The following is a 54,941-nucleotide window of genomic DNA, read 5'->3' as shown; positions in this document are numbered from 1 at the left end:
CGATGGTGTGGAGGATTCAGTTGCCGGCGGAGGCGGGCCGGGGAGGTATCCGGGCCTGGGCGATGGCGTCATCCGGCAGACGGTCGATGGATACCACCTGCGGGCAGCGCGCGCAGGCGTCGCGGCCATGCTGGCCCCACCACATGCAGCGGGGCCGTATCGCGCAGTAGGCCAGCCGATCCACCACTTCGTCCGCCGCGGCCACCACGCGCTCGGCCAGCGTGCAGCGCGAGGCGGCATTGTCGTGATGGGCGCAACGGGTCTGGGCGCAAGGACCGGCGGTGCGGAACACTTCCTCCGGCGCGATGCCGTCCAATCGGGAACGATCGATCCCGGCGGCCGGCAGCATCTGCTTCAGGTAGATCACGCGGCGTTGATGCGCGCTGCCTCCCACGATGCCGAACACCATATTGCCATCGCCTTCGAAGGTGGAACTGGGGCAGAGCCGGGTTTGGTTGTTGTTCATATTGGTTTGCGAAGCACCTGAGTGAATGTTCGCCCGCCAGTTGGGCGGAATGGAGGCCGCTTTTATTGCCTGGCCGACGGTTGCACGATTTTTCCCGTCATGCGCGGCGGATTTTCCTGCGCGCCGCCGCTGATCATTTCTATTTCCTCCGCATTTAATCGAACCATTTTGGCAAGCTTCAGGCTTTGCTGGATTTGGTTTTCAAATTCGGCGGCGCTATTGATTTGTTTCGGTTTCATGTTTAATGCCTCGTGTTGATGGATTTTATGCGGCTGTTTATTAGTATTGCTTAAACTGGTTAGTTTGTTTTTCTTGCGCCATTTTTATATGGTCAACAGCAACCATTCAGTTGCGGACAGTTATTAAAATCAATGCGCTGCGCGGCTGAATGCTATTGTTGCGGCGCATGATCGCAAAGTAAAATGACACTGTCAACCTGGAAAGATTAATCTGGATCAGCAAACGCGTGATTTGATAAGAATATGGCGCGGCGAAATAAAATAAGGTGGGAATTATTTTAAGCTGCGCTTGGATAAATAATCGGCAAATTATTTCTGTGGAAATAAACCGTTCCGGAAGAGTGAAGCGGAAATGAAAAAAGACGCCGGCGGCGTCTTTCACGGGATGGGGCTGATAGTCCGCGGCGCCGGTGTAAAACCAGAGGCGCGGCCAGGCGCCGTTGATGGCGCGCCTGGCTCCTTGCCGCGAGGTTTTCGCCGGCAGGGATCTTTCGCGGGTCTTAAAACGGCAGCTGGGCTTGCGCGCCTTCGGAATGTTCGATGCGGGCCTCGGTGCTGCCTTCGGCCAGCCGCAGCGTCACCTTTTCGTGGTTCAGCAGCTCGGCCGGGTTCTTGACCGCCTGGCCGTCCTGTTTTTGCACGATGGCGTAGCCGCGCGCCAGCACGGCGTCGGGATTGAGCGCGGTCAGCGTGGCGGCCAGCTGCGCCAGCCGTTGGGCGCGGCGCTCCAGCAGCCGGTCGCGCGCGCGGATCAGCGCGTCCTGCCGTTGCCGCAACGCCTGCCTGCCTGCGTCCAGATCGGGCTGGTGGCGGGCGAGTCGGGTGCCGGCCAGCTGCAGCCGCCAGCGGCCCTGCTCGAAGGCGGCGTGCACGCGTTGCCTCAGTGTTTGCGACAGCGTGTTCAGCCGCTCGCGCTGCGTTTGCAATTTGGCGCCGGGGTGGGTCAGGCGGCGGCCGAGGAAATCCAGCTGCTGGGCCTTGTCGGTCAGCAACCGGCCCAGCGCCCGCTCCAGCGCGCGTTTGGTCTGCTCCAGTTGAATGGCCAGGTGCTCGCGGTTGGGCGACACCAGCTCCGCCGCGGCGGTCGGCGTCGGGGCGCGGCGGTCGGCGACGAAGTCGCAGATGGTGAAATCGGTTTCGTGGCCGACGCCGCTGACGGTGGGAATCGGGCAGGCGGCGACGGCGCGGGCGACGATTTCCTCGTTGAACGACCACAAGTCTTCGATACTGCCGCCGCCGCGGCAGACGATCAGCACGTCCACCTCGCGGCGTTCGCCGGCCTGGCGGATGGCGTCGGCGATCTGCCGGGCCGAAGTCTCGCCCTGGACCTGGGCCGGGTAGAGGATCAGCGGAATGCCCGGCATGCGGCGGCGCAGCGTGCTGACCACGTCGCGCAGCGCGGCGGCGGCGGGGGAGGTGACGATGCCGATGGCCGAGGGGTGCGCGGGCAGCTCGCGCTTGCGGGCATTGTCGAACAGGCCCTCGGCCTGCAGCCGCGCCTTCAGCCGTTCGAAAGCTTCGTACAGCCTGCCGAGGCCGGCGGCGCGCATTTCGCCGACATTGATCTGGAATTCGCCCCTGGCCTCGTACAGCGTCACCTGGCCGCGCAGTTCCACCTGCATGCCTTCCTGCGGCCGGAACGGCAGCAGGGACAGCTTGTGGCGGAACATCACGCAGCGGAGCTGGGCGCCGCCGTCCTTCAGCGAGAAGTAGGCGTGGCCGGAGGCGGCCAGCGTCAGGTTGGAAATTTCCCCGCCTATCCACACTGGCGGAATGCCCGCTTCCAGCAGGTCCCGCGCCATGCGGTTGAGGGAGGAGACGCTGATCACGTCCTGGCTCTGATCAGGGAAATTGTATCTTGTCAAGTGATCCACAATGCTTCACTGGAGTAAATATTCAAGGGGCGCGGGTCGCCTCCCACCTGCGTAGCGTTTGATATCTGATTGAAAACGCAAGAAAATCAATATCTTACAAAAATCAATCCCCGGCGTGAAAAACCAGTGGGAGCCGCGCTTGGCAAGGGTTTAGCCTAACTGTGCACCGGCTTATCAACAAAGTTATCCACAGCTGGCCGCAAAGCTTGGCGCAGCCTTGTTCCCCGCCCGGCGGAGCGATTAGGATTGCCAATGGCATGTTGCGTCACTGCCGCAGCCAGAGTAAACGCTTGCTATTTGCCGAAGGCGATTTGTCTCTGTTGTGTCGAATAAATGACAATCGCGTGAATTGAAACCCGCCATCGCGGCAGCGGCCATGATACCACCCGGCGGCTTCCGGCGGCCGGAGATCGGGCGCGAGCCGTGAGGCAAAGGAGAAGATATGGAAGATTTGCTGCGATGCGTTCAGGGCGACATCACCAGCATGGAGGTGGACGCCATCGTCAATGCCGCCAACAACAGCCTGCTGGGCGGCGGCGGGGTGGACGGCGCGATTCATCAGGCGGCGGGCCCGGGCCTGCTGGCCGCCTGCCGCCTGCTGGGAGGCTGTCCGACCGGCGAGGCGCGATTGACCGATGGCTATCTGCTGCCCGCCCGCTACGTGATCCACACCGTGGGGCCGGTATGGCAGGGCGGGGGAGAGGGCGAGCCGGAATTGCTGGCGGCCTGCTACCGCAACAGCCTGGAGCTGGCCGTCAGCCGCGGCGTGGCCAGCATCGCGTTTCCGGCGATCAGCTGCGGCGTTTACGGCTATCCGCTGGAAGCCGCCTGCATTTTGGCGGTCGGCGAGCTGAGGGCCTGGCTGTCCGGCCGGCCTCATGGCCTGCGCGAAGTGAGGCTGGTGGCTTTCGACGCCCGCGCGCTGGGCGCTTACCGGCGGGCAATCGAAGCCTAGCTGACCTCGCCTTTGGCCGGACGCGGCAACTGGCCGCCGCAGTGCTTGCAGTGGCGGGCGTCCCAATCGTGCCCCTCGCTGAAACAATGCGGGCACAGCCGGGTGGCGGAGCGGTTTTCGGAAGGCTCGGGGGGGGAGCTGCGGGCGATCTCGGCGCTGACGATGCCGGTGGGCACCGCGATGATGCCGTAGCCGGTGATCATCACCAGGCTGGCCAACGCCTGTCCCAGCGGCGTTTTCGGCGTGATGTCGCCGAAGCCTACAGTGGTCAGCGTGACGATGGCCCAATAGATGCTGATCGGGATGCTGGTGAAGCCGTGCTCCGGGCCTTCTATCACATACATCAGCGTGCCCAGCACGATCACCAGCAGCACCACGGTCACCAGGAACACGGTGATCTTGCGCTGGCTGGCCATCAGCGCCTTGCGCAGCTGGGCCGCCTCTCCCAGGTGGCGGCTGAGCTTGAGGATGCGGAACATCCTCAGCAAGCGCAGGATGCGCACGTCGGCGAGGAACCGGCTTTCCGGGATGAACAGGCCGAGGTAGAGCGGCAGGATGGACAGCAGGTCGATCACGCCGAAGAAGCTCTTCACGTAGCGCATCGGCTTGTGCACGCAGATCAGCCGCAGCGCGTACTCGATGGTGAACAGGAGGGTGAACAGCCAGTCGAGCACGGTCAGCAGCGTGCCGTAGCGCTGGCGTATCGACGACACGCTTTCCAACATCACGCAGGCGACGGAGAGCAGGATGGCGGCGATCAGCGCCATGTCGAAAATGCGCCCGGCGCGGGTGTCGGCCTCGTAGATGACGATATACAGTTTGCGCCGCCAGCCGGACAGCGGGATCAGGGTTTCCTGGGTGGGCATATGAACCTTGCCTGTGTTTGCATTGACTATAACAAAGCGGTTTGAGTCCGCCGGCGTTTTCTCCGCAGCGGCGACGGGCCTGTTTCCAGGCCGGCCGCAGGCGGTCGGCGGCGGGTTAGAGAGGGTAGCCGGAGTTTGGTTTGCTGGATATAAGCAAACAATATTAGGTCGCCCGCATTGTATTGATTATGATGCCGTGGAATATCGGCATCGTCATTTTAGCAGGATGAGGAATAAGATCATGCGCATAGCCAATACCATCACCGACCTGATCGGCAACACCCCGCTGGTCAAGCTCAACCGCGTCACCGAGGGCGTCGGCGCCACGGTGGTCGCCAAGCTGGAATTCTTCAACCCGGCGCACAGCGTCAAGGACCGCATCGCGGTGGCGATGCTGGACGCGGCGGAGGCGGCCGGCAAGATCGGCCCGAACACCGTCATCGTCGAGCCGACCTCGGGCAACACCGGCATCGGCCTGGCGATGGTGTGCGCGGCGCGCGGCTACAAGCTGGCGATCACCATGCCGGAATCGATGAGCAAGGAGCGCCGCCAGTTGCTGAAAGCCTACGGCGCCGAGCTGATCCTGACTCCGGGGCCGGACGGCATGGGCGGCGCCATCGCCAAGGCGAAGGCGCTGGTCGACGAATTCCCCGACACCTATTTCATGCCGCAGCAGTTCGAGAACCCGGCCAATCCGGAGATCCACCGCCATACCACCGCCGAAGAAGTGTGGAACGACACCGACGGCAAGGTGGACATCTTCGTGGCCGGCGTGGGCACCGGCGGCACCATCACCGGCGTCGGCGAAGTGCTGAAGGCGCGCAAGCCCGGTGTGCAGATCGTCGCGGTGGAGCCGGACGCGTCGCCGGTGCTGTCCGGCGGCCCCAAGGGCCCGCATCCGATTCAGGGCATAGGCGCAGGTTTCGTGCCGGGCATCCTCAACACCGGCATCTACGACGAAATCATTCGCGTCAAGAACGAAGACGCGCTGCAGGTGGCGCGCGAAGTGGCGACCAAGGAAGGCATCCTGGTCGGCATCTCGTCCGGCGCGGCGGTGTGGTCGGCGCTGCAACTGGCCAAACGGCCGGAAAACGCCGGCAAGCTGATCGTGGTGGTGATCCCGTCCTTCGGCGAGCGCTATCTGTCCACCGTGCTGTTCGAGCATCTCGGCTGACGCCGGCAGCCCGTCTCTTGCCCTCGCCCGCAATCGATCGCAATACGTTTGCCGTTGACGGCGCGCGGGCTGGGCGGGCTACAATGGCCGCCATGAAAAGACAGCTCATCGCTTTCTCCCTGCTGGGCTCGCTGACCGCTTGCAGCGCGCTGCAGCAGCTGGGCGTGCCCATCCATTCCGGCTCCGGCGCCTCGTCCCGGCCGGCGCAATCGGCTCCGCCGCGCGCGGCCGGCAAGGTGGACCAGCTGCTGGCCGAAGCCAACCGGCTGGCCGACAAGGTCAAGTCGGGCGAGCTGACCCGCACCGCGGCGGCCGACCAGCTGAACGCCGCCCGGCTGCGCATCGCCGGCGGCAATCCGGTCGACAACGACAACTTCGCCGTCTACCGCCAGCTGACGGTGGAGCGCGACGCCGGCCGCATCGACTCCGACGCCTTCCGCGCCAAGCTGGAAGCGCATCTGCGCGAATGGATGCGGCGCTGGCCAAAATACTCGCCCAAGCCGGCCGATCCGGCGTTCTCCAATTTCCTGCTCAAGCTGTACGGCCTGCCGCCGCTGGGTTACTGATGAAGCCGAAGAAACACGCGAACGCCGCCTGCCCCTGCGGCGGCGGCGAGCTGGCGGCCTGTTGTGGCCGCTACCTGGGCCCGGACGCGCCGCCGGCTCCCACCGCGCAGGCCTTGATGCGCTCGCGCTACAGCGCCTACGCGCTGGGGCTGGAGGCTTACCTGCTGGCCACTTGGCATCCGTCCACCCGGCCGGAGGCGCTGCATTTGGACGAGGACGCCGGCGTGGTGAAGTGGATAGGCCTGGAGGTGAAGCGCTGCGAAGCCGGCTTGGAAGCCGACCGGGAAGGCGTGGTGGAGTTCGTCGCCCGCTGCAAGGTGGGCGGCAAGGCCGAGCGCATGCATGAGACTAGCCGTTTCCTGCGCGAAGACGGCCGCTGGTATTACGTGTCCGGCCTGGTGGCCTGAGCGGCGCTTGTCCTGGCGCAAGTTCGCGCCTATCAATGTTTGACCACGCGGCGCCATGGCGGGAGCATAAGGCATTCCTCTGCGGGAGAACGCCATGCTCACCGTCTATTCCGATTCCCACCGCCTGCAGCACGGTCAGTCCGAGCTGATCGACGGCACCCTCAAACCCTGTTTCGAAACCCCGTCCCGCGCCGACATGGTGCTGGCCGCCATCCGCGAGCGCGAGCTGGGCGACATCATCCATCCGCGCCGCCACGGCCTGGACCCCATCCTGCGCGTGCACGACGCCGACTACGCGCGCTTTCTGGAGACTGCTTGGCAGCGCTGGAGCGACATGGGCCGCGACTATGACGCGCTGCCCAAGATGTGGCAGGTCCGGAGGCTGAGAGAAGCGATTCCCGACCATGTGGAAGGCCAGCTTTGCTATTACTCGATGGATTGCGGCACGCCGATCACCGCCGGCACCTGGGCGGCGGCGACCGCGGCCGCCGATACCGCGCTGACCGGGGCCGATAGGTTGATCGGCGGCGAGCGCGCGGCGTTCGCGCTGACCCGGCCGCCTGGCCACCACGCCGCCTTCGACTACTGCGGCGGCTATTGCTTCCTCAACAACGCCGCCATCGCCGCCCAAGCGCTGCGCGACCACGGCATGCGCAAGGTGGCGGTGCTGGACGTCGATTACCACCACGGCAACGGCACCCAGGACATTTTCTACCGCCGCAGCGACGTGCTGTTTCTGTCGATACACGGCGATCCGCGCACAGAGTATCCGTTCTTCCTCGGCTTCGCCGACGAAAAGGGCGAAGGCGAGGGGCTGGGCTACAACTTCAATTTCCCGCTGCCCGCCGGCTCTTGCGTCAGCACCTGGTTCGTCGCGCTGGACTGCGCGCTGGATCAGATCGCCCGCTTCGGCGCGGAGGCGCTGGTGGTGTCGCTGGGCGTGGATACCTATCGCGGCGATCCGATCTCGCGCTTCCAACTCGATTCTCCCGATTTCGTCACCCTGGGCGCGCGGCTGGCGGGACTGAAGCTGCCGACGCTGTTCTGCCTGGAGGGCGGCTACGCGGTGGGGCCGATCGGGACCAATGTGGTCAATGTGCTGGCTGGTTTCGAGGCGCGCGGCTGACGCGGTTTTTTGCCGGGCTTTGGCCTATGCTTAAAGAGTCTTTCGCCGCCATGACGGCAGGCTCCGTCGGTGTTTGAGTCGCGGGTTCGGCGACGCGCGGATGGCCTGTCGTCGCGCGCCGCCAAGGCGTGCTGGCGGATGCCGGACGACGGGGGAGGTCTAGCCCTATATGAATGGAACGACCGAGTCCGGCTGGCGGCCGGCGGGCGCGGAGCAGCACAGGCCGCAGGGGTCGGGCAGGACCCGGCGAAGATGAACGAGAGAGCAGGGGAGGACAGAATGGGACTGGCCTTGAAAACCTTGTTGGCGGAGCTGGAGGCCCAGCGCGTGGCTTGCCCGGAAGCGGCGGCCGAGATGGAGCTGGCAGTGGTGCGCAGGCTGGAGGTGCCGCTGGACATCACCGCGTGCCGCGAATTGAGGGTGCTGGCCCATGTGTTCAACGGCGATCAGTCCAAATTAGCCGCGGCGGTGTTGCGCGCGGCGTTATTGGACATCCAGGAGCATCTGGACGACGATCTGGATCTGCTGGCGGAGATCGCCAAACGCCACATCGATTCATGCGCATAGGCGGGTAGACCCGCAGCGCCGCCATACAGGCGGCAACGGAGCCGGGCAGCGCCCGGCTCTTTTCATTGCAGCAGCGCTTCGATCCTGGCTGCCAGTTTTTCCGGCCGGGTGAACGGGGCGAAGCGCGCCACCACCCTTCCCTGGCGGTCCACCAGGAACTTGCTGAAGTTCCAGCGCACCGGCTGGCCCAGCAGGCCGCGTTTCTGCCGTTTCAGGTATTGCCACAGCGGATGGGCGCGGGCGCCGTTGACCTCTATCTTGTCGGCCATCGCGAAATCCACGCCGTAGTTCTTCTGGCAGAAGGCGCCGATCTCGGCGGCGGCGCCAGGCTCCTGCTCGCCGAACTGGTTGCAGGGAAAGCCTATCACCGTCAGTCCCTGTTCGCCGAAGCGGCGGTGCAGGGTCTCAAGGCCGGCATACTGGGGGGTGAAGCCGCAGCGGCTGGCGGTGTTGACCAGCAGCAGCACGCGGCCGCGGTAGTCGGCCATCGCCTGTTCGCCGCCGTCCAGGCGGCGGAAGGTGAAGTCGTAGATGTTCATGGATGACGAGGGGGAGAGCAAAAAACGATGATGGCTTCGGCGCGGCAGGCTGGCAAGCGGACGGAGCATAAAAAGGGGGCGCAGCGGCAAGGGGGAACCGCGACGCCCCAAGAAGAAACAGCTTGCTGTGCAAAGGGTCGGCACAACCGGGATGTCAGCTAACCCTTTGTTTAGCCTAGAACAGATGCCGGAAATTGCGAGCGGCTTTTGCGCGCGGCGCAAACAAAAAGGATGGCCGAGGCCATCCTTTTTTTCCTGCGCGTTTCCGCGGGCTCAGGGGCGCGGCAGCGTGACGCCCACCTGGCCCTGGTATTTGCCGGCGCGGTCCTTGTAGGACACGTCGCAGATTTCGTCCGACTCGAAGAACAGCACCTGGGCCACGCCCTCGTTGGCGTAGATCTTGGCTGGCAGCGGCGTGGTGTTGGAGAACTCCAGCGTCACATAGCCTTCCCATTCCGGCTCGAACGGGGTGACGTTGACGATGATGCCGCAGCGGGCGTAGGTGGATTTGCCCAGGCAGACGGTCAGCACGCTGCGCGGAATGCGGAAGTATTCCACTGTGCGCGCCAGCGCGAAGCTGTTGGGCGGAATGATGCAGTAGCCCTTGCCCGACACTTCGACGAAGGAGTTGGGGTCGAAGTTTTTCGGGTCGACGATGGTGCTGTTGATGTTGGTGAACACCTTGAATTCGTCGGCGCAGCGGATATCGTAGCCGTAGCTGGAGGTGCCGTAGGAGATCAGCTTCTGGCCGTCGGCGGCCATTTTCACCTGGTTGGACTCGAACGGCGCGATCATGCCGTGCTCGTCCGCCATCCGGCGTATCCACTTGTCCGATTTGATGCTCATGGTCGTAGGCCCGTTAGTGTCGATTGTGCGATGCCCGCGATTTTACCCGCTTCGCGCCATGTCGGGTGGCTGAAATCCACGGGGCGGAAGCGCCGGGGCGTTGCGCGAAGGGGAGGCGGGCTTGACCGAGGTCAAGCGCCAGGCGGATTGCGGCAATATGCCGCAGGCCGGCGGCAGGGGCTTCGATATACTAATGCAAACTATTCGCATTATCTGGGAATTGCTATGCAGTCATTGGATGGCTTTCCGGCCGGCGCCTGCGGCGTCGTGGACCGGTTGGACCTGAGCGACGAGGCGTTTCGCCGCGTGGCGGCCTTCGGCCTGACGCCAGGCTGCCGCTTTCATCTGCGCCGCGCCGCGCCCTGGGGCGGCCCGCTGCTGCTGGAGGTGGGTGCCACCCGCTTCCTGCTGCGCCGCAGCCTGGCCCGCCACATTCAGGTGAGGGCGGCGGCATGAAGCGTTTCGCGTTGATAGGCTTGCCCAACACCGGCAAATCCACCTTGTTCAACCGCCTGACCGGCATGTCGCAGCGGGTCGGCAACTGGCCCGGCCTCACAGTGGAGCTGATCAGCTCGCGCCTGCTGCTGGGCGGCAAGATGGTGGAGTTGATCGACCTGCCCGGCGTCAACGACCTCACCGGCTATACCGACGACGAGGCGGTGGTGCGCGACGTGCTGCTGTCCACGCCGTTCGACGGCGCGGTGCTGGTGCTCAACGCCAGCCAGTTGGACCGCCAGCTGCCGCTGGCGCTGCAAGTGATCGCCAGCGGCCTGCCCTGTCTGGTGGCGTTGAACATGGCCGATGAGGCCAGGCTGCTGGGCATTTCCGTGGATGTGGAGGCGTTGGCCGCAAGGCTGGGCGCGCCGGTGGCGCTGGTATCAGCCAAACGGATGGAGGGCTGGCCCAGGCTGAACGAAGAGTTGAATCGGCTGGCGGCCAGATCCGGACCGGCTGTTCACGCGCAGCTGGAGAGCGTGCCGGAGTCGCAACAGGCGATAGACCAGGCTCGCCGCCAGCTGGACGGCTGCTGGCGGCTGCCGCCGGTGCTGCCGACGCTGCTCTCCGAGAAGGTGGACCGCTGGCTGCTGCACCCGTGGCTGGGCCTGCCGTTGTTCTTCGCCTTCATGGCGCTGCTGTTCAATCTTACCTACCAGATCGGCACGCCGCTGCAGGACGCGGTGGGCGGGCTACTCGACTGGGTGAAGGACGGTGCGCTGGCGCCTATGGTGTCCTCGCTGCCGGCCATTCTGCAAAGCCTGCTGCTGGACGGCGTGTGGCAGGGCGTGGCCACGGTGCTGACCTTCGCGCCGATATTGTTCGTGTTCTTCGTGCTGATGGCGATGGTGGAGGACAGCGGCTATCTGGCGCGCGCCGCCTTTCTCACCGATGCGATGATGGCGAAGCTGGGGCTGGACGGCCGCGGTTTCGTGATGCAATTAATGGGCTTCGGCTGCAATGTGCCGGCCATCATGGGCACCCGGGTGATGCGCGAGCGCAGCCAGCGTTTGCTGACCATGCTGGTGATTCCGTTTTCGCTGTGCTCGGCGCGGCTGCAGGTGGTAGTGTTCTTCGCCGGCATCCTGTTCAGCAAGAGCCAGGCGCCGTGGGTGGTGTCCGGCCTGTATTTGATGACCTTCGTCGCCGCCATCGTCACCGCCTGGGTGTTCAAGCGCCGCTACCGCGGCGACGAGGCCTTTCTGCTGGAAGTGCCGCCGTACCGCCTGCCGGGCGCGCGCCACATGCTGACGCGCGCGGCGGGCGAGGTGAGCGCCTTTCTGCGGCTGGCGTCCACCTTCATCCTGGCCGGCGTGGTGATGGTCTGGCTGCTGACCCACATCCCGGCCGGCGACGGCAAGACCCTGGCTTACGCGCTGGGCGCGGCGCTGTCGCCGGTGCTGGACCCGATAGGCATACGCGCCGAGCTGGCGGTGGCGCTGCTGTTCGGCTTCATCGCCAAGGAAATCCTGCTGGGCAGCCTGGCGGTGATCTACGGCGTGTCCGAGGCCGGTCTGGGCGGGGTGCTGGTCCAGCATCTGGATTGGGTCTCGGCGATGAGCTTCCTGATTTTCACGCTGGTGTACGTGCCCTGCCTGTCCACGGTGGCGGCGATGCACCGCGAATCGAAAAGCTGGCGCTTCGCCGCGATGTCGGTCGGCTGGTCGGTGCTGCTGGCCTGGTCGCTGTCCTTCGTTTTCTACCAGGGCGTGCATCTGCTGCGCTGAACGCCTAGAATGACGGTTTGCATGACCCGGAACCACAGGACAAAAACATGAAGGGCGATCCCAAGACCATAGCGCTGCTCAACGACCTCCTGGCCGAAGAGCTGTCCGCCGCAGACCAGTACTTCATCCATGCCGAGATGTACAAGGACATGGGGCTGAACAAGCTGTTCGAGCGCATCGACCACGAGCGCGAGGACGAGCTGGAGCATGCGCGCACGCTGATCGCCCGCACCTTGTTCCTGCAGGGCCGCCCCGACGTGGCCCGCCGCGTGCCGATCAAGGTGGGCGAAGACGTACCGGCGATGCTGAAGGCCGATCTGGAAGTGGAATACCGCGTCGGCGCGCTGTTGAAGGACGTGATCGCCCACAGCGAAAGCGTGCGCGACTACGTGACCCGCGACGGCTTGATGGTGCTGCTGGAAGAAACCGAAAACGACCACGCGCACTGGCTGGAGCAGCAACTGAAGCTGATCGAGCTGATGGGCGTGGAGAACTACCAGCAGGCACAGATGTAAGCGCTGATCGCCATCGATCGAAATGCCCGGCCGCAAGCCGGGCATTTTCTTTGCCGCGCGCGGAGGCCTTGACCCTGCTCAGCATGGCGGCCGGCATTTTTCCGCACAATCAAGGACATTCCACTTTCAGCCGAAAGCTCCAAATGTCCGACGACCACGCAATCGACCTGTCCGTCACCTGGCTGGGCCAGACCATGCCCGGCTGCCTGTACAACGCCTCCGGCGTCTGGTGCCGCGAGGAGGACGAGCTGGAGGCGCTGCATGCCTCAGCCGCCGCCGCGGTGATCACCAAGAGCGCCACGCTGAAGCCGCGCGACGGCAACCCCGAGCCGCGCTATTGCCGTACGCCCTTGGGCAGCATCAATTCGATGGGTCTGCCCAACCGCGGCTTCGACTACTATCTGGACTACGCGCGCCACTATCGCTACGGCAGCGGCAAACCGCTGTTCCTGTCCTTGTCCGGCCTGTCGCTGGACGACAATTGCGCGATGCTGCGGCGCTTGGCCGAGGAGGGATTGCCGGCGGTGCCGGAAGTCAATCTGTCCTGCCCCAATGTGCCGGGCAAGCCGCAGCTGGGCTACGACTTCGCCGCCACCGCCGAGGCGCTGGACGCTTTCGACGCCGCCTATTCCGGCCTGTACGGCGTCAAGCTGCCGCCTTACTTCGATCCCGCCCATTTCGCCGCGATGGCGGAGATACTGAACCGCCACCCGCGGCTGGTCTTCGTCACCTGCATCAATTCGATAGGCAACGGGCTGGTGGTGGATATCGACAGCGAGGCGGTGGTCATCAAGCCCAAGGACGGCCTGGGCGGGCTGGGCGGCGATTACGTGCTGCCGACCGCGCTGGCCAATGTGCGGGAGTTTTTCCGGCTGCTGCCGGGCAAGGACGTGGTCGGCTGTGGCGGCGTGAAGAGCGGGCGCGAGGCCTTCATGCACATTCTGGCCGGCGCGCGCGCGGTGCAGGTGGGCACCTGCCTGTACCATGAGGGGCCGGGCGCCTTCTCCCGCATCGCGGGCGAGCTGGCGATGCTGATGCGGGTCAAGGGCTATCGCAGCCTGGACGCGTTCCGCGGCAGGCTGCGCACCCTGTAGGCGGTTTTTCTTAATCGAAGCGCCAGCACGCCATCGACAGCGAACCCATCCGCCAGTCGTCGTGCAGCTTGACCGGCACCGCATCGTCGTCCGACGAGCCCAGCGCCACCAGCAGCGGCTGGAAGTGCTCGTCGCTGGGGTGGTTCTCGTTCGGGTAGGGCGCGCGCTGTTGCCAGTGGACGATGTCGTCGCGGCGGTTTTCCAGCAGCGTCTGGTCCATCCAGTCGGCGAAGCCCGCCGCCCAGGGCGCGCGTTCGCTGCCTTCCGGACTCAGCTCCCATAGATTATGTGTGTAGCTGCCGCTGCCCATCACCAGCACGTTTTCGTCGCGCAGCGGTTTGAGCGCCTGGCCCAGCGCGTAGTGCTCGGCGGCGCCGGCCCTGTGGTGCAGCGAGATCATCACCAGCGGGATGTCGGCCTGGGGAAACATCAGCATCAGCGGCGTCCACATACCGTGGTCCAGCGGCCGCTCGGCGGTGGATGCCGCCGGCAGGCCGGCGGCATCCAGCAGGCCGATCACGCGCTCGGCCAGCGCCGTGTCGGTGGCGGCAGGGTAGCGCAGCGTGCGCAGCACCGGCGGGAAGCCGCCGAAGTCGTACATCGTATCGGGCCGGGGCTGCAGGTTGACGGTGAGGGCGCGCGCCTCCCAATGGGCGGACACGATGACGATGGCGCGCGGGCGCGGCCAGTCGCGGCCCAGCCGTTCCAGGAAATGGCGGGTGGGGCTGTCTTCTATCGGCAGCGTCGGCGCGCCGTGGGAAATGAACAGCGAGGGTTGTCGGGTAGTCATGATCTGTTGCCTGCAATGAGGGTATGGCAACAGCTTACGCCGGCATGGCGGTTAAAAAAACGTCGGTTTTCTCACTTAATTGTTTACTATTGTTTAATAAATCCGCTTAACGCGCGGCGGACGCGGCCACCGGGCGAGGAGTGGGCTCCACGCCGTGTTGCAGCCACAGCAGGCAGCCGGCGCAGAAGATGGCCAGGCCCAGCCAGCGGCGCCAGCGGCGACGCGGGGTAGGTTCGGGCTTGCCCGCCTGGCGGCGGGAGGGGAAGGGGCTGACGGTTTGCATGGCGGCGCTCACAAGAGTGTCTTACTATTATAATGATAATGATTATCATTTAAATCAAGAAAAACAAAAAAGCCGGCGGACCTGCGCGCCGGCTGGATCGGATTGACGTCAGACGCTCAGGCCCAATGCCTTGGCCACGCCGGCGCCGTAGGCGGGATCGGCCTTGGCGCAGTTGGCGATGTGGCGGCGCTTGATCGCCTCGTCGACGCCGCCCATCGCGCGGGCGGTATTGTCGAACAGCACTTGTTGCTGGGCCGGCGTCATCAGCCGGAACAGCGCGCCAGGCTGGCTGTAGTAGTCGTCATCGTCCGCTCGGAAGTCGTAGTGGTAGGCATCGCCTTGCAGCGCCAGCGGCGGCTCGTCGAACGCAGGCTGCTGCTGCCACTTGCCCTGGCTGTTCGGCTCGTAGCCGATGGTGGCGCCGGCATTGCTGTCCACCCGCATCGCGCCGTCGCGGTGATAGCTGTTGTGGAAGGGGCAGCGCGGCGTGTTGACCGGGATCAGGTGGTGGTTGACGCCCAGCCGGTAGCGCTCGGCGTCGCCGTAGGCGAACAAGCGGCCCTGCAGCATGCGGTCCGGCGAGAAGCTGATGCCCGGCACCACGTTGGCCGGGTTGAACGCGGCCTGCTCCACGTCGGCGAAGTAGTTCTGCGGGTTGCGGTTCAGCTCCAGCACGCCCACTTCGATCAGCGGATAGTCCTTGTGCGACCACACCTTGGTCAGGTCGAAGGGATTGAAGGGACAAGCGTCGGCCTGGGCTTCGGTCATCACCTGGATGTACATGGTCCAGCGCGGGAAATCGCCGCGGTCTATGCTCTCCAGCAGATCGCGCTGCGCGCTTTCTCGATCCTGGCCCACCAGCTTTTCCGCCTCGGCGTCGCTCAGGTTCTGGATGCCCTGCTGGGTATGGAAGTGGAACTTGACCCAGTGGCGCTCGCCCTTGGCGCTGATCAGGCTGAAGGTGTGGCTGCCGAAGCCGTGCATGTGGCGGTAGCTGGACGGAATGCCGCGGTCGCTCATCACGATGGTGACCTGGTGCAGCGCCTCAGGCAGCAGCGTCCAGAAATCCCAGTTGGCGTTGGCGTCGCGCATATTGGTGTACGGATTGCGTTTCACCGCGCGGTTGAGGTCGGGGAATTTCAGCGGATCGCGCAGGAAGAATACCGGGGTGTTGTTGCCCACCAGGTCCCAGTTGCCTTCCTCGGTGTAGAACTTGACGGCGAAGCCGCGGATGTCGCGCTCGGCGTCGGCCGCGCCGCGCTCGCCGGCCACGGTGGAGAAGCGCAGGAACAGGTCTGTCTTCTTGCCGATCTGAGAAAACAGCGCGGCGCGGGTGTAGCGGCTGATGTCATGGGTGACGGTGAAGGTGCCGAAAGCGCCGGAACCCTTGGCGTGCATCCGGCGTTCCGGAATCACTTCGCGGTCGAAATGGGCCAGTTTCTCCAGGTACCAGACATCCTGCAGCAGCATCGGACCGCGCGGGCCGGCGGTCTGCACGTTCTGATTGTCGACGACCGGCGCGCCGGCCGCGGTAGTGAGGTTGTGCTTGCTCATCCTGCTTTCTCCTTGAGTGGGGCGAATCTACGGAAGGGAACTCATTGCAGCCAGGCGAAGCCGGACCACATTTCCAGCAAGGTTTGATGCCAGTTCTGTTTCATGACTCTCTCCCGATAGTTGACGCTCGCAGTATCCGCAAGTTTGATAGTTTTGTTAAATCAATTATTTTAAGTTGATAGTTAGTTTTTCTTAATGATGGAGGGGGGCCGCGCGCGGGCGCAAAAAAACCCGGCGGGGCCGGGTTGTTCGCGGATGGGATGAGGGATCAGTCCCAGGGCACGTCGACGGCGCTGCCCGCGTCGGACGGGGCCGATTGCGGAGTTTGCGTCTGCGTCGGCACGGGGGCCACCGGCTGCGCCTGGCTGTCTTCCACGCCGCCCAGCGCTTCCACCAGCGCTTCCACCAGTTCGCCCAGTTCTTCGCTCATCAGGATGAAGGTGGCTTCGAACAGGCTTTCGCGGTCGTCGCCGGCCTGGCTGGCTTCGTCCTGCAACATGTCCAGAAACTGGATGCGCTTCAGTTGCAGGGTGTCGGTCAGCTGGAAGCGGATTTTCTCGTTCCAGATCAGGCCCAGCTTGGTGGCCTGCTTGCCGGTGGCGATGTGCTGGCGGATTTCGTCGCTGGTCAGGTCGATGCGGCTGCAGCGCACCACCGCGCCGTTTTCGCTGCCGTCCTTCAGTTCGCAGTCGGCGTCCAGCTCGAAGCCGCCGGGCGCTTCGCCGGCGGCCAGCCAGTCGGTCATCGCAGTGTGCGGCGCGATCTGGGTGCGCGGCAGCGCGGCGGGGAAGGGCGGCAGCGCCTCGCGCAGCTTGGAGACCAGCGCTTCAGCCTTGCTGGACGAGCCGGAGTCCACCATCAGCCAGCCGCGGGCGATGTCCAGGTAGGCGCTGGTGCGGCCGCTGCGCACGAAGGCGCGCGGCAGCAGGTCGTCGGTGATCTGCTCTTTCAGCGCCAGCTTTTCCTTGCGGCCGACCTTGCGCAGCTCCTTGTCCTCGATCTCCTGCACCTTCATTTCGACGAAGTCGCGGATCACCGAAGCCGGCAAAACCTTGTCCTCGCGGCGCATGGAAACCATCAGGCTGCCGCGGGCGGCGTAGACCGGCGCTTCTAGGTGTCCTGCGGGCGGAACCCAGCCTTCGCTGAACCAATCCAGGCCCATGCAGGGTTGAAACGGACGTTTTTCCAATGCCTGCAACAGCTTATCGGCGCCCACCAGGCTTTCGCCGCTCAAACGATAAAAAGATAGTTGCCTAAACCACATATTTGTTCCATAATGCGCGTCCTCTGAAGCCGTTGATTGTACCGCAGCAAGCGATGCAACAGCAGTTTTTCAGACAAGCAGTTTGTAAGTGGTCGTCGGAGTGTAGCTTAGCCTGGTAGAGCGCTACGTTCGGGACGTAGAGGCCGGAGGTTCGAATCCTCTCACTCCGACCAGTTAACAAATTACTTGTCAGAAAATGAAGTCTGAGGTAAAGTAGCTTCCCTCGACGCAAGTCGAAAAGCAGCAGAATCGGAGTGTAGCTTAGCCTGGTAGAGCGCTACGTTCGGGACGTAGAGGCCGGAGGTTCGAATCCTCTCACTCCGACCAGGATTCAAAAAAGCCTTGATTTTCAAATTCAGAGAATCAGGGCTTTTTTTACAGATTGGTTCGCCGGTATAGCTCAGTTGGTAGAGCAGCGCATTCGTAATGCGAAGGTCGGGGGTTCGACTCCTCTTACCGGCACCATAAAGATCAAGGGCTTAGTCGAGAGACTAAGCCCTTTTCTTTTCCGTATATTCCCTTCTCTAAGAATCTCATTTATTTCTGCTTCGATAGGTCATGGCCGGATTTTTAATCTTCGGATGTGCGGACTTGAAGCCTGCAGTCAACTTGCGTCTTCTTGATGAGAGAAGTTTTAAAACGGCGGGCGCGAAATTGGAGTGCGCGCTGAGGCTGATGGCGGGGTGTTTCGGGATGTCCTGCGATCGTTGATCGCGGCGGTGGATGGTTTGCGAAAAAATCGATAGATGATTCGAAACTTTGAATTGCGTTTCATTGCTTGTGGCTATTCAATGTGCAGGTCAATTTGAATAGCATGGAGTGAGAGCGTGAACCAATCTTCCCGCGCGCCGCTGATCCTGGCGTTGGTGCTGGTCGGCCTGAACCTCAGGCCGTCGATGGCGGCCATCGGGCCGTTGCTGACCTCGATCCGAAGCGGCATTCCCCTGAGCTACACATTGATTTCCTTGCTGACCATGCTGCCGGTGCTGGCGATGGGTTTTGCGATGTTCCGCGGCGCGCGTCTGGCGGCGCGCTGGGGCGAGCACCGCTCCATCGCGGTTTCCCTGCTGGTGATCGGCCTGGCCAGCTTGGCCAGGCTGTACGCGTCGACGGCGCTCGACCTGATCCTGAGCGCGGTGGTGGCCGGGGCGGGCATCGCCGTGATCCAGTCGGTGATGCCGGGCATCATCAAGAGCCGTTTTCCGGATGCGGTGGCGCTGCTGATGGGGGTGTACGTCACCGCCATCATGGGCGGCGCCGCGCTGTCCGCCTCCGCATCGCCTTTCATCGGCGGCTGGTTCGGTGGCTGGCAACACGCGCTGGCCGCCTGGTCGGCGCTGGCGGCGGTGGCGCTGGCCGCGTGGTACGCGATCCGAGGCGAGATCGTGTCGTTTTCCGCCGCCGAGCAGGGCGCGGCGGCGCCGGCGGAGTCGTTCTCCAGCCGACCGCGAGCCTGGTTGCTGGGCATCTTCTTCGGCTTGGGCACCGCATCCTATACCTGCGTGCTGGCCTGGTTGCCGCCGTTCTATGTGGAGCAAGGCTGGCAGGACACGCATGCCGGCTTGCTGCTGGCCTATCTGACGAGCATGGAAGTGGTGTCGGGCTTGGTGACGCCGGCGCTGGCCAGCCGCAGCCTGGATCGCCGCCCGGTGCTGCTGCTGGTGCTGGCTTCGGTGATCGCCGGCTTCTCCGGTCTGATTCTGGCGCCGACCGCTTATCCCATCGTCTGGGCCGGCTTGTTGGGTTTCGGCATCGGCGGGCTATTCCCGATGAGCCTGATCGTGGCGATGGATCACATGGACGCGCCGCGCCGCGCCGGGCAACTGACGGCCTTCGTGCAAGGAGTGGGCTATCTGATCGCCGCGCTGTCGCCGCTGATCGCTGGCTACATCAAGGACGTGTCGTCCAGCTTCACCCAGGCCTGGCTGCTGCTGGCGCTGGTGTCGGCAGGCATGGTGGCGATGGTGGCGCGGTTCCGTCCAGCCGAATATCCGCGGCACTTCGCGGTCCAGGCGGCGCGGCGCTGAGCTCGGGCTAAATGTTGGCGCAGGCGCGGATCAGTTGCTGGCGCAGCCAGATATTGGCCTGGCTGTTTGCCAGCGCCGCGCCCCACACCATGTCCAGGGTGAAGTCGGGCATGCCGTCGGGCACCGGGCGCGCGCCGATATTGGGCTGCTGGCGCTTCACCCGCTCGTGTATCCGCCGCGGCAGCATCAGCAGCAGATCCGTGCCGGTCAGCAGCTCGATGGCCGAATAGTAGCTGTTGGCCCGCGCCGCGATGGTGCGATGGCGGCCTTGGGAGAGCAGCCAGCCGTCCACCATATTGCTGTCTGAGATCCAGGGAGTGGGGAATACGTGCCGCCTCTCCAGCATGTCGTTCAGCGGCAGGGGGTGCGGGTCGTCCTCTCCGTCCTGCACCGCCAGCAGATGGTCGCGGAGCAATGTCTGGGTGGTAAGGCCGGGGTAGGTGCGATAGAAGCCGGGGCCGAAGAAGATGGCCAGATCGATCTGGCCGTTGGCGATATCCGCGTAGGGCAGGTCTTTTTCTGGTTTCTTGATATTGATCGAGACCCGGCAGCCGGCTTCCAGGATGTTCTTCATCAGTTCCGGCATCACCAGAATCTCGAAATATTCCGGCGCGTAGATGGTGAAGGAGGATGTGTCCGCGTTGGGGTTGAAGGCAGCGTCGTCCTGAGCGCATTCCGCCATCTGGTTCAGAATGCTCTGGATGCGGGGCGACAGCGCTTCGGCTCGCGGGGTCGGATTCATGCCGAGCCGAGAGTTGATGAACAGCTCGTCATCGAAGCAATCGCGCAGCCGCTTCAGGCAGTAGCTGATGGTGGATTGGCTGACGCTGAGTTGTTCGGCCGCTTCGGTAGCGCTTCTGTGCTTGTAGATCAGCTGGAAGATCACCAGATCCTGAAAGTCGAGCTTGCGGACTCGGTTGTTGAGCAACATGGCTTGTCGATCCTGGATGGATTCCATAAGCAAGTCTGCGAACGGGAATCATTTGTTTTTTGGCGGCGCTGGCCGGCGCGGCAGCGGCGTCGGTGCATTGGATGATGGGCGAGCGATGGCGTGGATTTCTCGATTGCGAAACAATATGTTTATGACATTATATTTCGTCGATTTATTATGACAAAGATCATGGTGACTTTGCCACCATTCCGTTTCAATCCTGAAATATTCAGCCGTGAGTAATATCCCTGTACGAATGATGTCTAGGGACGGCATGTCTTTGAGGCGCGGATCGGCTGAAAAATTATTTTCGAAAAATACTTGCAAGCGTATAGGGTAAGGGGTATATTTCTCCTCTCGACACGCAGCGCGTATCGAGAAGTGTTGGCGGTTAGCTCAGTTGGTAGAGCATCGGATTTTGATTCCGAGGGTCACAGGTTCGAGCCCTGTATCGCCTGCCAGAATTAAAAGCAAAAGGCCAGTTCGAAAGAGCTGGCCTTTTGCTTTTGCGCGTCAATTTCCTTTTTCGGGTGGCGTCGGCTGCTTGAAAGGCTCTTCCGGGGCTTCGCCTCTTTCCTCTTGTTTGTTCTCATGCGCTTGCTTGGCAGGTTGAAGCGATGCGAGCCTGCAAATCCATTTTCTGTCGTGATTGGCCCTGGGTTGCGGCGGGTTTGCGTCCGCGTGCTCGGTCGCGCCTGTTGGCTTGTTGTGTTGTTCGGCATGGCTGGTTTCGGGGCGGGCGTGGCGGGGTTTGCTGTGGCTGTGTGGCCTGGCAATGAGAAAGCCCCGGGCATTTGCCGGGGCTTTGGTTTTGGGCTGGCTTCGAGTGCCGTGTCGGCTTACTGTCCGCTGGCGGCGAGCAGCGGCGAATAGCCGAGTTCGCGCAGTTTCTTCATCGCTTCGTCCGCCTCGGCGCGGTTTTTGAACGGTCCCAGCTGCACGCGGGTGACGGTGTGGGCGGCGATGCCGTGTTTTTGCAGGTCCCGCACCAGTTTTTGCGCATTGCTCATGCTGGAGAACAGGCCCAGCTGAACTTGGTAGCCGACCGAGCTGCCCGCCGGTTCCGCCTTGGCCGGGCTGGGGGCGGCCGCCGTCGGGGCGGGGTTGGTCTCTGCTGGCGCCGGCGCGGCGCTTTGCGGCATTGCTGCGGCGGTTTCGGCGCGCGGCGCGGCGGCGCGTTGCGCCGGAGGCTTGGCCTGCGCTTCCCGGAACGGGGGCGTGACGGGTTTTGCTGCCGGCGCTTGGGGCGCGGCCTGTTGCTGAGCGTGAGCGGTTGGCGGCGCGGCGCGGTGCGAGGGCTGTTGATTGGCGACAGCCGGCGTCTTGCTCAGGTCGGGCGTCGCGGGAATGGTCTCGGCCGGCGACGCGGGCGCGTGGTTGGCGGCTTCGGCCGCCGGGGCGCTGCTTTGCGCGGCCGGCGCGCTGGCGGGTTTGATCTGGACGCTGATGGCGCCGGCGTCGGCCGATGAGGCCGGTTTGATGATCTTGCCGGAGCTGGGGCTTTGCGCGTCGCTGCTCATTTCCACCTTGGGCTTAGTCAGCGCGTCCATCAGCGGGATGGCCGCCAGCGCGACGGCGACCAGGCCGCCTGCGATCCAGAGCCGCTTTTTCAGCTTGCCGTTGAGATTGGATTCGTCTTCGCCGTCGTACGGCTGCTGCTGTTGGTTTTGTTCGCGCATGGTGCCTGATCGGAATGTGCAGCACGTGATTGAAAACGCTGCTAAAATAGCGGGTTCGTCAGAATTGGGTAACCCGAGTGGCGTAATAATACTCAAGTTTAGCCACTTGTCTTGTCGTTAGGGAGAATTTATATGGCAATCGAACGCACTTTGTCCATCGTTAAACCGGACGCTGTAGCCAAAAACGTTATCGGCAAAATCTACGACCGCTTCGAGTCCGCGGGCCTGAAGATCGTCGCCGCCAAGATGAAGCAACTGTCCCGCGCCGAAGCCGAAGGCTTCTACGCTGTGCACAAAGAGCGTCCTTTCTTCAAGGACCTGGTTGACTTCATGGTTTCCGGCCCGGTGATGATCCAGGCGCTGGAAGGCGAGAACGCCGTGCTGAAGAACCGCGAACTGATGGGCGCCACCGATCCGAAGAAGGCTGAAGCCGGCACCATCCGCGCCGACTTCGCCGAATCGATCGACGCCAACGCCGTTCACGGTTCCGACAGCGTGGAAAACGCTGCCATCGAAGTGGCTTACTTCTTCGCCGCTTCCGAAATCAGCTCCCGCTGATTCAAAAGTAGTTGAATGACCGGAGGTCGCCGCTGCCGGCGGCCTCTTTTGCCTGCTGAGGATTGCATGAAAACCAACCTGCTCGACTTCAATCTGGACCAGCTCACCCGGCATTTCGCCGAGATGGGCGAGAAGCCGTTCCGCGCCAAGCAAGTGATGCGCTGGATGCACCAGATGGCCGAAGACGATTTCGACGCGATGACCGACCTCGCCAAGAGCCTGCGCGCCAAGCTGCACGAGCGCGCTGAGGTGGGCGTGCCGTCGCTGATGACCGGGCAGGAGTCCAGTGATGGCACCCGCAAGTGGCTGCTCGACGTCGGCACCGGCAACGGTGTGGAAACCGTGTTCATTCCGGAAGACGACCGCGGCACCTTGTGCGTGTCATCCCAGGTGGGTTGCGCGCTGGAGTGCACGTTCTGCTCCACTGGCCGCCAGGGATTCAACCGCAACTTGTCCACCGCCGAGATCATCGGCCAGCTGTGGTGGGCCAACAAGGCGATGGGCGTGACGCCCAAGAACGAGCGCGTGGTGTCCAATGTGGTGATGATGGGCATGGGCGAGCCGCTGGCCAACTTCGACAACGTGGTCAGCGCGATGCAGATCATGCTGGACGACCATGGCTACGGCCTGTCCCGCCGCCGCGTGACGCTGTCCACCTCCGGCCTGGTGCCGCAGATGGACCGGCTGCGCGAGGAGTGCCCGGTGGCGCTGGCGGTGTCGCTGCACGCGCCCAACGACGCGATCCGCGACGTGATCGTGCCGATCAACAAGAAATACCCGCTTGCCGAACTGATGGCCGCCTGTAGCCGCTATCTGGAAAAGGCGCCGCGCGATTTCATCACCTTTGAATATGTGATGCTTGACGGGGTCAACGATAGGCCGGAACATGCTCGCCAGCTGCTGGAGCTGGTGCGGGACGTGCCTTGCAAGTTCAATCTGATCCCGTTCAACCCGTTCCCGAACTCGGGTTATGATCGCTCCAGCAACAACGCGATTCGCATTTTCCGTGAAATTCTGCAAGAACAAGGTTACGTGGTGACCGTGCGCAAGACCCGCGGCGACGACATCGACGCGGCTTGCGGCCAATTGGCCGGCCAAGTGCAGGACAAGACGCGGCGCCAGGCCAAGTGGACGCAGATCATCGAGGACAGGAAATCATGACGTCATGGCGGGGGAGATGGGCTGGATGGCTGTTGGCATTTGGCGTAGTCGCTCCCGCCGCGGCGGATGGCAATCCGCCTGAAGTGGCGAAGATCCGCAGCCAGCTGGCGGTGGAGTACGCCAGGATAGGCAACCTCAAGTCCGCGCTGGACAACGCCAACCAGGCGGTGGCGGCGGACGCGGCTTATGTCACCGGCTATCTGAGCCGGGCTTACGTGCTGGGCCTGCTGCAGATGGACGGCCGGGCGGAGCAGGACTACCAGCAGGCGCTGCGGCTGGAGCCCGGCAATCCGCAGGCCAACAATAATTACGGCTTGTTCCTGTGCGAGCACGGGAGGGAGCAGGATTCGCTGGCCCTGTTCCAGAAGGCGCTGGCCAATCCGTTGTATGATTCGCCACAATCGGCTTATTTGAATCTGGGCCGCTGCAGCGCCAAGCTGGGGCGGACGGATCAGGCCAACGATTATTTGCTCAGCGCCTTGCGCGTCGCGCCCAACTACGGGCCGGCGTTGAGCGAACTGGCCGAAATGCATCTGGGCCTGGGCAACGCCAAGCTGGCGGCGTTCTATTTCGAACGGCTGCGCGGCGGCGGCGGGATGGACGGCCTGGGCGCCGCCGAGCTGTGGCTGGGCGCCAGGATCGCCCGCAAAACCGGTAACGCGGCGCAGGAACGCGCATGCGAGAATGAACTAAAGAACCGGTTTCCGGACTCTAGGGAAACACAACTGCTGTTGAGTGGAAGCTGAGGATGGAAGAAAAAATCGAACATCATGACACGCCGAGGCCCAGCGGCATCGGCGCAACCTTGAAGGCCGCCCGGGAAGCGGCCGGCCTTGGCCTGGGGGAAGTGGCGGACAGGCTGAAACTGTCGCTCAGGCAACTGGAAGCGATAGAGCGCGACGATTTCGACTCGCTGCCCGGCGCCACCTTCGTCCGCGGTTTCGTCCGTAATTACGCGCGCTTCCTGGAAGTGGATTCCGAACCGTTGATGAAGGCGCTGGAGCAGCATTTTCCGTCGGCGGTGAACGACGTGGCCAATCTGGTCAAGGGCACCACCGCGCGCGAGCAGGCGCCCGAGCCGGTGGAAGCGGTGGAGGAAGCCGCGGAAGCCGGCACCGGCAAATGGGTGGTCCTGCTGTTGCTGGGCCTAGCCGTGGCGGGCGGCGCTTACTGGTACGCCAACCGCGATGGCTCGCCGGAGAAGCCGGCGGAGCGCGCCGCCAACGAGCTGGCGCCGATGCTGACCGAGCAGTCGTCGGCCCCGGCCGCCAAGGCGGCGGCTTCCGAGTCGGCGAAAGCCGCTGTTCAGGCCGCGAAGCCGGCCTCGGCGCCGGCAGCCGTGACGGCGAAGCCCGTGGCGTCCGCTGTCCAGGCCGCCGCGAAACCGGCGGCGAGCGCGCCGGCCAAGGTGGCCAAGACGCAAGCGGCCAGCGCGCCGCAGTCCCAAGGCACCGACAAGGTCAGCATCAACGTCAAGGATGCCGCCTGGGTGTCGGTGCAGGACGCCGACGGCCGCAGGCTGATTTACAAGGTGATGCAGCCGGGCGATCCGGCCGAGGTGGTCGGCACCGCGCCGTTCAAGGTGGTGATCGGCAACGCCAGCCAGGTGGAGCTGAGCTACAACGGCAAACCGGTGGATCTGGCCGACAAGATCAAAGGCACCACCGCCAAGATTCAACTCAAGTGATGCAGGGTAGCGAATGGATAGCGTGAACATCGCGCGCCGTCCCACCCGCCTGGTGCGGGTGGGACATGTTTTGGTGGGTTCGGGCGCGCCGGTGATGGTGCAGTCGATGACCAACACCGACACCGCCGACGCGGCGGGCACGGCCGAGCAGGTGTACCAGCTGGCGCAGGCCGGCTCCGAAGTGGTGCGCATCACCGTCAACTCGCCGGAAGCGGCGGCTCGCGTGGCGGAAATCCGCCAGCGGCTGGACGACCTGGGTTGCGATGTGCCGCTGGTCGGCGATTTCCACTTCAACGGCGACCGCTTGTTGAAGGAGTTTCCGGATTGCGCGAAGGCGCTGGCCAAGTACCGGATCAATCCGGGCAATGTCGGCAAGGGCGCCAAGGGCGACGACAAGTTCGCCTTCATGATCCGCACTGCGATGGAGCACGACAAGGCCGTCCGCATCGGCGTCAACTGGGGCAGCCTGGACCAGGCGCTGCTGGCGCGGATGATGGACGCCAACAACCGCGCAGCCAACCCGCTGCCGCTGCCCAAGCTGATGCAGGAGGCGCTGATCGTGTCGGCGCTGGAGTCGGCGGAGAAGGCGGTGGAGATCGGCCTGTCGCCCGACAACATCATCCTGTCGTGCAAGGTCAGCAATGTGCAGGACCTGATCAGCGTCTACCGCGAGCTGGGCAGCCGCTGCGACTACCCGCTGCATCTGGGCCTGACCGAGGCCGGCATGGGCAGCAAGGGCATCGTCGCCTCCAGCGCCGCGCTGGCCGTGTTGTTGCAGGAAGGCATAGGCGACACCATCCGCATCTCGCTGACGCCGCAGCCGGGCGAGGCGCGCACCAAGGAGGTGGTGGTCGCGCAGGAGTTGCTGCAGACCATGGGCCTGCGCAGCTTCACGCCGCTGGTCACCGCCTGTCCGGGCTGCGGCCGCACCACCAGCACCTTCTTCCAGGAGCTGGCCGACCACATCCAGAACTATCTGCGCGAGCAGATGCCGGTATGGCGGCTACAGTACCCGGGGGTAGAGGACATGAAGGTGGCGGTGATGGGCTGCGTGGTCAACGGACCCGGCGAATCCAAGCTGGCCGACATCGGCATCTCGCTGCCGGGCACCGGCGAAGTGCCGGTGGCGCCGGTTTACGTTGACGGCCAGAAGGATGTGACGCTGAAGGGCGACAACATTCCCGCGGAGTTCACCGCCATCGTCGACGAGTACGTGAAGACCCGCTACGGGGAGGGCGGCGCCAAGCGCCGCGAGGATGGCAACCGCATCATTCCGATCCGTTCGGTGAGCGTCTGACAAAACCAGAATCCAGCTGATACAAGAAGATAGCAATGGCTCAGAAATACCAAGCGGTCAAGGGCATGAACGATGTGCTGCCGGCCGAATCCTACCAATGGGAATACTTTGAAGAGGCGCTGCGCAAGCTGCTGGCCGACTACGGCTACCAGAACATCCGCACCCCCATCGTCGAAGGCACGCCGCTGTTCGTGCGCTCCATCGGCGAAGTGACCGACATCGTCGAGAAGGAAATGTACACCTTCGTCGATAGCCTCAACGGCGACAGCCTGACGCTGCGCCCGGAAGGCACTGCCGGCACGCTGCGCGCGGTGGTCGAGCACAACCTGCTGTACAACGCCACGCCCAAGCTGTGGTACATGGGTCCGATGTATCGCCACGAGCGCCCGCAGAAGGGCCGCTACCGCCAGTTCCACCAGGTGGGCGTGGAGGCGCTGGGCCTGGCCGGTCCGGACATCGACGCCGAAATCATCGCGATGACCGCCGATCTGTGGCGCCGCCTGGGCATCAGCCAGTACGTGCGGCTGGAGATCAACTCGCTGGGCAACGCCGAAGAGCGCGCCGCCCACCGCGAGGCGCTGATCGCCTACCTGGAGCGCCACGTCGACATCCTGGACGAGGACGGCAAGCGCCGGATGCACACCAACCCGCTGCGCGTGCTGGACACCAAGAACCCGGCCCTGCAGGAAATGGCCAACGCCGCGCCCAAGCTGTCCGACTACCTGGGCGAAGAGTCGCGCGCCCATTACGAGGGCTGGAAGGCGATGATCGCCGCGTTGGGCATCGAGTACATCGAGAATCCGCGCCTGGTGCGCGGTCTCGACTACTACAACCGCTCGGTGTTCGAGTGGGTGACCTCCGAGCTGGGCGCCCAGGGCACCATCTGCGCCGGCGGCCGCTACGACGGCCTGATCGAGCAGCTGGGCGGCAAGGCCGCCTCCGGCATCGGCTTCGGCATGGGCATGGAGCGCGTGCTGCTGTTGCTGCAGGACAAGGGCCTGTTGCCGGCGCAGCGCAGCGTCGACGTCTTCCTGGTCAACCAGGGCGAGGGCGCGGGCCTGTACTCGATGAAACTCGCGCAGAGCCTGCGCGCCGCCGGCTACTCGGTGGTGCAGCATCTGGGCGACGCCAGCTTCAAGTCGCAAATGAAAAAGGCCGACGCCAGCGGCGCGCAGTTCGCGCTGATCGTCGGTGAAAACGAAATCCAGGCCGGTCAGGTGGTGGTGAAGGCGCTGCGCGCCGAAGCCGCCCAGCAGACCGTGGCGGCCGATGCGGTTCTGGCCACCCTCGCCACTCTGAAAGCTTGATAGGAAGGGGGAACGCGATGGCGTTCGACTTGCAGGAACAGGAACAGATCGATTCTCTGAAAGCATTCTGGCAACAGTGGGGCAAGCTGATCGGCGGCGCGGTGCTGGCCATCAGCCTGGGCTACCTGGGCTACAAGGCTTACGGCATGTACGAGCGCGGCCAGTCCGAGAAGGCCGCCACCGCCTACGAGGCCGTCGACAACGCGGTGGCCGCCAAGGACATCGCCAAACTGAAGACCGCCGCCCAGCAGCTGCAGGGCGAGTACGCCGGCACCCTCTATGCTAGCCGCGCGGCCTTGGTGCTGGCCAAGGCCGCGTTCGACAAGAACGACCTGGCGCTGGCCGCCAGCCAGTTGGAGTGGGTATTGAAGAACGGCAAGGACGAGGAGCTGCAGGCGATCGCCCGTTTGCGCCTGGCTTCGCTGCTGCTGGACCAGAAAAAGTTCGATGGCGCGATCGGCGAGCTGAACCAGGCCCATCCCGCCGCTTTCGACGCCGAGTTCCTGGAGCTGAAGGGCGACGTGTTCGTCGCCAAGGGCGACAACAGCGGCGCGCGCGACGCCTACAAGGCCGCGCTGGCGAAGATGCTGGGCGACAGCCCGAGCCGCCAGCTGGCGCAGACCAAGCTCGACGCGTTGGGAGGCTGACCGCATGCGCCGCCAACTGTTGCTTACCGCTCTGACCTCTTCGCTGCTGCTGGCCGGCTGCGCCAGCTGGTTCGAGGGCTCAACCCAGTTCCAGCCGACGCCGCTGGCGGCGATCAAGCCGCTGCAGACGCTGGACGTCAAATGGACGCTGCAGCAGGCCGCGCCGGCCGCCAGCTTCCTGCCGGTGTACGCCAACGGCAATGTGGTGACCGCCGACGTCGAAGGCCGCATCCGCAACGTGGACGCGCTGTCCGGCCGCGCGCAGTCCGATGTGTCGCTCAAGCGCGCGTTGGCCAGCGGCGTGGCCGTCGCCGGCGACACCGTGCTGGTAGGCACTCAGGACGCCAAGCTGTTGGCCGTCAACCGCACCAGCGGCAAGATCCTGTGGGAACAGCCGCTGACCAGCCTGATGCTGGAAGCGCCGCAGATCGCCGGCGACATCGCCGTGGTCCGCACCAACGACGCCCGCCTGACCGGCTTCAGCCTGACCGACGGCAAGCAGCAATGGTCGGTGGTGAATGTGCTGCCGCAACTGACCGTGCGCAACAACGGCTCGATGCAGTCGGTGGGCAAGGAAGCGGTGATGGTGGGGCAGGCCGGCGGCCGCGTCGACATCGTCAATCCGCTCACCGGCAACACCATCTGGCAGGGCGCGGTGGCGACGCCGCGCGGCGCCACCGAGCTGGAGCGCGTCACCGACGTCACCAGCCGCCCGGTCTTCGACGGCGGCCAGGTGTGCGCCGTGGCCTACCAGGGCCGCGTGGCGTGCTTCGACGCCCGTTCGGGCAGCCTGCAGTGGGCGCGCGAGGTGTCGTCCAGCCGCGGCGTGGCTGTGGACGCCCGCAATGTCTACGTGACTGCGGAAGACGGCTCGATCTGGGCGTATGATCGCCAGAGCGGCCGCAATGTATGGAAAAACGACGACCTCAAATACCGTGGCGTCTCCGGTCCCGCGATGATCGGACGTTTCGTGCTGGTGGTGGACGGCGAGGGCTATGCCCATCTGCTGTCCAACGAGAGCGGAGGCATCGTCGGACGCAACAAGATCGGCACCACCGGGCCGGTCAATCAACCGGTGTCGCTCGGCTCCTCCGCCCTGATTCAGGGACAGGACGGCCGCTTGGCGATGCTGAATCTGGGATAAGCAGTTTTAGATGAAACCTACCGTAGCGCTGGTCGGCCGCCCCAATGTGGGCAAGTCGACCCTTTTCAACCGGCTGACTCGCAGCCGCGACGCGCTGGTCGCCGACCAGCCGGGCCTGACGCGTGACCGACACTACGGCCAAGGCCGGGTCGGCGAGAAGCCGTATCTGGTGGTCGACACCGGCGGTTTTGAGCCGGTGGTGGACGAAGGCATTCTGTTCGAGATGGCCAAGCAGACGCTGCAGGCCGTCGACGAGGCGGATGCCGTGGTGTTCCTGGTGGATGGCCGTTCCGGCCTGACGCCGCAGGACAAGATCATCGCCAACCGCCTGCGCCAGCTTGACCGCCCGGTATTCCTGGCCGTCAACAAAGCGGAAGGCATGAAGCACGCGATCGCCGGCGCTGAGTTCCACGAACTGGCGCTGGGCGAACCGCTGGTGATCTCCGCCGCCCACGGCGACGGCGTGCGCGAACTGATGGAACTGGTGCTGGAAGGCTTCCCCGACGAGGTGGAAGAGGAAGACAGCCGCCATCCGAAGTTCGCCGTGATCGGCCGCCCCAACGTCGGCAAGTCCACGCTGGTGAACGCCATCCTCGGCGAGGAGCGGGTGATCGCCTTCGACCAGGCCGGGACCACGCGCGACAGCATCTATATTGATTTTGAGCGCGAAGGCCATACCTACACCATCATCGACACCGCGGGCGTGCGCCGCCGCGCCAAGGTCAACGAGATGCTGGAGAAGTTTTCCGTCATCAAGACCATGAAGGCGATTGAGGACGCCAACGTCGCGGTGCTGGTGCTGGACGCGCAGCTGGACATCTCCGAGCAGGACGCGACCATCGCCGGCTTCGCGCTGGAAGCGGGCCGCGCCTTGGTCGTGGCGGTGAACAAGTGGGACAATCTGGACGGCGAGCAGAAGGAAAACGTGCGCCGCGAGATCGCCCGCAAGCTGAATTTCCTGGATTTCGCAAAGTTTCATTACATCTCGGCCATCGAAGGCCGAGGTGTGGCAGACTTGTTCAAGTCCATCGACGAAGCCTACCGCGCGGCCATGGCCAAGCTGGCGACGCCCAAGCTCACCCGCGTGCTGCAGGTGGCGCTGGAGCGTCAGCAGCCGCCGCGTTCCGGCCTGATTCGCCCCAAGATGCGCTATGCGCACCAGGGCGGCCAGAATCCGCCGATAATCGTGGTGCATGGCAACGCGCTGGACAGCATTCCGGCCAGTTATACCCGCTATCTGGAACACACTTTCCGTAAAGTGTTCAAGCTGCAGGGCACGCCGCTGAGAGTGCAGTACAAGTCGTCGGATAATCCGTTCGACAACGATGAAAAGGACAAGCCGCGGGCCAAGGCCAAGCCAATGTCCAAGATGCGGGGCAGGGAAAAGGAAGTTCGCTACGGCAAAAACAGCAAGAAATAGTACGGCGGAATGTTTTCTGCTAAAAATAAGCAGGCCGCCGCGCTGTTCGCTGGACAGTTAATACAACAATCAACGATTCGGAGAAAAACGAATGAGCTCTAAAGGGCAAATGTTACAAGACCCCTTCCTGAATATCCTGCGCAAGGAACACGTGCCGGTTTCCATTTATCTGGTTAACGGCATCAAGCTGCAAGGTCAGGTTGAATCTTTCGACCAATACGTCGTTCTGTTGAAGAACACGGTGACGCAGATGGTTTACAAGCACGCCATCTCCACCGTGGTTCCGGCCCGCCCGGTCAACATCCCGCACGAGCATCCGGCGCAAAAGCAGGAACAGGCGCAGGACGCTTAAGCCGTCTTCGCTTCGCCGATCGGGCCGATTGGCCGCATCCCAGGATGCGGCCATTCGGCCTTTGTCATTTATCGCCGTACTCAATATGGTTAGCAAACAGTGTTTGATCGTCCCGACTTAGGCGACCAGGCCATCCTGGTCAGCCTGGATTTTGGTGATGCCGACTACCAGGAAAGCGTCGCGGAGTGCGCCGAGCTGGTGCGCGGCAGCAAGGTGGAAATCCTGGGCATGGTGCAGGGCAAGCGGCAGCGTCCCGACGCGGCGCTGTTCGCCGGCAAGGGCAAGGTGGAGGAGATCGCCTCCATGGTGCGCGCCTCCGGCGCCAACGTGGTGATCTTCAACCATGCGCTGTCGCCAGGTCAGGAGCGCAACCTGGAGCGCGCGCTGCAGTGCCGCGTGATCGACCGCAACAGCCTGATCCTGGACATCTTCGCCCAGCGCGCGCGCAGCCATGAAGGCAAGCTGCAGGTGGAGCTGGCCCAGCTGTCGCATCTGTCCACCCGCCTGGTGCGCGGCTGGACCCACTTGGAGCGGCAGAAGGGCGGCGTCGGCTTGCGCGGCCCCGGCGAAACCCAGCTGGAAACCGACCGCCGGCTGCTGGGCATTCGGGTCAAGGCCTTGAAGGACAGGCTGGCTCAGGTGCAAAAGCAGCGCAACACCCAGCGCAAGAGCCGAAACCGCGCGGGCGTCGCCTCGGTGTCCATCGTCGGCTACACCAACGCCGGCAAATCCACGTTGTTCAACGCGCTGACCAAGGCCAACATCTACGCCGCCGACCAATTGTTCGCCACGCTGGACACTACCAGCCGCAAGCTGTTCCTCCACCACCAGGCCTCGGTGGTGGTGTCGGACACTGTCGGTTTCATCCGCGATCTGCCGCATACGCTGGTGGCGGCGTTCCGCGCGACGCTGGAGGAAACGGTGCAGGCCAATCTGTTGCTGCACGTGGTGGACTGCGCCAACGATACGCGCGACGCGCAGATAGACGAAGTAAATAAGGTGCTGGCCGAAATCGAGGCCGACGGCATCCCGCAGCTGATCGTGTGGAACAAGAGCGATCTGCGCGATCTGCCGCCGGAGATCGAGCGCGACGAAGACGGCGTCATCGTCTCGGTGCGGGTGTCGGCTTTGAAGGGCGAAGGCCTGGAACTCTTGCGCGAGGCGATTGCCGAACGGGTGCAACCTTTCGCAAACAACCATAAAGAACCATACGAGCATGTCGCAGAATGACCCGAACCGTGGCCGCAACGGCCAGAATGGGCCACCGGACCTCGATGAAGTGTTCCGTGATCTGAACCGAAAACTGTCCCGCCTGTTGGGCGGCAAGCCCAACAACGGCGGCCAGGGCGGCAATCAGGGCGGCCGCCCCGGCGCGTCGTTCACGCCGCCGTCGTACAAGGGCGGCGCCGCCGTCGTGGTCGGCGTGCTGGCCGCCTTGTGGCTGGCCAGCGGCTTCTACATCGTCGACGCCCGCGAAGAGGGCGTGGTATTGCGCCTCGGCAGCTACAACCGCCTGACCGAGCCCGGCCTGCAATGGCATGCGCCGTATCCGTTCGAGAAGGCCGAGATCGTCAACCTGACCGAGCTGCGCAGCATTGAGGTGGGCTACCGCGGCAGCGCGCAGAACCGAGTGCCGGAAGAGTCGCTGATGCTGACCTCGGACCAGAACATCATCGACGTGCAGCTGTCGGTGCAGTACGACATCAAGGACGCGCGCGCCTTCCTGTTCAACAACGCCGCGCGCGAGCGCGACGGCAAGGATCTGGTCAAGCAGGCCGCCGAAACCGCGATTCGCGAGGTGGTGGGCCGCAACAAGGTGGACTTCGTGCTGAACGAAGGCCGCGCCCAGATCGCCGCCGACGCCCGCAAGCTGATCCAGGACGTGCTGGACCGCTATCGCGCCGGGATCCGCGTCGCCAAGGTCAACATCAACGACGTGCAGCCGCCGCAGGCCGTGCTGGCGGCGTTCGACGACGCGGTGAAGGCCGGCCAGGACAAGGACAAGCTGCGCAACGAGGGCATGGCCTACGCCAACGAAGTGGTGCCCAAGGCCAAGGGCATGGCCTCGCGCCTGGTGCAGGAAGCCGAAGGCTACCAGCAGCAGGTGGTGGAGCGCGCCCAGGGCGATGCCGAGCGTTTCAAACAAGTGTTGCCTGAATACAACAAGGCGCCCAAGGTCATGCGCGACCGGCTGTACCTGGACATGATGCAGCAGATCATGAACAACAGCAGTAAGGTGCTGGTGGATCAGAAGGGCGGCAACAGCCTGCTCTACCTGCCGTTGGACAAGCTCACCCAGATGGCGTCTCCGGGCGCCGCCGCTCCGGCGCAAGCCTCCGCAACCCCGGCCCCCGAGGCCCCGGCCCAGCCGGCTTCGCCGCCTGCGGCGAAGAACGGGCGCGACGCGTCGCGCGGTCGTGATTTCTTTGGAGCGGAGCGATGACTGAAAGACTGATTCCCACCCTGGCGGCGGTGGTCGGCGTGCTGTTCGTCGCCAGCCTGTCGCTGTTTACCGTCGATCAGCGCCAGTACGCGCTGGTTTTCCAGTTCGGCGAAGTCGTGAAGGTGATCTCCGAGCCGGGCATCCAGTTCAAGATCCCGCTACTGCAGAACGTCCGCTATTTCGACCGCCGCGTGCAGACCATAGACGCCGAGGCGCCGGAGCTGTTCAACACCCGCGAGAAGAAAAACGTGCTGGTCGACAGCTTCGTGAAGTGGCGTGTTGTGGATGTGTCACAGTTCTACAAGAGTGTCGGCTCCGAGGCCGCCGCGGTGGCCAGATTGAAGCAAACCATCAACGACGGCCTGCGCGCCGAGTTCGGCCAGAAGACCGTCGCCGATGTCATTTCCGGCCAGCGCGACCAGGTGATGGAGACGGTTCGCAAGCGCGCGGACGCGGATGCGCGTAAAATAGGTGTGGAAATTCTCGACGTGCGCTTAAAACGAGTCGATTTTCCGGATAAAATAAGCAGTTCCGTCTACGACCGGATGCAGTCCGAGCGCCGCACCGTGGCCAGCCAGCTGCGCAGCGAAGGCGCGGCCGACGCCGAGCGCGTGCGGGCCGAGGCCGACAAGCAGCGCGACGTGATCCTGGCCGAAGCCTATCGCAAGGCGCAGGAGCTGAAGGGCGCGGGCGACGCCAAGGCTGCGGCGATCTACGCCGAGGCTTATGGCAAGAATCCGGAGTTCTACGCCTTCTGGCGCAGCATGGACGCGTACAAGGAGTCGTTCAAGAACAAGAGCGACGTGATGGTGCTCGATCCGAGCAGCGACTTCTTCAAGTATCTGAAGAACCCGCAGGCGGGGCAGGGCAAGAGCAAGTAGGCGACAATTGATTTTTTGAGAAGACTGGCCGGGGCGACCTGGCCAGTTTGCTGATGACAAGGCGGGGCTCCTCCCGCCTTTTATTCTGTTGAAACGAAATGCGTAATTGGCTGTTACCCGAATACATCGCTGATATCCTCCCGGCCACCGCGCGCCAGGTGGAGTCGGCCAAGGCCGCGATGCTGGAAGGCTTTCGCGTGGCCGGCTACGAGCTGGTGCTGCCGCCGCTGATCGAATACATCGACTCCCTGGTGAGCGAAGGCGACGACACGCTGGACCTGAAAACTTTCAAGCTGGACGACCAGCTGTCCGGACGCCAGCTCGGCTTGCGCGCCGACATCACGCCGCAGGTGGCGCGCATCGACGCCCACCTGCTGGGCGAGCGCACCGGCGTGACGCGCCTGTGCTATGCCGGCAGCGTGGTGCACAGCCGTCCGTCCGGCCTGACCAGCTCGCGCGAGCCGCTGCAGGTGGGCGCCGAGCTGTACGGCTACGCCGGCATCGAGGCCGATCTGGAAATCATCGAGCTGATGCTGTCCACGCTGGAGAAAACCGGCGTGAAGAAGTTGCGGCTGGACGTCGGCCATATCGCCATCTACCGCGGCCTGGCCGCGGCGGCCGGCCTGTCGCCCGAGGTCAGCCGCGAGCTGTTCGGCCTGCTGCAGAACAAGGACGCCGCCGGCATCGCCGCGTTGGTGGCCGGCGTGGCCGAGCCTTACAGGAGCGCCTTCCTGGCGCTGCCGGAGCTGTACGGCCCGGCGGCGGTGCTGGAGAAGGCGCGCACCCGGCTGCCGTCGCTGCCGGAGGTGGAGCTGGGCCTGATGCAGCTGTCCGCCATCGCCCGCGCGATGGAGGGCAGGGTGGAGCTGAGCTTCGACCTGGCCGAGCTGCGCGGCGACTTCTACCACACCGGCCTGATGTTCGCGGCCTACGCGCCCGGCTGGTCCGACGCGATCGCCCGCGGCGGCCGCTACGACAATGTCGGCCGCCGTTTCGGCCGCGCCCGTCCGGCCACCGGCTTCAGCCTGGATCTGCGCGACCTGCTGCGCATCCTGCCGGAGCGTGATCCCAGCCGCGGCATCCGCGTCTCCGCCCGCCATCTGCCGGCGGCAGCGGCCGAAGTGGCGCGCTTGCGCGCCGACGGCGAGATGGTGGTGGTGGATTACCTGGGAGAATCCGCGGCCGCATTGAATTGCGACCGAGAGCTGGTTCCCGCTGCCGATGGCTGGCAGCTGGCGCCGTTTCATTGAATTTTTGTTTGAATCTGACTGACGAAGAGGTTTTTTCCAATGTCCAAGAACGTTGTCGTGATTGGCACCCAGTGGGGTGACGAAGGCAAGGGCAAAATCGTTGACTGGCTGACCGACCACGCGCGTGCCGTTGTGCGCTTCCAAGGCGGCCACAACGCCGGCCACACCCTGTGGGTGAATGGCAAGAAAACCGTCGTGCGCCTGGTGCCGTCCGGCATTCTGCGTCCGGATGTCGAGTGCTTCATCGGCAACGGCGTGGTGCTGTCGCCCGAAGCGCTGCTGAAGGAGATCGACGAGCTGGAAGCCGCCGGCGTCAACGCTTCGGCCCGCCTGAAGATCGCCGAAGGCTGCCCGCTAATCCTGCCGTACCACATCGCGCTGGACCAGGCTCGCGAAGCCGCCAAGGGCGACGCCAAGATCGGCACCACCGGCCGCGGCATCGGCCCTTGCTACGAAGACAAGGTTGCCCGCCGCGCGCTGAAGGTGATCGACCTGTTCGATCCGGCCCGCTTCGAGACCAAGCTGAAGGAAAACGTAGACTACTACAACTTCCTGCTGACCAATCTGTTCAAGGCCGAGCCGGTAAGCTACGAAGCGATCCTGGCTGATACCATGAGGATGGCCGAACGCATCAAGCCGATGGTGGCCGACGTGTCCCGCACCCTATACGACCTGGACCAGGCCGGCACGCCCATCCTGTTCGAAGGCGCCCAGGGCACCCTGCTGGACATCGACCACGGCACCTACCCGTACGTGACCTCGTCCAACTGCGTGGCCGGCGCGGCCGCGCCGGGCGCTGGCGTGCCGCCGCAGATGCTGAACTACGTGCTGGGCATCGTGAAGGGCTACGCCACCCGCGTGGGCTCCGGTCCGTTCCCGACCGAGCAGGAAAACGAAATCGGCGCCTTCCTGGCCGAGCGCGGCAACGAGTTCGGTTCCGTTACCGGCCGTCCGCGCCGCTGCGGCTGGTTCGATGCCGCCGCGCTGAAGCGCTCGATCCAGATCAACGGCGTGTCCGGCCTATGCGTGATGAAGCTGGACGTGATGGACGGCCTGAAAGAGATCAAGCTGTGCACCGGCTACATGCTGGATGGCAAGCAGGTCGACATCCTGCCGTTTGGCTCCGACGCCGTCACCAAATGCGTGCCGGTGTACGAAACCCTGCCGGGCTGGACCGGCACCACCGTCGGCGTCAAGCGCTGGGAAGACCTGCCGGCCAACGCCCAGGCTTACCTGAAGCGCATCGAAGAGGTGTGCGGCGCCCCGGTCGACATCGTGTCCACCGGTCCGGACCGCGAAGAAACCATCGTGCTGCGCCACCCGTTCGGCCTGTAAGCCTCAGGCTTATGCCAGAGAAAAGCCCACCGCTTGCGGTGGGCTTTTTTGTAATTCATTCTTCATTTTTCCACATATTTGATGCAGGTTTGAGTTGGGGATAAAGAAATTTGGCCTATGCCAGTAAACTCGATCCGACATTGGCAGTTTGGACAAACCATGAATAGGCCCTGATCATCTTGACGGAATTCAGGGCCTTCAATCTTGCTTCGGTATGGGCCTGAAATCGGCTGTGTTTTATAGAGATCGTCGCCGCAACATGGGCAAGCGATGGGGGGAGTTTCCATGATTTCTCCTGCTTGTGTTAAAGCGTTGCCGAGTTAGGTGGGTTGCCACGGCGCCAACGCCAGCTCCGCGCGCAGCGGCTTGCCGCTTTGGCCGAACCAGCCGCCGCTCTCCAGCACTTGTCCCTGCTTGCCGAAAGCCGTCACGGTCAGTTTCGCCGCCGCGGGATCGACGTCCACACGGCAGAAATTGTCTTCCTGGGTGAAGTTCCAGGCGCGGTAGTCCATCCGGTGCGGCTTGCCGCCGGCGGAGAAGTCGAAGCCGTCTTCCTGTCCCTGCGCGCGGGAGTCGTGGACGAAGCCGGACGGGTCGCCGTCGGCGAAGGGGAAGGGCCAGTAGAAGGCCGAGGAGGTGATCGACAGCACGCGCAGCCGCTCGGCCTCGGCGGAACCGCTCAGGCTCAGCTCGGCGATATTGCTGCAATGGATGTCGCCGGACAGGAAGACCACGTTCTGCACCCGCTTCTCCACGATGAGCCGCAGCAGCGCGGCGCGGGTGGCGGGGAAGGCGGGCCAGGAGTCGGTGGCCTCGCACCAGCGGGCCCGGTCCGCGCCGCAGCCGGCGCGTCCGCTGCGGGCATCCATCGGATTGGGCGCGAACACGCTGGGGCTGATGATGAACTTGGGCGTGTCGCCCAGCTTGTCCTGGCAGTCGGTCAGCCAGGCCTGCAGCAGGTCGAGCTGGCTGGGCTCCTCGTCGGCCAGGCTGGGGCGGCCCAGCAGGTGGTTGTCGTCCAGATTGTCCGGCACGTCGTCCATATAGCGCTGGGTGCGCGAATCCATCGCGAAGAACGGGTAGCGGCCGCACTGGAACTGGTAGAACAGCCGCTGGCCGTAGCAGCTGGGGCCGTGCACCCACTGGTAGCTGCGGTAGGCGGCGATGGCCAGGTTGAACACGCGCCGGCTCTCGGCGCGGCGGACGCGGTCCTGGCTCCAGTTGTCCTCTATTTCGTGGTCGTCCAGGATCATGTAGGCCGGCAACTGGCGCAGCAGCCGGCGCATGTGGCGAGAGCCGAAGGCGCTGTGGTAGCGCTGCTGGAACTCCTCGAAGGTGTCGGCCAGCCCCAGCGGCACGTGGCGGTTGAGCATGTCGGCGTAGATCTGGTCGCCCACCATCAACAGCAGCCGGGCGGCGTCGCGCCCATCCTGCCCCTTGGCCTCCCGCAGCAGCGGCTCGAAGATGGCGTCGGATTGCTTGGTCTTCCACAGCAGGCCCGGATAGCGGCAGGAGCCGACGATGAAGCTCAGCCGGCCGGCGGGCGCGTCCGCCGCCGGGAACGTGCGGAAGCGGGCTTCGGACTCTTCCGCCGGCAGCGCCTCCAGATCGTCGAACCAGACTTCGGCGGCGGGCAGGCGTTTGGCCAGCTCGTCGTGGGACAGGCTGTCGTCTTCCGGCGCGGGGTCGTCCAGCAGCAGGGTGCCGACGCGGACGATGTAATCGGTGTCCGGGAGCAAGGGGACGGGGGCGCTGTCCGCCGGCTTCAGGCCCAGCTCCTCGCCCAGGGTGAAGGTGCCGGTGCGGTCGTACTCCCGCCGCAGCCGGAAATAATGGACGCGGCGCCGGCGCGGGCGGCGGCCGTTTTCCCAAACGATGGCGATCACGCCTATGGTGCGGCACTCGCCGTCTATGTCGGCGCCCTCGTCGCCGGCGGAGCCGCGTATCCAGATGCGCGCGCTGCTGGCGGTGGTGTGGCCGACGATGGGCCCGAGCTGGGCCGGTCTGAGTTTGCTCATGGGGGCTCCTGGGGCCGGACGCGGCGCGTCGGTCCCTTTCCTGATGCGGGTGCGTGGATGCGGCTGTTTTTATGATCTGCGCGGCGGCGTTGAGGCCGTCCGTGTTTGAAACATATGCCGGGAGCGGATGTTGTGGGGGAGCGTTTGGCGGGATTAAGTGGATGTACGGAGCTGGTCGCGGGAAAGGCTCAGTCCAAGTGCTGGAGGATGTTGACCAGCTTGCCCAGCGGGTCGCGGACGAAGAAGCGGCGCACGCCCCAGGGCTCCACCACCGGCCCGTATTCGATGGCGATGCCGGCGCTCTGCGCGCGCGCCAGCGCCTGCTCCAGATCGTCCACTTCGATCGACAGTTCCGGCACCGGGGTGCCGGAGCCGCCCTCGCTGGCGAAGCTGATTTGCGGCTGCATGGCGGCGTCGGATGCGTAAATGCGGATCCAGCCGTGGTCCATCACCATTTCCAGGCCCAGCACATCTTGGTAGAAGCGCTCCGCCGCGGCTGGCGTGGCGGTGGCGATATTGGCGACGATGCGCTGCACTTTCATCGCGCTCTCCCGGATATGGAATCGACTTGTTCAGCATAGCCGCAGCCCCGCCGCTGCGGCTCAGCTTTTGCCGCGGCCCGCCGGCTTGTAGCCGTCGTTCAGCGTTTTCAGGAAGGCCAGCATGTCGTCGATGTCGCGCTCGCTGAACATGGCTTTGCCACCCGCCTTGCCGCCGAACGGCGCTTCCATGTTGACGTTGGCCTGATAGCGCGCCGGCAGGTCGTCGAACTTGGCCACCTTGCCGTCTTTGCCCTTCGGATACCACTTGCCGGGGCGGGTGTCGCGTTCGGCGTAGAAGCGCAGCACCTGGCGCAGGTCATGGAAGGCGCCGTTGTGGAGGAAGGTTTTGCGGCGGGCCACGTTGCGCAGCGAAGGCGTGCGGAACAGGCCGCAGTAGTCGCCGCGGTTCTTGAAGTCGGTGCGCGCCGGGCCGCACAGGCCCAGATCGAAGTAATGGCGGTCGCGGTTGGCGGCCAGCTCCGGATTGCGCGGCGCGCCGACGGCGATGTGGCCGTAGTCGGTGAAGGCGGGGAAGGCGCCGCTCTCGCTGCGCTGGCTGATGTGGCAGGACGCGCAGTTGCCCTTGTCCGGATCGTTGAACGCCTTCAGCCCGCGCGCTTCTTTCGCGCTCAGCTTGGCCTGGCCGCGCAGGAAGGCGTCGTATTTGCTGTCGTAGGGATAAAACTCGCGCGGATTTTGCTGGAACACTTCCAGCGCCAGCGCGGCCTTGTCGAAGGCCTGGGCGGGATGGCTGAAGATGTCGCTGCCGAACAGTTTCTGGAAACGCGCGGCGGCGGCGGAGCGCCGCAGCTTGTCGACCACCGCGGCCGGCGTGCCGTTGGCCATCTCGTTGGCGGCCAGCAGCGGCAGCGAGGCCTGGGCATGGGCTGAGTCGGCGCGGCCGTCCCAGGTATAGCCGCCGGTGGGGCCAGCGTCTTCGCTGTCGTTGCCGTCGTTGTCGTGGAAGTGCTCGCTGAACGGCGGCACGCTTTGCAGATAGCGCAGGGAAGGCGCGGCGCGGGTGCCGGGCTGTTTACCATCCTTGCCGCCCAACTGAGCGGCCAATCCGTTCGGCGGGCCGTAGGCATGGGACGGACTGTGGCAGGTGGCGCAGGACATCCGGCCTGAGGCGGACAACGAACGGTCAAAGAACAGTTGGCGGCCTAGCTCCTCCAGCTGTTTGGCGCTGACCGGGCGCGGGCCGGGCGCGTAGCTGGCGCTCTGATAGGCGGGTTTGGCCGGAGCGGCAGCCTGGACGAGGCCGGCGCAGGCGAAGGCGATGGAGAGCAGAAGGCGTTGCATGATGGCGGTGTCGATTGCGGTGGCGGGACTGTACTTGGGGTTAATGACAAAAAGATGAAAATGGAAATACGGCATCTGTTCATACGAAAAATACTGACAGAATGTAAATGTAATGTAACATGCCGTCGCGATACTTCGCATTTTCCGTTAAACAGCAAGGAAATCCGTGATGCAACGTTTAGCCTGTGGCCTGGCGCTGACCCTGGTCGGCGCCGCTGTATTGAGCGCCTGCGGCAGCGGCGGCGGCTCTGCCTCCACCAGCGGGGTGGTGACCGGCAGTTACTTCCGCCACGCCAAGGTTTGCCTGGACCGCAACGGCAACGGCCGCTGCGACGCCGCCGAGCCCTCGGCCTATACCGACGACAATGGCGCGTTTCGCCTGAGCGGCCAGGGCGACGTGGTGGTGGAAGTGGGCACCGACGCCGTTCGGTACGACCCCGATACCCAGACCGCCGCGCCGGTGACTGAGCCCTTGGTGTTCCGCGCCCCGGCCGCCGCCAACGGCGTGGTCAGCTCGCTGTCTTCCGAGGTGGCCGATTTGATGGACGGAGGCATGGATCTTTCCAGCGCGCGCAGCGCGGTGGCCGCGCGGGTGGGGGTGCCGGCGGACAAGCTGCTGGGCGACCACAACAAGGAAAGCGATCCCGACGTCAAAGCCGCGCTGAAGGCGGCGATCAACCAGAACATCGACGCCATCGCCGGCGCGGTGAAGGAGGCGGGCGCCGGCGGCGACGTCAAGAGCAGCCTGCACCGGCGGATGGCGCTGTCTGACATCAAGAACGTGGTGGTGATTTACGCCGAGAACCGCGGCTTCGACAACCTGTACGGCCTGTTCCCCGGAGCCAACGGCATTCCCGGCGTCAATCCGTCATCCAGGGGCGGCTACGTCGCGCAGAAGGATTTCGACAACTCGACTCTACCGGCGCTGCCGCCGACCTGGGGCGGCCTGACCGCCGCTGGCCAGGCCGTGACGCTGAGCCAGGCGCAGACCATGGGCTTCGCCAATAAGCCGTTCCAGATCGACGATCCGAACGGCCTGAACGGCACCGGCGTGGCGGTGCCGCAATCGGTGGTGACTCGCGACCTGGTCCACCGCTTCTACAATAACCAGATGCAGATCAATGGCGGCGCTAACGACAAGTTCGCCGCTTATTCCGACGCCGGCGGCCTGACCATGGGCTATTACGACGGCAGCAAGATGGCGATGTGGAAGCTGGCCCAGCAATACACGCTGGCCGACAACTTCTTCATGGGCGCTTTCGGCGGCTCCTTCCTCAATCACCAGTATCTGGTTTGCGCCTGCGCGCCGCAGTATCCGAATGCCGATGCTTCGCCGGCCAAGGGCAGCATCTCTGCGATCGATACCGACGGCAAGGGCAATTTCGTGCGGCTGACGCCGGCGGCCAATACGCCGGCGTCCGTGCTCTCCGGCGCGGCCAAGTATCTGAACGACAATAATTTGACGCCCAAGGACGCGGCCGGCATGTACTATGCGGTCAACACCATGCAGCCGGCTTTCCAGCCCAGCGGCAACGCGCCGGCTTCCGGCGACGCCAGCGGTCTTTACGCCGATCCGGCCAAGGCCAATACCTTGCCGGCGCAGACTCAGGCGACCATCGCCGACCGCCTGGACGCGAAGCAGATCAGCTGGGCCTGGTATGCCGGCGGCTGGGCGCAGGCCACGTCAGACCGCAGCAAGATCTACAACGGCGGCGTGCCCAATTTCCAGGCTCACCATCAGCCGTTCAACTACTATGCCAGTTTCGATTCGTCCAAACAGGCGGCCTATCGCGGCCAGCACCTGAAGGATTTCGATCAGGATTTCCTGAGCGCCGCAGCCGCGGGAGCGCTGCCGCAAGTGGCTTTCTACAAGCCGCAGGGCAACTTGAACCAGCACGCCGGCTACGCCAGCGTGGCGGACGGCGACGCCCACATCGCCTCGGTGATCGCCAAGCTGCAGCAAAGCCCGCAGTGGAAGAACATGCTGGTGGTCGTCACCTATGACGAAAACGGCGGTTTCTACGACCACGCGGCGGTGCCCAAGGGCGACCGCTGGGGGCCGGGCACCCGCATTCCGGCTATTCTGATCTCGCCGTTCGCCAAGAAGGGCTATGTCGATCACACCCAGTACGACACAGCCTCCATCCTGCGCTTCCTGACCCGCCGCTTCGGCCTGCAGCCATTGCCGGGCGTGGCGGAGCGCGATGTCGCGCTGGTGAAAAACGGCGGCAAGCCGATGGGCGACTTCACCTCGGCGCTGACCTTCAACTAAGCCGCTACACTCTGAAAGCTGCCGGGCCGCCCGCTTTGTCGGGCGGCTTTTTGTTAGCGTTCATGACATTCGGTACGCTGATGGCTGCGGAGTGATAAACTGAAACGCTTCTCGCTCATATCTTTTTGTCATGCAGTTGAAAATCGCTCCCGGCATGCTGACGCCGCTCATCGTCGCCACGGCGTTGTTCATGGAGAACATGGACGCCACCGTGATCTCAACCTCGCTGCCGGTGATCGCGCAGGATTTGGGCGTGGACCCGATCTCGCTGAAGCTGGCGCTGACATCCTATCTGGTCAGCCTGGCGGTATTCATCCCCATCAGCGGCTGGATGGCCGACCGCTTCGGCGCCCGCCGCATTTTCCGCTCCGCCATCCTGGTGTTCATGTTGGGTTCGCTGTTGTGCGCGATGACCGGCAGCCTGCACGGCTTTGTTCTGGCGCGCTTCCTGCAGGGCATAGGCGGGGCGATGATGGTGCCGGTGGGGCGGCTGGTGATCTTGCGCACCATAGACAAGGCGGATCTGGTGCGGGCGCTCAGCTATCTGACCGTGCCGGCGTTGTTGGGGCCGGTGATCGGCCCGCCGCTGGGCGGGTTCATCAGCACTTACTTCCACTGGCGCTGGATCTTCCTGATCAATATCCCGATCGGCCTGCTGGGCCTAGCCCTGGCCGGGCGCTTCATCGCCAATCTGAAAGAGGATGAAGTGCCCAGGCTGGACTGGTGGGGCTTCTTGCTCACCGGCGCCGGCCTGTCGATGCTGATGCTGGGCCTGGCCACCGAAGGCAAGCACATGCTGTCGGCCACGGCATCCATCTGGCTGAGCCTGCTTGGCGCCGCGCTGTTGCTGATCTACCTGCGGCATTACCGCCGACAGACGCATCCGTTATTGGACCTGTCGCTGCTCAGGCTGTCCACGTTCCATGCCGGCGTGGCCGGGGGCTTCGTGTTTCGGGTCGGCATCGGCACCATTCCCTTCCTGCTGCCCCTGATGCTGCAACTGGGCTTCGGCTTTTCTCCGTTCGAGTCAGGCCTACTGACCTGCTCCACCGCGATGGGCGCGATCGGGATGAAGACCATTGTCTCCAAGGTGTTGCAGCGGTTCGGCTTCCGGCGGGTGCTGGTGGTGAACAGCATTCTGGCGGGATGTTCGGTGGCGGTGTACTCGCTGTTTCAGGCGGACACGCCGCATTGGCTGCTGCTGTTGGTGTTCGTGCTGGGAGGTTGCTTGCGTTCGCTGCAGTTCACTAGCTTGAACGCGATCACTTTCGCCGATGTCGACAAGGAGCGGCTTAGCCACGCCACCAGCTTGTCCAGCGTGGCGCAGCAACTGGCTGCCGGCTTCGGCGTGACGGTGGGCGCGTTCGCGTTGCAGGGCGCTGCCTGGATGCAGGGCCATCAACAGCTGACCGCCGCTGATTTCGGCCATGCTTTCCTGTTCATGGGCGGCCTGACCATATTGTCCAGCCTGCAGTTTTTGAAGTTGAAGCCGGATGCGGGACGGCAGGTGTCGGGCGGGCATGAGTGACAGCCGTCCGGGCGTGCGCCCGGAACGGCCGCTTGCCTGAGGTTAGCTTGGATTGGATGCTTCCCGGCCGAAGGCCCAGGTATCGCGCTCGCCGAACTCCAGCCAGCATTCGCCAGCCGCCCTGGCTTCCTGGCCGTAGGCGCGCAGCCGGTTTTCTCGCTGTTGCAGCAGGTATTCCCAGCGGTCGCCCAGATACATCGAGGCGAGTAGCCTGGCCGGCAGGCGGTTGTGGCCGGGCTCGTCGCGCACGCGCAGCCGCTCCAGCCGGATCACCGCCTGCGCTTGGCTTCCCGCCGGCAAAGGCTGGCGGGCGGTGGCCCTCAGCTGCCAGCCGTCGCCGTTCAGGATGACGCTATCGCCTTCGCTGGCGGCGACGGTGGCGCTCAGGGTGTTGTTGGCGCCCATGAACTGCGCGCTATACAGGCTGGCAGGCTGGGAGTAGAGCTCGGTCGGCGTGCCGGCTTGTTCGATGCGGCCGTGTTTGAGCAGCAGAATGCGGTCGGACATCGCCATCGCTTCGCCCTGGTCATGGGTGACGCACAACGCGGACAGTTTCAGCTCTATGATCAGTTCGCGCAGCCAGGCGCGGGCTTCCTCGCGCAGTTTGGCGTCCAGATTGGACAGCGGCTCGTCCAGCAGAATGACCGGCGGGTTGTACACCAGGGCGCGGGCGATGGCGACCCGCTGCTGTTGGCCGCCGGATAGCTGATGGGGGTAGCGCTGGCCCAGCGCGCCCAGGCCCAATTGCTCCAGCACCTGTCCCACGCGGTCGGCTATCTCTTTTTGCCCGGTCTTGCGCAGCTTGAGGCCGTAGCCGACGTTTTCCGCCACCGTGCGGTGGGGCCACAGCGCGTAAGACTGGAACACCAGGCCCAGCGAGCGGTTCTCCACCGGCAGGTTGTGGCCGGCGTCGCTGTCGTACAGGGTTTGCTCATTGAGGCGGATAGCGCCGGCGGAAGGCTGCTCCAGCCCGGCGATGGCCCGCAGCAGCGTGGTCTTGCCGCTGCCGGAAGCGCCCAGCAGCGAGACGACTTCTCCGGCATTGAGGGCGAAGGACACGCCTTTGAGGATGGGCGTGGCGTCATAGCTGAGAAATAGGTTGTCGACGATGAGCTTAGTCATGCAGTTTCACTCCCAGGCGCAGCGCCACGGCCAAGCCGGCGCCCACCATCAGAATATTGATCACGGACAGCGCGGCCACCTGGTCCACCGCGCCCGTGGCCCACAGCGATACCAGCAGCGAGCCGATGACTTCGGTGCCGGGGGACAGCAGGTAGACGGCGGTGGAGTATTCGCGCTCGAAAATCATGAAGATCAGCAGCCAGCTGGAAATCAGGCCGAAGCGGATCAGAGGCAGGGTGACGTCCAGGCTGGCGCGGCGCGGGCTGGCGCCGACGCTGCGGGCGGCTTCTTCCAATTCCGGCCCCACCTGCAGCAGCGCGCTTTGCACCAGCCGCATGCCGTAGGCCAGCCAGACCACGGTGTAGGCCAGCCAGATCGAAAACATGCTGTTTTTCGCGCCCTGCAGACCGGGGACGAACAAAAACACCCATAGAAAGGCGAGGCCGGCCAGGATGCCGGGCACCGCGCGCGGCAGCAGCACCAGATAGTCCAGCAGGCGGCTGCCCCAATCATGGCGGCGATGGCCGGCGAAGCCCACCAGCGTGTAGAAGCCCACCGCCAGCGCGCCGCCTATCACGCCTACGCCCAGGGTGTTGACGATGGCGCGCACGATGCTGTCTTCCTCGAACAGTAGCGAGAAGTGTTCCAGCGTCAACGCCTCGGCCAGAGAAACGCCTTCCCCCCAATGGCTGACCACCGAGCGTAGCGCGATGCCGGAAATAGGCACCGTAACGGTCAGCAGCAGCCACAGCAGCACGATGGCGACGGCGGGATAGCGCCAGGCGCCCAGCGACAGCGCATGCTGGCGACCGGCCTTGCCCTTCACTGTGACGAAACGGTTGGCGCTGCGCAGCAAGCGCCGTTGCAACAGCACCAGTGGAAAGGTGATGGCGATCAGGCAGACCGCCACCGCGGCCATCAGGTGATAGGAGGGAATGCCCAGCTTGTTGGTGAGCTTGTAGAGATAGGTGGCCAGCACCAGATGGCCTTCCGGATCGCCCAGCACTAGCGGCAGGCCGAAGATCTCAAAGCCGAGAAACAGCACCAGCACGCCGGAAAACAGCAGCGAGGGCATGATCATCGGCAGGCTGACGTCGCGCGCCACCCGGAACGGGCTGGCCCCGGCCACGCGCGCCGCTTCTTCCACGTCCGATCCCAGATTGCGCAGGGCGGCGGAAGCGTAGAGATAGATGTGCGGCACATGGGTGAGGCCGGCGATGACGGTGATGCTGGTCAGCGAATAGATGCTCCACGGCAACTCGTCCCAGCCGAACAGCTGCTTGAGCCACAGCGAGTAGAAACCCACTGGGCCGGCGGCCACCACGTAGCCGAAGGCCAGCACCATGGGCGAAACGAATACCGGCGTCAGCAGCAGCGGCTCCAGCCAGCGGCGGCCGGGCAGGTCGGTGCGGACCATCAAAAAGGCGAGCGCGCCGCCCAGAGGTATGGCGATCAGCGCCATGCCGACGGCGATGGCTACCGAGTTCTTCAGCGCGGACCAGAAGTCCGGGTCGGCGAAAATGAAGCGGTAGGCCCCCAGCCCCAGGCTTTTGTCCTCCATGAAAAAGGGCTGGTTGAGCAGGCTCTGGTACAGCACCAGCGACAGCGGCGTCATGACGGCCAGCGCGACGCAGGCGATGGTCAGATTGCGCCAGCAGAAGTGCAGGGCCAATTGGCGGCCGGGCGCGGTTGGCGGCGCCGACGGCGATGCCGCGGCGGTGGAGGAGGTATGCATTGCGTGGACTCCGGAATGTGGGCTGCCGGCGCGCAGACGATGCGGCGCGCGGGACGGAGTGCGGCGGCCCGGCCTAGGCGGCCGGGCGGCGGCTCAGTTCTTCAGCGATTGCTGCCAGTTGCGCATGAAGTCCAGCCGCTTGGCCTGGTCCAGGTAAACCAGCAGGCCGGGGCCAATCTGGATGGGCTTGATGCTGCTGCCCAATTGCTGGTTCAGCGCGGACAGGGAGGCCGCGCCGCCGACGTCGGACCGCAGCGAGAACAGGTCGGCCTGGTTGGCGAGAATGTCCTGGCCGCGTTTGGACAGCAGGTAGTCCAGCCATAGTCGGGCGGCGCTGGGGTTTCTGGCTTTCTTGGAGACGATGGCCAGCCGGCTGGCGACCTGGGTGTAGTCCTTGGGATAGACGTAGCCGATGGATGGGTCCTTCTTGGCCTTGGCGAAAGCGTAGGAGCCGAGGATGTTGTAGCCGATCAGATTCTCGCCGGAGGAGATGCGCTCCATCATCGCGCCGGTGGATGTCTGCAGCTTGACGCCGGATTGGCCCAGCGCGCGCACCAGGTTCCATACGTCTTGTTGGCTGTAGCGGTAGTCCTGGGTCAGAAAGTTGAAGCCGACGCCGGAGCGCTCGATGTCATAGGTGGTGACCTTGCCTTTGAAGCGCGAGGGATTGGCCTTCAGGATGCGGATCAGGTCGGCGCGGGTCTGCGGAATTTCTTCAGGCTTGAGCAGGCGCTTGTTGTAGACGATGGCCACCGGCTCGTAGGTGGTGGCGTAGGCCTGCTGCTGGTAGTGGGCCCACTTGGGCAGATTGGGTGTCTCGGGCGAGGCGTAGCTGGCGGCGTAGCCATCGTTGACCAGCTTCACCTGCAGGTCCATCGCAGAGCTCCACACCAGGTCGGCGCTGGCGCTGTTGGCCGCGTTTTCGCTGATGAAGCGGTTGTAGATCTCGGTGGTGTTCATGTCGTGGTATTCCACCTTCACCGCCGGATACAGCGACTGAAAGTCCTTGAGCAGCGGCCGGGCGACGGCGCTGTCGGTGGCGGAATAGATGATCAGCTTACCTTCCTTGGCCGCGGCGGCCTCCAGATTCTGATAGCTGGACGGATAGTGCGCCGGCGCCGCCCAGGCGGAGCCGCTTAACGCCGCGGCGCAGAGTGATAGTTTCAGCTTGCCTTGCATGATGCCTTCTCCTGTAGGAGCCCTGTCCGGACTCGTCTTGTTTCCGCCGCTCTATTGGCTGCGGTCTGGCAAGCATGGTATTAGAGTAAACCTTTCAATCCGCTTTCAGCTTGGCAAGTCATGCGCATTCTCCTGGTGGAAGACAATCTGGCTCTGGCCGAATCCCTGCTCAAAGCCCTGACGCAGGCGGGTTTCGCCGTCGACGCGATGCATGACGGCCAGGACGCCGACCATGTGCTGCATACCCAGGACTACGCGCTGGTGATCCTGGATCTGGCCCTGCCCAGGCTGGATGGCTGGGAAGTGCTCAGGCGTTTGCGGGCCCGCCGCAAGTCGGTGCCGGTGCTGATCCTGACCGCGCACGGATCGGTGGAGGACCGGGTGCGGGGGCTGGACATGGGCGCGGACGACTACCTGTCCAAACCGTTCGATCTGGTGGAGCTGGAGGCCAGGGTGAGGGCGCTGATACGCCGCAGCCATGGCCATGACCACAATCTGCTGGCGGTGGGCGGCTTGAGCTATGACGGCGGCAGCCGCGTGTTCACGCTGGCGGGCCAGGCCTTGAAACTGACTCCGCGCGAGCACGCGGTGCTGGAGCTGCTGATGCTGCAGGGCGGGAAGGCCATCAGCAAGGATGCGCTGTCCGAGCGCATTTTCGGCCTGGATGAATCCGGCAGCGCGGAAGCTATGGAAATCTACGTGCATCGGCTGCGCAAGAAGTTGGCGCACGGCGACGTCGGCATCGTCACCTTGAGGGGGCTGGGCTATCTGCTGGCGCGGACGGATGGCGGCCATGGCTAGCGGCCAGGCTTGGCGGCGTCCGGACAGCCTGCGGCTGCGCTTGTTGTGGGGGCTGTTGCTGCCCCTGCTGCTATTGCTGTCGCTGGACGCCTATCTGACCTATCGACGCAGTCTGGCCGGCGCCAACGCGGCATTCGACCGCATGCTGCACACTTCGGCCCGAGCCATCGCCAACGGCATCAGCAGCCACAGCGGAGAAATCCGGGTGGACATCCCGTATTTCGCCTTGCAGATGTTCGAAAGCAATGCCGCTGGCAAGGTGTTTTACCGGGTCAGCGATGAAAAGGGCAGGGTGTTGACCGGTTACGAGGATTTGCCGGCGCCGGCCAGAAAAGGCGCGGGCGCGCCGGCGCTGCAGTTTTCCGACGCCGACTATCTGGGCGAGGAGGTGCGCCTGGTCAGCCTGCGGCAAACGGTGCGGGACATGCTCACGCTGCGGGATCAGGATGTCTGGGTGCAGGTGGCGGAAACGCCGGAATCGCGGCAGGAGCTGGCGCGCAGTCTGTTGCTGGGCTCTTTGCTGCAGGAAATCCTGCTGGTGTTGACGCTGCTGCTGATCGTCTCGCTGGCGGTAAGCCGGGGTCTGCGGCCCTTGCGGCGTTTATCGGCCGAGGTGGCGTCGAGAAACGAAGACGATCTGGAGCCTCTGCCCAAGGCGGGGTTGCCCAGCGAGCTGGCGCCGCTGGTGGACGCGCTCAATCTGCACGGCGAGCGGCTGCAGCGTTTGTTCGCCGCCCGCCGCCGCTTCATCGACGACGCCGCTCATCAGCTGAAGACGCCGCTGGCTGTGATGCAGACCCAGGCGGAACTGGCTTTGCGCGAGGAGGAGCCTGGCGAACAGCGGTGGCAACTTCGTCGGTTGCTGGCCGGCCTGCGCCAGGCGGGGCACATGGTCGCGCAGTTGCTGCAGATGTCGCGGCTGGAGCCGGACAACGGCCAGCCCATCGAGCTGGAAAGGGTGGACGCGGCGGCGCTGGCGCGCGAGGTGGCGCTGGAGTGGGCCGCCGCCGCTCATGAGCGCGGAGCGGACCTGGGATACGAGGGCGAGGACAGTGTTTCGGTTCGCGGCAATCGCGCCCTGTTGCGCGAGTTGCTGAACAATCTGCTGGACAACGCCTTGCGTTACGCAGGAGAAGGGGCGGTGGTGACGGTGGAGGTGCGGGATGGACCGCATGCCTGCCTGGAAGTGAGGGACAGCGGTCCAGGCATTCCGGAAGCGGAGCGGGAAAAGGTGCTGCTGCGATTTTATCGCTTAGCAGGAGAGAGGCGCGAAGGCAGCGGATTGGGGCTGGCCATCGTCAGGGAGATCGCGGGCCGGCATGGCGCGCGCTTGTCGCTGGATCAGGCGATGGAGGGCGGATTGCGAGTGGGCGTGCATTTTCCCGAGTGCTGAAAAACGAAAACCCCATTGCCGAAGCAATGGGGTTTCGTCGAATTTGGTGCCCAAGAGAAGACTCGAACTTCCACACCCTTGCGGGCGCTAGGACCTGAACCTAGTGCGTCTACCAATTCCGCCACCTGGGCAAAACTCTAAATTGTACCGCTGCTGAAAATCTGGAACTGGAAGCACCAAATTTTGAATATCTGGTGCCCAGGAGAAGACTCGAACTTCCACACCCTTGCGGGCGCTAGGACCTGAACCTAGTGCGTCTACCAATTCCGCCACCTGGGCATTTGTTTCGCGATGCTTTAATTAATCTGTATTGGTGCCCAAGAGAAGACTCGAACTTCCACACCCTTGCGGGCGCTAGGACCTGAACCTAGTGCGTCTACCAATTCCGCCACCTGGGCCAACCAGATTTTCATGATGCCAGCTTAGCGACGGGCTTACAATAGTAAGATTGGTGCCCAAGAGAAGACTCGAACTTCCACACCCTTGCGGGCGCTAGGACCTGAACCTAGTGCGTCTACCAATTCCGCCACCTGGGCGTCGCTTTGCGGTATCATTCTGTTGCATCGCTGCAACGAGAAGCGAATTATAGACATAATTCTGAGGGTGTCAATGGCTCAAACCTCAAAAAAGCAAAAAAGTCCTTCCCTCCGCGAACAGGATCCGTTCCTCGAGAGGGAAAAACTCAAATATTCCAATCCCTTGCCCAGTCGCGAGTTCATCATGCAGATTCTCGCCGAGCAGGGGGTGCCGTTATTCCCGGATGAATTAGGCGGCATGCTGTCGATTCACGGCGACGAATCATCCTTCTTTGAACGCCGTCTGCGCGCGATGGAGCGCGATGGCGAGATCATCATTAACCGCAAAGGCGCGGTTTGCGTCGCCCAGAAGCTCGATCTGATTCGCTGCAAGGTTTCCGGCCATCGAGATGGTTTCGGCTTCGCCATGCCCGACGAGGGCGAAGGCAAGGGCAGCGACATCTTCCTGCCCGAGCGCGAAATGAAGAAGGTGATGCACGGCGACCGCGTGATGGTGCGTCCATCCGGCGTGGACCGCCGCGGCCGGCAGGAAGGCCGGATTGTCGAAGTGCTGGAACACGCGGTGACCAAGCTGGTCGGCCGCATCCAGCATGAGCGCGGCGTGTGGGTGGTGCGGCCGGAAGACCGCCGCATCAACCACGACATCCTGATCGAACCGGGCGGCGACGCCGGCGCCAAGGATGGCCAGGTGGTGATGGTGGACATTCTGCAGCAGCCGGACGCCCGTCATCAGCCGGTCGGCAAGGTGGCCGAGGTGCTGGGGAACTACGCCGATCCGGGAATGGAGATCGAGATCGCGCTGCGCAAGCACGCGCTGCCGCACCGTTTCCCGGATGACGCGCTGGCTCAGGCCAAGGAAACGCCGAAGAAGGTGCGCAAGAAAGACTGGACCAAGGATCGCGTCGATCTGCGCGAACTGCCGCTGGTGACGATAGACGGAGAAACCGCGCGCGATTTCGACGACGCGGTATATGCCGAGAAGCAGGGCAAGGGCTACCGCCTGGTGGTGGCGATCGCCGACGTCAGCTTCTATGTGCAGCCGGGCGACGCACTGGACAAAGAGGCGCTGGATCGCGGCACCTCGGTCTATTTCCCGCGCCGGGTGATCCCGATGCTGCCGGAGGCGCTGTCCAATGGCATCTGCTCGCTGAATCCAGACGTCGAGCGCATGTGCATGGTCTGTGACATGCAGATCAATGCCAAAGGCGAGGTCAAGAAGTACAAGTTCTATCCGGCGGTAATGCAGTCCAAGGCCCGCCTCACCTACAACCAGGTGTGGGATTGGCTGCAGAACGGCACCGACCATCCCATGCTGCCGCATGTGAAGGATCTGTACGCGCTGTTCAAGATCCTGCTGGCCGCCCGCTCCAAACGCGGCGCCATCGAGTTCGACTCGGTGGAAACGCAGATGATCTTCAATGACCTGGGCAAGATCGAGCGCATTGTGCCCATCGTGCGCAACGATGCGCATCGCTTGATCGAAGAGTGCATGCTGGCGGCTAACGTTTGCTCCGCCGATTTCCTGCAGAAAAACGGCCATAAGGCGCTGTACCGCGTCCATGAGGGGCCGACTGAGGAAAAACTGGAAAACCTGCGCACCTATCTGCGGCTGGTCGGCCTTGTTCTGGGCGGCGGCGACAAGCCCTCCGCCAAGGATTACGGCAAGCTGGCCGAGCAGATCCACGGTCGCCCGGACGCGCCGGTGCTGCAGACCATGTTGCTGCGTTCGATGCAGCAGGCGGTCTATACCCCGGACAACCACGGCCACTTCGGCTTGGCTTACGAAGCCTATACCCATTTCACCTCGCCTATCCGCCGCTATCCGGATCTGCTGGTCCATCGGGCGATCAAGGCGGTGTTGAAGGGCGGCAAGTACAAGCCGGGCAAGTGGGCGCAGCTCGGCGTGCACTGTTCGATGACCGAGCGGCGCGCCGACGACGCCAGCCGGGACGTCGAGTCCTGGCTCAAAACCTACTATATGCGCGACAAGGTCGGCGAGATCTTCCAAGGCAAGATCAGCGCGGTCACCAGCTTCGGCGTATTCGTGTTGCTGGACGATGTGTATGTGGAGGGGCTGGTGCACATCTCCGAACTGGGCAAGGACTACTTCCATTTCAAGAAGGATGTGCAAGCCATCGTCGGCGAGAAGAGCGGCGTTCAGTACCGGCTTGGCGATGTGCTGACCGTCAAGGTGATGGGCGCCAATCTGGAAAGCTCGCAGGTGGATTTCGCGCTGATCAAGGACTCTCCGGCGGCGCAAGAAGCGGCCGAGGGCGCTGTCGAGAAGCGGGGGGGTGCCCGCTCCAGCCGCCGTCGTCGCGGAGGAAAAGCCGAAGGAAGCGCAGGGTCGCATGCTGCTGCGGCGCCGGCGAGTAGCGAGCAGCCTGAATCGAAGCCGGCCGGTTTGCCGCGGGCACCGGCGGGACGCAGGCGTACTGCCCAGCCAACCGGAGAGGGGAAGGCTGCTCCTGTGTCGGGGGTAGGTCAGGCAGCCCAGCCCGCGGAAGGCAAGGCGCCAGCTTCAAAAACCGAGAGCGCGGTGCCTGAGGCGAGCATCCCAGCAGCCAAGCCGGTGGGCCTGCCAGCCGCGCCAAAAGGGCGCACCCGCTCGGCCAAGCCGGCGGAGGGCCAGGCGCCGGCAACAAAAGCCGAAGGAGTGGCCTCCAAGCCCGCAAACGCGCCGGCAGCTCCGAAGGGACGAGTCCGTTCCGCCAAGCCTGCCGAAGAAAAGCCGACAGGCGCTTCGGCTCCAAAGGCTTCTCCGGCTGCAGCCAAGCCGCCGGTCCGTCGTCAGGTGGCGACGGGCAGCCAGGATGCTCCGCCGGCGGCCGCGCCGACTCAAGGTCCATCTCAAACGCAGCCGGCGGCGCGCAAGCGCGGCAGCGGCAGGAGCAATGCCAAGAAGCGTGCTGGCGAGGAGTGATCAGCTGTTATCTATATTAATAGGTATAAGCAAACCGGCTCGAATCCGTGATTCGAGCCGGTTTTGTTTGGCGGCGACAGCTCTGGCATGTTGCTCAGGGAGAGGCGTTTTGCGTTTTCATGAA

Annotated in this window: 51 protein-coding genes, 7 tRNA genes and 1 pseudogene; 34 read left to right on the top strand and 25 right to left on the bottom strand. The window is 64.1% G+C overall.

What is annotated here, in order from left to right:
- Nucleotides 1–16: 16 nt before the first annotated feature.
- From LQR33_RS05905 to xseA, 4 genes are all read right to left on the bottom strand, one after another.
- Entirely contained in the window at nt 17–466 is a 450-nt protein-coding gene (locus LQR33_RS05905) for a hypothetical protein (protein ID WP_221668159.1), read from the bottom strand.
- Nucleotides 467–528: 62 nt separating this feature from the next.
- Entirely contained in the window at nt 529–705 is a 177-nt protein-coding gene (locus LQR33_RS05900) for a hypothetical protein (RefSeq protein ID WP_221668158.1), read from the bottom strand.
- Between the two features lie 106 nt (nt 706–811).
- A complete protein-coding gene (locus LQR33_RS05895; protein WP_231467934.1) occupies nt 812–1,087 on the bottom strand; it encodes a hypothetical protein in 276 nt (91 codons plus the stop codon).
- 118 nt (nt 1,088–1,205) lie between these two features.
- Nucleotides 1,206–2,570, bottom strand: a complete 1,365-nt coding sequence (xseA, locus tag LQR33_RS05890) for an exodeoxyribonuclease VII large subunit (RefSeq protein ID WP_378077744.1) — start codon at nt 2,568–2,570, stop codon at nt 1,206–1,208.
- A gap of 451 nt (nt 2,571–3,021) precedes the next feature.
- Here xseA and LQR33_RS05885 point away from each other — a divergent pair, with 451 nt between their 5' ends.
- Nucleotides 3,022–3,534, top strand: coding sequence for an O-acetyl-ADP-ribose deacetylase (locus tag LQR33_RS05885; protein WP_166440099.1), 513 nt, complete (start codon nt 3,022–3,024; stop codon nt 3,532–3,534).
- On the opposite strand, the gene LQR33_RS05880 is transcribed toward LQR33_RS05885, so the two are convergent.
- Nucleotides 3,531–4,400, bottom strand: a complete 870-nt coding sequence (locus tag LQR33_RS05880; RefSeq protein WP_104947901.1) for an ion transporter — start codon at nt 4,398–4,400, stop codon at nt 3,531–3,533. The two genes, LQR33_RS05885 and LQR33_RS05880, sit on opposite strands and share 4 nt — an antisense overlap.
- 241 nt (nt 4,401–4,641) lie before the next feature.
- Here LQR33_RS05880 and cysK point away from each other — a divergent pair, with 241 nt between their 5' ends.
- The 5 genes from cysK to LQR33_RS05855 all read left to right on the top strand — a co-directional run bounded on the left by cysK (nt 4,642) and on the right by LQR33_RS05855 (nt 8,240).
- Nucleotides 4,642–5,574, top strand: coding sequence for a cysteine synthase A (cysK, locus tag LQR33_RS05875; RefSeq protein WP_021478995.1), 933 nt, complete (start codon nt 4,642–4,644; stop codon nt 5,572–5,574).
- Nucleotides 5,575–5,666: 92 nt separating this feature from the next.
- Nucleotides 5,667–6,140: a hypothetical protein gene (locus LQR33_RS05870; protein ID WP_231177175.1), complete on the top strand. Its 474-nt coding sequence runs from the start codon at nt 5,667–5,669 to the stop codon at nt 6,138–6,140.
- Nucleotides 6,140–6,547 (top strand): YchJ family protein, encoded by a 408-nt coding sequence (locus tag LQR33_RS05865; protein WP_166440096.1) that lies wholly within the window; start codon nt 6,140–6,142, stop codon nt 6,545–6,547. Before LQR33_RS05870 ends, LQR33_RS05865 begins: the two co-directional genes overlap by 1 nt.
- 94 nt (nt 6,548–6,641) lie before the next feature.
- Nucleotides 6,642–7,673: a histone deacetylase family protein gene (locus LQR33_RS05860; RefSeq protein WP_166440095.1), complete on the top strand. Its 1,032-nt coding sequence runs from the start codon at nt 6,642–6,644 to the stop codon at nt 7,671–7,673.
- Between the two features lie 252 nt (nt 7,674–7,925).
- Nucleotides 7,926–8,240, top strand: coding sequence for a hypothetical protein (locus tag LQR33_RS05855; RefSeq protein WP_158677714.1), 315 nt, complete (start codon nt 7,926–7,928; stop codon nt 8,238–8,240).
- A gap of 62 nt (nt 8,241–8,302) precedes the next feature.
- Here LQR33_RS05855 and LQR33_RS05850 read toward each other — a convergent pair whose 3' ends face one another.
- Together LQR33_RS05850 and dcd are read right to left on the bottom strand one after the other, a co-directional pair.
- Nucleotides 8,303–8,779: a glutathione peroxidase gene (locus LQR33_RS05850; RefSeq protein ID WP_221664629.1), complete on the bottom strand. Its 477-nt coding sequence runs from the start codon at nt 8,777–8,779 to the stop codon at nt 8,303–8,305.
- Between the two features lie 273 nt (nt 8,780–9,052).
- Nucleotides 9,053–9,625: a dCTP deaminase gene (gene dcd, locus LQR33_RS05845; protein WP_221664628.1), complete on the bottom strand. Its 573-nt coding sequence runs from the start codon at nt 9,623–9,625 to the stop codon at nt 9,053–9,055.
- A 225-nt stretch (nt 9,626–9,850) separates the two neighbouring features.
- On the opposite strand from dcd, the gene LQR33_RS05840 reads away from it, so the two are divergent.
- The 4 genes from LQR33_RS05840 to LQR33_RS05825 all read left to right on the top strand — a co-directional run bounded on the left by LQR33_RS05840 (nt 9,851) and on the right by LQR33_RS05825 (nt 13,456).
- The gene (locus tag LQR33_RS05840) at nt 9,851–10,081 is read left to right on the top strand and encodes a FeoA family protein (protein WP_046158147.1); all 231 of its coding nucleotides are present in this window, start codon (nt 9,851–9,853) and stop codon (nt 10,079–10,081) included.
- Nucleotides 10,078–11,847, top strand: coding sequence for a ferrous iron transport protein B (gene feoB, locus LQR33_RS05835; RefSeq protein WP_231467932.1), 1,770 nt, complete (start codon nt 10,078–10,080; stop codon nt 11,845–11,847). Before LQR33_RS05840 ends, feoB begins: the two co-directional genes overlap by 4 nt.
- Nucleotides 11,848–11,894: 47 nt before the next feature.
- Complete coding sequence (bfr, locus tag LQR33_RS05830; RefSeq protein WP_221668151.1) at nt 11,895–12,362, top strand: bacterioferritin; 468 nt, start codon at nt 11,895–11,897, stop codon at nt 12,360–12,362.
- A gap of 143 nt (nt 12,363–12,505) precedes the next feature.
- Complete coding sequence (locus LQR33_RS05825) at nt 12,506–13,456, top strand: dihydroorotate oxidase (protein WP_221668150.1); 951 nt, start codon at nt 12,506–12,508, stop codon at nt 13,454–13,456.
- Between the two features lie 10 nt (nt 13,457–13,466).
- On the opposite strand, the gene LQR33_RS05820 is transcribed toward LQR33_RS05825, so the two are convergent.
- The 4 genes from LQR33_RS05820 to LQR33_RS05805 form a co-directional block, all read right to left on the bottom strand.
- Nucleotides 13,467–14,246 carry a DODA-type extradiol aromatic ring-opening family dioxygenase gene (locus LQR33_RS05820; RefSeq protein WP_231467930.1) on the bottom strand — a complete coding sequence of 260 codons (780 nt, stop codon included), beginning with the start codon at nt 14,244–14,246 and terminating at the stop codon, nt 13,467–13,469.
- A 106-nt stretch (nt 14,247–14,352) separates the two neighbouring features.
- On the bottom strand, nt 14,353–14,529 hold the full coding sequence (locus LQR33_RS05815) for a hypothetical protein (protein WP_158677713.1): 177 nt from the start codon (nt 14,527–14,529) through the stop codon (nt 14,353–14,355).
- Between the two features lie 108 nt (nt 14,530–14,637).
- Nucleotides 14,638–16,083, bottom strand: coding sequence for a catalase (locus tag LQR33_RS05810; protein WP_231177166.1), 1,446 nt, complete (start codon nt 16,081–16,083; stop codon nt 14,638–14,640).
- Nucleotides 16,084–16,351: 268 nt separating this feature from the next.
- Entirely contained in the window at nt 16,352–17,347 is a 996-nt protein-coding gene (locus LQR33_RS05805) for a recombination-associated protein RdgC (RefSeq protein ID WP_231177164.1), read from the bottom strand.
- Nucleotides 17,348–17,443: 96 nt separating this feature from the next.
- On the opposite strand from LQR33_RS05805, the gene LQR33_RS05800 reads away from it, so the two are divergent.
- From LQR33_RS05800 to LQR33_RS05785, 4 genes are all read left to right on the top strand, one after another.
- Nucleotides 17,444–17,520 (top strand) — tRNA-Pro (locus LQR33_RS05800).
- Between the two features lie 77 nt (nt 17,521–17,597).
- Nucleotides 17,598–17,674: transfer RNA gene (locus LQR33_RS05795), tRNA-Pro, on the top strand.
- A 62-nt stretch (nt 17,675–17,736) separates the two neighbouring features.
- A tRNA-Thr gene (locus LQR33_RS05790) sits at nt 17,737–17,812 on the top strand.
- Between the two features lie 362 nt (nt 17,813–18,174).
- Nucleotides 18,175–19,374 carry a cyanate transporter gene (locus tag LQR33_RS05785; RefSeq protein ID WP_231467928.1) on the top strand — a complete coding sequence of 400 codons (1,200 nt, stop codon included), beginning with the start codon at nt 18,175–18,177 and terminating at the stop codon, nt 19,372–19,374.
- Nucleotides 19,375–19,381: 7 nt separating this feature from the next.
- On the opposite strand, the gene LQR33_RS05780 is transcribed toward LQR33_RS05785, so the two are convergent.
- The 3 genes from LQR33_RS05780 to LQR33_RS05770 form a co-directional block, all read right to left on the bottom strand.
- A complete protein-coding gene (locus LQR33_RS05780; protein WP_166440089.1) occupies nt 19,382–20,305 on the bottom strand; it encodes a LysR family transcriptional regulator in 924 nt (307 codons plus the stop codon).
- 464 nt (nt 20,306–20,769) lie between these two features.
- Nucleotides 20,770–21,027 (bottom strand): hypothetical protein, encoded by a 258-nt coding sequence (locus LQR33_RS05775; RefSeq protein ID WP_231467926.1) that lies wholly within the window; start codon nt 21,025–21,027, stop codon nt 20,770–20,772.
- Between the two features lie 117 nt (nt 21,028–21,144).
- Nucleotides 21,145–21,984: an SPOR domain-containing protein gene (locus LQR33_RS05770; RefSeq protein WP_231467924.1), complete on the bottom strand. Its 840-nt coding sequence runs from the start codon at nt 21,982–21,984 to the stop codon at nt 21,145–21,147.
- A 132-nt stretch (nt 21,985–22,116) separates the two neighbouring features.
- Between LQR33_RS05770 and ndk the strand changes: the two genes are divergently transcribed.
- From ndk to LQR33_RS05695, 15 genes are all read left to right on the top strand, one after another.
- Nucleotides 22,117–22,542 carry a nucleoside-diphosphate kinase gene (ndk, locus tag LQR33_RS05765; RefSeq protein ID WP_011137089.1) on the top strand — a complete coding sequence of 142 codons (426 nt, stop codon included), beginning with the start codon at nt 22,117–22,119 and terminating at the stop codon, nt 22,540–22,542.
- 66 nt (nt 22,543–22,608) lie between these two features.
- Nucleotides 22,609–23,703, top strand: coding sequence for a dual-specificity RNA methyltransferase RlmN (gene rlmN / locus LQR33_RS05760; RefSeq protein WP_021475000.1), 1,095 nt, complete (start codon nt 22,609–22,611; stop codon nt 23,701–23,703).
- Nucleotides 23,704–23,735: 32 nt separating this feature from the next.
- Complete coding sequence (gene pilW / locus LQR33_RS05755) at nt 23,736–24,449, top strand: type IV pilus biogenesis/stability protein PilW (RefSeq protein WP_231151302.1); 714 nt, start codon at nt 23,736–23,738, stop codon at nt 24,447–24,449.
- A 2-nt stretch (nt 24,450–24,451) separates the two neighbouring features.
- Complete coding sequence (locus LQR33_RS05750) at nt 24,452–25,390, top strand: helix-turn-helix domain-containing protein (protein WP_221668147.1); 939 nt, start codon at nt 24,452–24,454, stop codon at nt 25,388–25,390.
- 13 nt (nt 25,391–25,403) lie between these two features.
- Nucleotides 25,404–26,687, top strand: coding sequence for a flavodoxin-dependent (E)-4-hydroxy-3-methylbut-2-enyl-diphosphate synthase (ispG, locus tag LQR33_RS05745; protein WP_231467922.1), 1,284 nt, complete (start codon nt 25,404–25,406; stop codon nt 26,685–26,687).
- Nucleotides 26,688–26,722: 35 nt separating this feature from the next.
- Nucleotides 26,723–27,994: a histidine--tRNA ligase gene (gene hisS, locus LQR33_RS05740; protein ID WP_070979509.1), complete on the top strand. Its 1,272-nt coding sequence runs from the start codon at nt 26,723–26,725 to the stop codon at nt 27,992–27,994.
- A 17-nt stretch (nt 27,995–28,011) separates the two neighbouring features.
- Nucleotides 28,012–28,641, top strand: coding sequence for a YfgM family protein (locus LQR33_RS05735; RefSeq protein ID WP_221668145.1), 630 nt, complete (start codon nt 28,012–28,014; stop codon nt 28,639–28,641).
- A gap of 4 nt (nt 28,642–28,645) precedes the next feature.
- Complete coding sequence (gene bamB / locus LQR33_RS05730) at nt 28,646–29,785, top strand: outer membrane protein assembly factor BamB (RefSeq protein WP_231467920.1); 1,140 nt, start codon at nt 28,646–28,648, stop codon at nt 29,783–29,785.
- A gap of 10 nt (nt 29,786–29,795) precedes the next feature.
- On the top strand, nt 29,796–31,205 hold the full coding sequence (gene der, locus LQR33_RS05725; RefSeq protein ID WP_046158348.1) for a ribosome biogenesis GTPase Der: 1,410 nt from the start codon (nt 29,796–29,798) through the stop codon (nt 31,203–31,205).
- A gap of 91 nt (nt 31,206–31,296) precedes the next feature.
- The gene (gene hfq, locus LQR33_RS05720; protein ID WP_011137080.1) at nt 31,297–31,557 is read left to right on the top strand and encodes an RNA chaperone Hfq; all 261 of its coding nucleotides are present in this window, start codon (nt 31,297–31,299) and stop codon (nt 31,555–31,557) included.
- Between the two features lie 99 nt (nt 31,558–31,656).
- Nucleotides 31,657–32,787: a ribosome rescue GTPase HflX gene (gene hflX / locus LQR33_RS05715; RefSeq protein WP_166440082.1), complete on the top strand. Its 1,131-nt coding sequence runs from the start codon at nt 31,657–31,659 to the stop codon at nt 32,785–32,787.
- Nucleotides 32,774–34,000 carry an FtsH protease activity modulator HflK gene (gene hflK, locus LQR33_RS05710; protein ID WP_166440081.1) on the top strand — a complete coding sequence of 409 codons (1,227 nt, stop codon included), beginning with the start codon at nt 32,774–32,776 and terminating at the stop codon, nt 33,998–34,000. The genes hflX and hflK overlap by 14 nt, the downstream gene beginning before the upstream one ends.
- Nucleotides 33,997–34,881 carry a protease modulator HflC gene (gene hflC, locus LQR33_RS05705; protein ID WP_021479038.1) on the top strand — a complete coding sequence of 295 codons (885 nt, stop codon included), beginning with the start codon at nt 33,997–33,999 and terminating at the stop codon, nt 34,879–34,881. The genes hflK and hflC overlap by 4 nt, the downstream gene beginning before the upstream one ends.
- Nucleotides 34,882–34,979: 98 nt before the next feature.
- Entirely contained in the window at nt 34,980–36,131 is a 1,152-nt protein-coding gene (locus LQR33_RS05700; RefSeq protein WP_104947879.1) for an ATP phosphoribosyltransferase regulatory subunit, read from the top strand.
- 39 nt (nt 36,132–36,170) lie between these two features.
- Nucleotides 36,171–37,466, top strand: coding sequence for an adenylosuccinate synthase (locus tag LQR33_RS05695; RefSeq protein WP_104947878.1), 1,296 nt, complete (start codon nt 36,171–36,173; stop codon nt 37,464–37,466).
- A gap of 62 nt (nt 37,467–37,528) precedes the next feature.
- On the opposite strand, the gene LQR33_RS05690 is transcribed toward LQR33_RS05695, so the two are convergent.
- From LQR33_RS05690 to LQR33_RS05675, 4 genes are all read right to left on the bottom strand, one after another.
- The gene (locus LQR33_RS05690; RefSeq protein WP_231467918.1) at nt 37,529–37,753 is read right to left on the bottom strand and encodes a hypothetical protein; all 225 of its coding nucleotides are present in this window, start codon (nt 37,751–37,753) and stop codon (nt 37,529–37,531) included.
- A gap of 33 nt (nt 37,754–37,786) precedes the next feature.
- A complete protein-coding gene (locus LQR33_RS05685) occupies nt 37,787–39,484 on the bottom strand; it encodes an alkaline phosphatase D family protein (protein ID WP_231467916.1) in 1,698 nt (565 codons plus the stop codon).
- 188 nt (nt 39,485–39,672) lie between these two features.
- A complete protein-coding gene (locus tag LQR33_RS05680; protein WP_166440078.1) occupies nt 39,673–40,026 on the bottom strand; it encodes a VOC family protein in 354 nt (117 codons plus the stop codon).
- A 60-nt stretch (nt 40,027–40,086) separates the two neighbouring features.
- Complete coding sequence (locus LQR33_RS05675) at nt 40,087–41,328, bottom strand: cytochrome-c peroxidase (RefSeq protein WP_231177124.1); 1,242 nt, start codon at nt 41,326–41,328, stop codon at nt 40,087–40,089.
- Between the two features lie 169 nt (nt 41,329–41,497).
- On the opposite strand from LQR33_RS05675, the gene LQR33_RS05670 reads away from it, so the two are divergent.
- Nucleotides 41,498–43,600 carry an acid phosphatase gene (locus LQR33_RS05670; protein WP_221666282.1) on the top strand — a complete coding sequence of 701 codons (2,103 nt, stop codon included), beginning with the start codon at nt 41,498–41,500 and terminating at the stop codon, nt 43,598–43,600.
- A 130-nt stretch (nt 43,601–43,730) separates the two neighbouring features.
- Nucleotides 43,731–45,128, top strand: coding sequence for a DHA2 family efflux MFS transporter permease subunit (locus tag LQR33_RS05665; protein WP_231467914.1), 1,398 nt, complete (start codon nt 43,731–43,733; stop codon nt 45,126–45,128).
- Nucleotides 45,129–45,170: 42 nt separating this feature from the next.
- Here LQR33_RS05665 and LQR33_RS05660 read toward each other — a convergent pair whose 3' ends face one another.
- The 3 genes from LQR33_RS05660 to LQR33_RS05650 form a co-directional block, all read right to left on the bottom strand.
- The gene (locus LQR33_RS05660) at nt 45,171–46,250 is read right to left on the bottom strand and encodes an ABC transporter ATP-binding protein (RefSeq protein WP_231467912.1); all 1,080 of its coding nucleotides are present in this window, start codon (nt 46,248–46,250) and stop codon (nt 45,171–45,173) included.
- The gene (locus tag LQR33_RS05655) at nt 46,243–47,985 is read right to left on the bottom strand and encodes an ABC transporter permease (protein ID WP_231467910.1); all 1,743 of its coding nucleotides are present in this window, start codon (nt 47,983–47,985) and stop codon (nt 46,243–46,245) included. Before LQR33_RS05655 ends, LQR33_RS05660 begins: the two co-directional genes overlap by 8 nt.
- A gap of 93 nt (nt 47,986–48,078) precedes the next feature.
- Nucleotides 48,079–49,164 (bottom strand): ABC transporter substrate-binding protein, encoded by a 1,086-nt coding sequence (locus tag LQR33_RS05650; protein ID WP_231177118.1) that lies wholly within the window; start codon nt 49,162–49,164, stop codon nt 48,079–48,081.
- Between the two features lie 120 nt (nt 49,165–49,284).
- Here LQR33_RS05650 and LQR33_RS05645 point away from each other — a divergent pair, with 120 nt between their 5' ends.
- Both LQR33_RS05645 and LQR33_RS24185 read left to right on the top strand, forming a co-directional pair.
- Complete coding sequence (locus LQR33_RS05645) at nt 49,285–49,965, top strand: response regulator (RefSeq protein WP_166440072.1); 681 nt, start codon at nt 49,285–49,287, stop codon at nt 49,963–49,965.
- Entirely contained in the window at nt 49,958–51,358 is a 1,401-nt protein-coding gene (locus LQR33_RS24185; protein ID WP_269326209.1) for a sensor histidine kinase, read from the top strand. The genes LQR33_RS05645 and LQR33_RS24185 overlap by 8 nt, the downstream gene beginning before the upstream one ends.
- Before the next feature lie 44 nt (nt 51,359–51,402).
- On the opposite strand, the gene LQR33_RS05630 is transcribed toward LQR33_RS24185, so the two are convergent.
- From LQR33_RS05630 to LQR33_RS05615, 4 genes are all read right to left on the bottom strand, one after another.
- Nucleotides 51,403–51,489: transfer RNA gene (locus tag LQR33_RS05630), tRNA-Leu, on the bottom strand.
- Between the two features lie 61 nt (nt 51,490–51,550).
- Nucleotides 51,551–51,637 (bottom strand) — tRNA-Leu (locus tag LQR33_RS05625).
- A gap of 32 nt (nt 51,638–51,669) precedes the next feature.
- Nucleotides 51,670–51,756 (bottom strand) — tRNA-Leu (locus LQR33_RS05620).
- Between the two features lie 51 nt (nt 51,757–51,807).
- Nucleotides 51,808–51,894 (bottom strand) — tRNA-Leu (locus tag LQR33_RS05615).
- A 73-nt stretch (nt 51,895–51,967) separates the two neighbouring features.
- Here LQR33_RS05615 and rnr point away from each other — a divergent pair.
- Nucleotides 51,968–54,433, top strand: a pseudogene (gene rnr, locus LQR33_RS05610) (ribonuclease R); the annotation flags it as partial.
- Nucleotides 54,434–54,941 lie beyond the last annotated feature (508 nt).

Source organism: Chromobacterium piscinae, from assembly GCF_021129175.1.
Classification (GTDB): Bacteria; Pseudomonadota; Gammaproteobacteria; order Burkholderiales; family Chromobacteriaceae; genus Chromobacterium; species Chromobacterium piscinae.
The sequence above is the reverse complement of the archived record's forward strand: the minus strand, read 5'-3'. Positions and strand labels throughout refer to the sequence as shown.

Coding starts and splice junctions, on each gene's coding strand:
- LQR33_RS05820 (WP_231467930.1), bottom strand. CDS start 14,246: ATGACTACCCGACAACCCTCGCTGTTCATTTCCCACGGCGCGCCGACG.
- LQR33_RS05675 (WP_231177124.1), bottom strand. CDS start 41,328: ATGCAACGCCTTCTGCTCTCCATCGCCTTCGCCTGCGCCGGCCTCGTC.
- LQR33_RS05885 (WP_166440099.1), top strand. CDS start 3,022: ATGGAAGATTTGCTGCGATGCGTTCAGGGCGACATCACCAGCATGGAG.
- hfq (WP_011137080.1), top strand. CDS start 31,297: ATGAGCTCTAAAGGGCAAATGTTACAAGACCCCTTCCTGAATATCCTG.
- rlmN (WP_021475000.1), top strand. CDS start 22,609: ATGAAAACCAACCTGCTCGACTTCAATCTGGACCAGCTCACCCGGCAT.
- LQR33_RS05825 (WP_221668150.1), top strand. CDS start 12,506: ATGTCCGACGACCACGCAATCGACCTGTCCGTCACCTGGCTGGGCCAG.
- der (WP_046158348.1), top strand. CDS start 29,796: ATGAAACCTACCGTAGCGCTGGTCGGCCGCCCCAATGTGGGCAAGTCG.
- ispG (WP_231467922.1), top strand. CDS start 25,404: ATGGATAGCGTGAACATCGCGCGCCGTCCCACCCGCCTGGTGCGGGTG.
- LQR33_RS05645 (WP_166440072.1), top strand. CDS start 49,285: ATGCGCATTCTCCTGGTGGAAGACAATCTGGCTCTGGCCGAATCCCTG.
- LQR33_RS05865 (WP_166440096.1), top strand. CDS start 6,140: ATGAAGCCGAAGAAACACGCGAACGCCGCCTGCCCCTGCGGCGGCGGC.
- LQR33_RS05905 (WP_221668159.1), bottom strand. CDS start 466: ATGAACAACAACCAAACCCGGCTCTGCCCCAGTTCCACCTTCGAAGGC.
- LQR33_RS05850 (WP_221664629.1), bottom strand. CDS start 8,779: ATGAACATCTACGACTTCACCTTCCGCCGCCTGGACGGCGGCGAACAG.
- cysK (WP_021478995.1), top strand. CDS start 4,642: ATGCGCATAGCCAATACCATCACCGACCTGATCGGCAACACCCCGCTG.
- hflK (WP_166440081.1), top strand. CDS start 32,774: ATGTCGCAGAATGACCCGAACCGTGGCCGCAACGGCCAGAATGGGCCA.
- LQR33_RS05880 (WP_104947901.1), bottom strand. CDS start 4,400: ATGCCCACCCAGGAAACCCTGATCCCGCTGTCCGGCTGGCGGCGCAAA.
- LQR33_RS05690 (WP_231467918.1), bottom strand. CDS start 37,753: ATGGAAACTCCCCCCATCGCTTGCCCATGTTGCGGCGACGATCTCTAT.
- bamB (WP_231467920.1), top strand. CDS start 28,646: ATGCGCCGCCAACTGTTGCTTACCGCTCTGACCTCTTCGCTGCTGCTG.
- LQR33_RS05700 (WP_104947879.1), top strand. CDS start 34,980: ATGCGTAATTGGCTGTTACCCGAATACATCGCTGATATCCTCCCGGCC.
- LQR33_RS05685 (WP_231467916.1), bottom strand. CDS start 39,484: ATGAGCAAACTCAGACCGGCCCAGCTCGGGCCCATCGTCGGCCACACC.
- LQR33_RS05770 (WP_231467924.1), bottom strand. CDS start 21,984: ATGCGCGAACAAAACCAACAGCAGCAGCCGTACGACGGCGAAGACGAA.
- LQR33_RS05860 (WP_166440095.1), top strand. CDS start 6,642: ATGCTCACCGTCTATTCCGATTCCCACCGCCTGCAGCACGGTCAGTCC.
- LQR33_RS05815 (WP_158677713.1), bottom strand. CDS start 14,529: ATGCAAACCGTCAGCCCCTTCCCCTCCCGCCGCCAGGCGGGCAAGCCC.
- LQR33_RS05735 (WP_221668145.1), top strand. CDS start 28,012: ATGGCGTTCGACTTGCAGGAACAGGAACAGATCGATTCTCTGAAAGCA.
- LQR33_RS05775 (WP_231467926.1), bottom strand. CDS start 21,027: ATGCCGAACAACACAACAAGCCAACAGGCGCGACCGAGCACGCGGACG.
- LQR33_RS05670 (WP_221666282.1), top strand. CDS start 41,498: ATGCAACGTTTAGCCTGTGGCCTGGCGCTGACCCTGGTCGGCGCCGCT.
- LQR33_RS05840 (WP_046158147.1), top strand. CDS start 9,851: ATGCAGTCATTGGATGGCTTTCCGGCCGGCGCCTGCGGCGTCGTGGAC.
- bfr (WP_221668151.1), top strand. CDS start 11,895: ATGAAGGGCGATCCCAAGACCATAGCGCTGCTCAACGACCTCCTGGCC.
- LQR33_RS05695 (WP_104947878.1), top strand. CDS start 36,171: ATGTCCAAGAACGTTGTCGTGATTGGCACCCAGTGGGGTGACGAAGGC.
- LQR33_RS05805 (WP_231177164.1), bottom strand. CDS start 17,347: ATGTGGTTTAGGCAACTATCTTTTTATCGTTTGAGCGGCGAAAGCCTG.
- LQR33_RS05810 (WP_231177166.1), bottom strand. CDS start 16,083: ATGAGCAAGCACAACCTCACTACCGCGGCCGGCGCGCCGGTCGTCGAC.
- dcd (WP_221664628.1), bottom strand. CDS start 9,625: ATGAGCATCAAATCGGACAAGTGGATACGCCGGATGGCGGACGAGCAC.
- LQR33_RS24185 (WP_269326209.1), top strand. CDS start 49,958: ATGGCTAGCGGCCAGGCTTGGCGGCGTCCGGACAGCCTGCGGCTGCGC.
- LQR33_RS05665 (WP_231467914.1), top strand. CDS start 43,731: ATGCAGTTGAAAATCGCTCCCGGCATGCTGACGCCGCTCATCGTCGCC.
- ndk (WP_011137089.1), top strand. CDS start 22,117: ATGGCAATCGAACGCACTTTGTCCATCGTTAAACCGGACGCTGTAGCC.
- LQR33_RS05855 (WP_158677714.1), top strand. CDS start 7,926: ATGAACGAGAGAGCAGGGGAGGACAGAATGGGACTGGCCTTGAAAACC.
- LQR33_RS05680 (WP_166440078.1), bottom strand. CDS start 40,026: ATGAAAGTGCAGCGCATCGTCGCCAATATCGCCACCGCCACGCCAGCC.
- hflC (WP_021479038.1), top strand. CDS start 33,997: ATGACTGAAAGACTGATTCCCACCCTGGCGGCGGTGGTCGGCGTGCTG.
- LQR33_RS05655 (WP_231467910.1), bottom strand. CDS start 47,985: ATGCATACCTCCTCCACCGCCGCGGCATCGCCGTCGGCGCCGCCAACC.
- LQR33_RS05870 (WP_231177175.1), top strand. CDS start 5,667: ATGAAAAGACAGCTCATCGCTTTCTCCCTGCTGGGCTCGCTGACCGCT.
- hisS (WP_070979509.1), top strand. CDS start 26,723: ATGGCTCAGAAATACCAAGCGGTCAAGGGCATGAACGATGTGCTGCCG.
- LQR33_RS05750 (WP_221668147.1), top strand. CDS start 24,452: ATGGAAGAAAAAATCGAACATCATGACACGCCGAGGCCCAGCGGCATC.
- LQR33_RS05780 (WP_166440089.1), bottom strand. CDS start 20,305: ATGTTGCTCAACAACCGAGTCCGCAAGCTCGACTTTCAGGATCTGGTG.
- LQR33_RS05650 (WP_231177118.1), bottom strand. CDS start 49,164: ATGCAAGGCAAGCTGAAACTATCACTCTGCGCCGCGGCGTTAAGCGGC.
- LQR33_RS05660 (WP_231467912.1), bottom strand. CDS start 46,250: ATGACTAAGCTCATCGTCGACAACCTATTTCTCAGCTATGACGCCACG.
- feoB (WP_231467932.1), top strand. CDS start 10,078: ATGAAGCGTTTCGCGTTGATAGGCTTGCCCAACACCGGCAAATCCACC.
- LQR33_RS05900 (WP_221668158.1), bottom strand. CDS start 705: ATGAAACCGAAACAAATCAATAGCGCCGCCGAATTTGAAAACCAAATC.